Below are 57,671 nucleotides of genomic sequence, written 5' to 3'. Positions count from 1 at the left end.
GCACGGTGCTCCCGGGGCCCGGCCACCGGCGTGTTCTGCCGGGGCCCGGAAACGCGGTCTCAGCCACCGGCAGCAACACGGTACGTCGGCCGGAGCGTCTGGGCGCGCCACGCCATGGTGCCCGTACGGGCGAGCAGCGTGGCGGCCACGGACAGCATCGTGGCCTGGGTGCCCAGGTGCACCCCCATCAGCACCGCGAGCCCGTACAGGCCGAACCGCAGCCCCGCTCCGACGACCCAGGCCACGACGGTCACCGCGCGGCCCGCGGACCAGACCTCCCCGTCCGCGTCGGTCCAGACCCGCGTGGTCCACGCCCAGGCCGCTCCGGTGAGCAGTCCGAGAATCACGCCGACGGCCAGCAGGACGGCGGATCCGGTGGGGTGCGCGCTGTCGGTCAGTCCCGGTTCACGGACCGCCAGGAAGGCGAGGACGGCCGGCAGCAGCCACCAGCGCTTGCCCTCCGTCTTCAGCCGCTGCGGCTTGAACTGCCGTACGACCACCAGAGCGATGACCGCGACGATGACGAGAACGTTGAGCGAGCCGCTCATGACCTGGGCCTCCGTGGCACGGGAACAACAACGGTCCCGACGCTACGAAGCGGGTCCCGCTGCCCGGATCGGCGTGCGGGTGGGCTCCGGGTGGAAAACGCGGCGGGCGCCTGTCCACCCGTGGGTGGACAGGCGCCCGTAACAGCGCGCACGGAGGGCTCACGCGCCCCCGCGGCGGCGCGTCACGTGTCGATGCGCGAGAAGTCCAGCGTGGAGGCGGAGCTGGTGATGAATTCCCGGCGCGGCGCGACCTCGTTGCCCATGAGCATGTCGAACGTCTTCTCGGCGGCCTCCAGGTCGCTGATGTTGATGCGGCGCAGGGTGCGGTGACGCGGGTCCATCGTGGTCTCCGCGAGCTGGTCGGCGTCCATCTCGCCCAGACCCTTGTAGCGCTGGATGCTGTCCTTGTAACGGACGTTCTTGCGCTGAAGTTCCAGCAGCGTCTGGCGCAGCTCGTTGTCCGAGTAGGTGTAGATGTACTTGTCCTGGCCCTTCTTCGGCTGCGTGAGCTCGACCCGGTGCAGCGGCGGCACGGCCGAGAAGACGCGGCCCTGCTCGACCATCGGGCGCATGTAGCGCTGGAAGAGCGTCAGCAGCAGGGTGCGGATGTGAGCGCCGTCGACGTCGGCGTCCGCGAGGAAGATGACCTTGCCGTAGCGGGCCGTGTCGATGTCGAAGGTGCGGCCGGAACCTGCTCCTATGACCTGGATGATCGCGCCGCATTCGGCGTTCTTGAGCATGTCCGAGACGGACGCCTTCTGGACATTGAGGATCTTGCCCCGGATCGGCAGCAGCGCCTGGAACTCGGAGTTGCGCGCCAGTTTGGCGGTGCCCAGCGCCGAGTCGCCCTCGACGATGAACAGCTCGCTGCGGTCGACGTCGTCGCTGCGGCAGTCGGCCAGCTTGGCGGGCAGCGAGGAGGACTCCAGGGCCGTCTTGCGGCGCTGGGCCTCCTTGTGCTGCCGGGCCGCGATCCGGGTACGGGCCGCCGCCACGATCTTGTCCAGCACGGCGCGGGCCTGCTGCTTGGCGTCGCGCTTGGTGGAGGTCAAGAACGCCTTGAGCTCCTTGGCCACGACCTGCGCGACGATGCGGGAGGCGGCCGAGGTGCCCAGCACCTCCTTGGTCTGCCCCTCGAACTGCGGCTCCGCGAGCCGCACGGTGACCACCGCGGTCAGGCCCTCCATGGCGTCGTCCTTGACGACGTCGTCCTCGGCGACCCGCAGCAGCTTGGCCGTGCGCAGCGCCTCGTTGACGGTCTTGGACACCGACCGCTCGAATCCGGTCACATGGGTGCCGCCCTTGGGGGTGGCGATGATGTTGACGAAGGACTTGACCGTGGCGTCGTACCCGGTGCCCCAGCGCAGCGCGATGTCGACGCCCAGCTCCCGCGTCACCTCGGTGGGCGTCATGTGACCGCGGTCGTCCAGGACCGGCACGGTCTCCTTGAAACTGCCCTGCCCCGACAGCCGCAGAACGTCGCAGACGGCCTTGTCCTGGGCCAGGTACTCGCAGAACTCGCTGATGCCGCCGTCGTACCGGAAGGTTTCCTCCGTCGGCCCCTCGCTCTCGATGCCCCGCTCGTCCCGTACGACGAGGGTCAGGCCCGGCACCAGGAAGGCGGTCTGGCGCGCCCTCGCGTGCAGGTGCTCCAGGGAGAGCTTCGCATCCTTGAGGAAGATCTGGCGGTCGGCCCAGTAGCGCACGCGGGTGCCGGTCCGGGTCTTGGGGATGCGCTTGCCCTTGAGCAGGCCGTTGGCCGGATCGAAGGGGGCGTCGGGGCCGGACTCGGTGAAGATGCCGGGCACGCCGCGGCGGAAGCTGATCGAGTGGGTCTTGCTGCTGCGGTCCACTTCGACGTCCAGCCGGGCGGAGAGCGCGTTGACCACCGAGGCGCCGACGCCGTGCAGGCCGCCGGAGGCCGCGTAGGAGCCGCCGCCGAACTTGCCGCCGGCGTGCAGCTTGGTCATCACGACCTCGACGCCGCTCAGGCCGGTCTTGGGCTCCACGTCGACCGGGATGCCTCGGCCGTTGTCCCGGACCTCGACCGAGCCGTCGTCATGGAGGACGACGTCGATACGGTCGCAGTAGCCGCCCAGCGCCTCGTCGACGGAGTTGTCGATGATCTCCCAGAGGCAGTGCATCAGGCCGCGGCTGTCCGTCGAGCCGATGTACATGCCCGGACGCTTGCGGACGGCCTCCAGCCCCTCCAGGACGAGCAGATGCCGCGCGGTGTAGTTGGACCCGTCCCGGTCTGCCCCGGTCAGCACGGCGGTGGACGGCACGGACATCTCGGCGGTCACGCGGTTCGCTCCTCGCTGAATTACTGGTGGTCCGCATTCCGCGGACCCGGTCGTGGCGGTGTCGCCGGTGAGAGCGTACCGAGGCCCGGTAGAGCCGATGTGACGCCACCCGTGACGGTGGCCATGGTAGTAGACTTTCGTTCACATGTTCGATCCCTCGATGGGGTGAGAGTGCGGTGACGCGCACATCACGTTCCCTTCGAGGCATGAACCATTTAGGCTCCGGGCACGTCCTCTTGAACAACCGGCAAGCCAGCCGGGAGGACAAAAGCCCAGCAACCAACGTGAATCAGACCACCACGCAATACGGCTCATTCGCCGCCACCCGGCAACACCCGGCTTCCTTGGAAAAATTTTTTCAGGGAATAGGCACGAGCGGGAACGTTTTCGGCCTGGTTGGATGTTGACCCTGGTACGACAGCTCGTCGAGCTAGAGAAGAGGCGACGTGACTACTGTTCTGACCCCCGCGAGCCCGCTGACGGCCGCTGACCGCTGCGACCGCTGCGGCGCCCAGGCATACCTGCGCGTCGTTCTGATGTCCGGCGGCGAACTGCTCTTCTGCGCCCACCATGGCCGCAAGTTCGAGCCAGAACTCAAGAAGATCGCCGCGGAAATACAGGACGAGACGGAGCGGCTGACCGCCCCTCCCGCGTCTGCTTCCGATGAGGAACGCTGACACATCGCATCCGACGACGAGCGAGTAGCGGCCTAGGGCCGTGCGGCGGGCGGCCCCCCGGAACCACCGGGGGGCCGCCCGCACTCGTACCTTCTCTCGACCCCCGCTCCGGCCGCCATGGAACGTTGCGCCTTCAAGGGCCTTCTATGGCGCTCTGACGCCCCGCCGCCACCCGGCCCGCCCCGTGGCCCGCGGCGACTGTGCGCGGCGCTCAGCCGCCGCCATGGGCGGTCACATGTTTGATCATCGCCGAGATGCGCGTGTAGACACCCGGCTTCCCCACCTTCCCGCAGCCCGTCCCCCAGGACACCAGCCCCACGAGGCGCCCCCGCGCCACCAGCGGCCCCCCGCTGTCGCCCTGACAGGCATCCCGGCCGCCGTTCGCCGTACCCGCACACAGCATGGAATCGGCCAGATATCTGCCGTCCGCGTTGCCTGGGTATGCCCTACTACAAGCCGCATTCGAGAACACCTGGACCTGCGCCGAGCGGAGCGTCGACGCGTACGAGCCGTTTCCGGTGGTGTCGCCCCAGCCGTACACGTTCGCCTTGGTACCCGCCTTGTACGCGGCGTCACCGGCCTTGGCCATGGGAAGCGCCCGCCCCTTGGGCATCTGCTTGCCGAGCGTGAGCACGGCGATGTCCCCGGCATTGCTGTAGCTGTCGTACGTCGGGTTCACCCAGACCCGCCGGGGCACGAGCTCCTGCCCGCCCCTGCCCCGCATGTCCTCACGCCCCACGACGATCCGCAGGTCCTTGACCCGCTGCCACTCCACCCCCAGCACCGCACGGCTCAGGCAGTGCGCCGCCGTCACCACCGTCGCCCGGCCGACCAGCACTCCACCGCAGAACTGCCCGGAGCGGTCGGGGCCGAAGCGCGAACGGGAGGAGATGGCCACCATCCACGGGTTGTCGGAGACCTTCACCTGCCGGCCCCCCACGACCGACTCGTCCGCCTGCGCGGTGACCGGTACGGCGAGGACCAGGACGAGGGCCCCGATGACGGCCCGGACGTAGGCACGCATACACGCTCCTGACTGTGCGGAAGTGTTCGCACACCCAGGGTGAGACAGTTGGGCCCATCACGCACCCGGACACACCGCGGGCCCGGCCCCCGCTGAGGGGGACCGGGCCCGCAATGCACTCGTACGGCCGTCCGGAGCGGCCGCTTCCGGATCAGTCCAGGTAGTCGCGCAGAACCTGCGACCGCGACGGGTGGCGCAGCTTCGACATCGTCTTGGACTCGATCTGACGGATCCGCTCACGCGTGACGCCGTAGACCTTGCCGATCTCGTCCAGCGTCTTCGGCTGGCCGTCGGTGAGACCGAAGCGCATGGAGACCACGCCCGCCTCACGCTCACTGAGCGTGTCCAGGACCGAGTGCAGCTGCTCCTGCAGGAGCGTGAAGCTGACCGCGTCGGCCGGCACGACCGCCTCGGAGTCCTCGATCAGGTCACCGAACTCGCTGTCGCCGTCCTCGCCCAGCGGGGTGTGCAGCGAGATCGGCTCGCGGCCGTACTTCTGGACCTCGATGACCTTCTCGGGGGTCATGTCCAGTTCCTTGGCCAGCTCCTCCGGGGTGGGCTCGCGGCCCAGGTCCTGGAGCATCTGGCGCTGCACACGGGCCAGCTTGTTGATGACCTCGACCATGTGGACGGGGATACGGATCGTCCGGGCCTGGTCGGCCATGGCGCGGGTGATCGCCTGGCGGATCCACCACGTCGCGTACGTGGAGAACTTGTAACCCTTCGTGTAGTCGAACTTCTCGACCGCACGGATCAGACCGAGGTTGCCCTCCTGGATCAGGTCCAGGAAGAGCATGCCGCGACCGGTGTAGCGCTTGGCCAGCGATACGACCAGACGGAGGTTGGCCTCCAGCAGGTGGTTCTTGGCGCGGCGGCCGTCCTCGGCGATGATCTCCAGCTCGCGCTTGAGCTTCGGCGCCAGCTTGTCGGAGTTGGCCAGCTTGTCCTCGGCGAACAGGCCCGCCTCGATGCGCTTGGCGAGTTCGACCTCCTGCTCGGCGTTGAGCAGCGGGACCTTGCCGATCTGCTTGAGGTAGTCCTTGACCGGGTCGGCGGTGGCACCGGCCGCGGCGACCTGCTGCGCCGGGGCGTCGTCCTCGTCGTCGTCGGACAGGACGAACCCGGCGTTCTCGGCGCCCTCGGGCACCTCGGCCGCGGCCTCGCCGCCCTTGCCGGCGGGCGCCGCCTCCTCGATCGGCTCGTCGTCGAGGAGCTCGTCGACGTCCTTCTTGGCGGCGGACTTCTTCGCCACGGTCTTCTTGGCGACGGCCTTCTTCGCGACCGTCTTCTTGGCGGCGGCCTTCTTGGCGACCACCTTCTTCTCGGCCCCGCCCTCGGCCTCGCCGTACGACACGTCGCCCAGCGGGGCGGCCGCGGTGGTGGCCTTCTTCGCCGTGGCGGTCTTGGCCGCGACGGTCTTGGTGGCGGTGCGCTTCGCCGGACTCTTCGCTGCGACGCTCTTGCGGGTGCGCTTGGGTGCCTCTGCGGCACTGACCATCAGCGTCACACCCTCCTCGTCGAGGATCTGGTTGAGGCTGCGCAGAACGTTCTTCCACTGGGTTGGCGGAATCTGGTCAGCCTCGAAGGCCCGACGCACGTCATCGCCGGCGATCTGCCCATCAGCCTTTCCCCGCTCGATGAGCGCCATCACTGACTCGGACTCGGCGATCTCCGGCGGGAGCGTACGGGATGTGCTGGCCGACACGAACAACCTCTCGGAACGATGGAAACGGCTTCCGACCCCGTCCACGGTGGATCGGAGCCGACGACCGTCGGCGGGGATGGACCGACGGCGCAGGGGAAGCCGGGGAGTTGAACAGCGTCGAAAACGCCGCTCGCATTCCCTCCTCGGCTATCACCTCTTAAGTCATCGCGCCTCCCCGGCGAGCGTTACGCCCAATCTGCGTGGTCCGAGTCACACCGCATAACCAGACATTCCCCCCTCTACAGTGCGCAATCCTCCCAAGTGAACGCCGGGCCCGGATCACGCTCCCGGGCCCGGCGGCCTGACGTACACCGGCCCACGCCCGCCGCTCGCGCGCGGCGGCGCACTGCCGCGGGCCCCGCGTCCACGCCCGTGCGCTCCGTCGGCGTCCATACGCCCTGTGCGCCCCCATGCACTCCGTGCGCCTGGCATCCGCTCCCCGCGCCCCGGGTGGCTCGCGCGTTTTCAGACGGTCTGTCCCGTGCGGACACGCCTCCCGTTCCGTACGGGTACGCGCCCCTCGGCCGGTCCTTCCCGGCCGGTACGTGCCCTCCGGCGGGCAGGGTTCTTCGGCGGCGCCGGTCCTTCAGTGCTCGCGGGGCGGCGGAACGGTGTGGTCCCCGGCACCGCCGGCACCCTGCCCGCCGGCCTCGCCGTGGGCAGCCAGCAACGTGCGCATCGCGGACTCGGCGCCCGCGGCGTCACCGGCACCGATCGCGTCGACGATCCTCATGTGCTGGCTCACGGCCTTCTCCGCCGGGCGCTCGCAGCCACCGGACGGGCCGCCGGAGACGTGCAGGGCGGAGGAGACGATGCCGGAGAGGTGCTCCAGCATCCGGTTGCCGGCGAGCTGGAGCAGCAGGGTGTGGAACTCGACGTCGGCGCGGCCGAAGGTCAGCCCGTCCCCCTGGGCGGCGGCGTGCCCCATGATCTCGACCATGTCGGCGAGGCGCTGCTGGATGTCGTCGCGGCCGTGTCCGGCCGCGAGCCGCGCGGCGAGGGGCTCGATCGTCCAGCGCAGCTCGGACAGTTCACGGCGCTGGTCGTCGCGCTGCGGGCCGTACGCCCGCCACTCGATGATGTCGGGATCGAGCAGGTTCCAGTCACTGACCGGGCGCACCCGGGTGCCCACGTTGGGGCGGGCGCTGACCAGGCCCTTGGCCTCCAGGACGCGCAGGGACTCGCGTACCACGGTGCGGGAGACCTCGAAGCGCTGGCCGATCTCCTCGGGCACGAGCGGACGGTCCGCGCCGAGGTCGCCGGAGACGATCATCTGTCCGAGCTGCTGGACGAGTTGGCCGTGCAGCCCACGGCCGCGGTTGCCGGCCGCGCGGCGGCCGACCCGGGCCATGTCCGCGTCGGGCCCGTCCCAGACGGGCGGCATGCGGTCGGCCCGCTCGGCGCCCGGAGCGTGGCCGACACCGCCGGCGCCGGGTGCGCCCGCGGCGGCGTAGGAGTAGCGGTCAAGCTCGCCCGGGCCGGTGAGGCCGGTGTCGGCGGGGCGAGCCGCGGTCATCATGGTGTGCGCAAGGGTACTCACGCATCATTTGTCGGCGACGCCCCGGGACCCCTTGAGGTCTTTGGTGAAAAGCACACGAAAGGGTGATCGCCCATCATTCCCCAATTGACGCTTTATCGGAAAGAAAGGTGCTCCCCACGGGAGGGCTCGGCCATTGCCTCGCGAACTGCGGGCGAGAGCGGCCGATCAGGGTCGGCGGGCCCTCTTCCGTAGGGCGGTCAGGGCATAGGCGAAGAACAACGCGGCGAGCGACAACGTCAGTGCACCGCCCACCGGTTGAGCCGCCAGGCGCAGCGCCGCCCCGACCGCCTGATCGAACCCGGACGGCCACTGCACCACCGCCGCAGACCGCAGCCGGGCAGGGAGCCCCACCAGGGACCGTGCTGCCGGGACCTCCAACGCCCGTTGCACGAGCGGCAGAACGAGCACCGGTACGGCCAGTACCGCGGCCAGCCCCGTTGCGGTGGACCGGAAGACACCGGCCGCCAGCACACCTGCCCACGCGCAGCCGACCATGAGAGCCGTCCAACTGACGGCCAGCACCTTCCAGTCGCCCTCCGGAGGCAGGCCGGCGGAACCGAACAGACCGCGTACCGCCAGCCCGTCGAGCAGCAGCATCCCGATCGCGAGCAGCGCCGCGGCAGCACCGCTGACCAGCAGCTTGGCCGCGAGCAGACCGAGACGACGGGGCACGGTGCCCTGTTCGGGTGCGAGGGCCGGGTAGCGGAACTCCTGGCCGAAGGAGAGCGCCCCGATCAGACCCGCCGCGAGCGCCGCCGGAGGGAACGGAAGTTGACGCGGCCAACCGGTGAGCACATGCACCCGCGAGACGTCGCCGGCGCGGGCCAGCACCAGCGCGAAGACCAGGGCCACCGCCAGCGTGAGCACGGCCACGATCGGGCCGGCGGGGTCGGTCGTGGCGCGGCGGAATTCGTACCGCAGCGGCCACTCCGGGCCACGGCCGGACAGCCGCAGGCTGACGAGCCTCCGGGCCGCGTCCTCCGGTGGCGCCGGGGCGGGCCCGGGAGCGCCCGGGGAGAGGGATGTGCGGAGCGGCTTGAGGGGTTTGAAGGTGGAGGCGGGGGCTGATGGGGGTGGTGAGGTGGGTGGGGGGTTCTGGTGTGCGGGGGATGGATGGGTGGGGGTGGGGCTAGGGGTGGGGGTAGAGGTAGGGCTGGGCGCGCCGAGGGACGCGGGTACGGATTCCAAGGCGGCCGGGGTGGGCGTGGGCGCCGGGAGTACGTACGCGGAGGGCTTCGCGGTGGGAGGGGCGGGCGGGTCGGACAGGGCGGACGGGGCGGACGGCGGTGCTGAGTGGCTCGACGGGGTGGCGTCGATGTGTTGGCCTGTCACGGCATACGAGGGGCGCCCTGAGGGCGCTCGGCCACCGTCCGCGGGGCCGGCAGGGGCGGCGACCTCGGTGGACGCTGCCGTCACCACATGAGCCCTAGGCCCCCCGGGAACCGCGGTCGCATCGGGAGCGGGAACCCTTGCGGCATCGAAGGCTGCGGTGCCGAACACCGCTGTGGCAACTGATGCGGACGGGTCCGACGGGGCGACGTCCAGGGGCTGCGGGGCTGCACGGTTCCGGGCACGGCCGTCGGCGCGGGTGAGCGGGGCGACCGGGCCGGTGTCCCCCACCTCGTCGGCGAGGCGGTGCACGAGAATGCCGTGCCGGAACGCGGTATCACCCACGGCGGCGCAGCTGCTGCCGTAGACGGCGATCCGGCTCCCGCTCTCCCGTACGACTTCGACCGCGCGGCCCGCTTGGGGATCCACCCCCGGACGCGCGCGCTGCGCCTCGTCGACGAGCAGCGACGCGAGCCGGTCGGCGTGCGGGGAGCGGACGACGACGCGGGGGCGCAGCCGGGTCCGGGCGAAGTCGGTCACGGTCTGGTCCGCGACCAGCCTGCCCTCCTCGATGGTGACCACCCGGTGGGCGAGCCGGGCGGCCGCCCGCGCGTCGCCGGAGGTGACGAGTACGGCACCGCCTTGCGCCGCGTACCCCTGCAGCAGGCCGTGCAGCCAGGCCGCCTCGCGCGGGGAGACGTCCCGGGAGGGCTCGTCGAGGAGCAGGGTGTGCGGGTCACCGAGGAGGGCGGCGGCCAGGCCGAGCCTGCGGTCCATGCCCCGCGAGAAGGCGCCGAGTCTCTCGTCGGCCAGGCCGCTGAGGCCGACGACGTCCAGGACGTCGTCGGCCCGGGACGCCGGAACCCCCGCGGCGGCGCTGAGCATCCGCAGGTGACCCCGGGCCGTACGGGCGGGGTGGCCGGGAACGTCCCCGAAGACCACGCCGATCTCGCGGGCCGGGTTCGGGACGCGGTGCAGCGGGCGGCCGCGGAAGAGCGCGACGCCTCGGCCGCCCTCCAGCTGGAGCATGAGCCGCAGAGCGGTGGTCTTGCCGGCTCCCTCGTCGCCGAGCAGGACGGTGATCCGCCCGGCGGGAGCTTCGAAGCTCAGGTCGTCGACGGCGGGGCACCCTCCCTCGCGGGAGCCGCCGGTCAGCCCGATGGCCTGGATCATCGCGGCCCCCACAGGGTGCGGGACCTTACGGAAGCGGTGGGGAGGAGGTGGGGACTCACTGGGCCACGGTAACCCTGCATGTCCGTTTTGTCGGTAATGCCCCGCAGTTGGCGCCCTTGCGTGTCACGCTCCGCCGGCGTGGCGCCTTCGCATCTCGGTGCGACTGCCCCCACACCTGTGCCTCGGCACCTGTGACGCTCCGCTCAGAACCTGTGGCTCGCCGCTCAGACCTCCGGTCTCAGCATCGGCGGGTTGAGCAGGGTGGCGCCACCGGCTCTGAACAGCTGGGCGGGGCGTCCGCCCTGACGCGTCGTCGTCCCACCGGTAGGCACCAGAAAGCCCGGAGTGCCGGTGACCTTGCGGTGGAAGTTGCGGGGGTCCAGCGCCACACCCCACACCGCTTCGTACACCCTGCGCAGCTCCCCGACGGTGAACTCCTGCGGGCAGAAAGCGGTGGCGAGCGAGGAGTACTCGATCTTCGAGCGGGCCCGCTCCACCCCGTCCGCGAGGATACGGGCGTGGTCGAAGGCGAGCGGGGCGGCCTGCTCGCCCTCACGGCCGACGCCGCCGTCCTGGTCGAGGAGTGTGTCGACCGGCGCCCAGCGCGCACTGTGGGCGTCTCCGCCCGCCGTCGGTGCGGGCAGGTCGGGGGCGAGCACCAGGTGGGCGACGCTGACCACCCGCATACGGGGGTCGCGCTTGGGGTCGCCGTACGTGGCGAGCTGTTCCAGGTGCGCGCCGTAGGGCGGTGGCGGACCCGCCGGGCAGTGGGCGTGCAGTCCGGTCTCCTCGGCCAGTTCCCGGGCGGCGGCCGCCTCCAGGTCCTCGTCGCTCCGTACGAATCCGCCCGGCAGGGCCCAGCGTCCCTGGAACGGCGGCTCGCCACGGCGCACGGCCAACGCGCACAGCGCGTGCCTGCGCACGGTGAGCACGACCAGATCGACGGTAACGGCGAACGGAGGGAAGGCCGACGGGTCGTAGGGAGGCATGGCGCGATCATAGTCGTCCGCCTGACGATAATCAGGCCCTGGCGCACCTCAGGCCCCCAGTTGCAAGCCATTCGCGGCCTCCTCCACCAGTCCGAGGCCGAGTCTGCTGATCCGTACGGCGAACGGCTGCCCGGCGACGCTGAGCCCGGTGAACTGCATGGCTCCGAGCGGCGCGCTGCCGACCGGTCGCACCGCCACGGTCCCCGCCGGAACGTCGGGGCGCACCCCGGCCAGGGCGGTCAGGGCGTGCACCGCGCCCGCGGCGGCCACGGCCGCCGGGCGGCAGGCGGCGGGGTGCGGCACGGGGGCGCCGTCACGGGTGCGCTGCTCGCCCGCGTACATCTCGGGGAGCCGGTAGGCGAAACTCTGTGCCGCGTCGAGGAGCCCGCGGACCAGGGAGGCCGCCTCTTTCTCATGGCCGGCGGCGGCCAGCCCGGCGACGGCCACCGCCGTCTCGTGGACCCGCACGGCGCCGCTGCGGTGGCCGAAGGGGTTGTAGCCGCTCTCCATGGCGCCGAGCCCCCGCAGGCCCCAGCCCGAGTCCATGGCCGGGCTCCCCAGGAGGCGGGCGAGGCGCTCCGTCCGTGCGGGGTCGAGCAGGCCGACGGCTGTCCGTCCGCCACCGAGCAGTCCGGTGTCCAGGAGGTGGGCAGCGGCGGAACCGAAGTGCGGCAGCAGGCGCCCGCCCGGGGTCCGCAGCGCGGCCGGGCTGCCGCCGCTGCGGCTCTCCACCCAGAATTCCTCGCGGAACCGCGTCCGCAGCCCGGCCGCCCATTCCCGCAGCTCGGGCGCGCCCGGTCTGCCGCAGGCGTCGAAGAGGTCGGCGCCCAGGAGCGCGGCACGATGCGCGTGCGCCTGGGTCGCGCAGCGGTACGGCCCTCCGGGCGCCGGGTCGGGAACGTAGCCGCTGCCCTCGCTCACGGCTCCGTCGCCGGGCATGTCCCCGTCCCCTGCGGCCGTGCGCAGCCATCTCAGGCAGCCCTCCGCCGCCGGGAGCAACTGTTCCGTCTCGCGCTCGGACAGGCCCCAGCGACGGGCCTCGGCGAGAACGGTGGGGAACAGCAGTGTCGCCTCTACGCCCGTGCAACTGGGTGGCGCGTACGGCCCCGCGTCCCGCAGCGCGCCTGGAATTCGACCGGAATCCGCCCCTGAGCCGGTCAGTTGCACATGCGCGAGCGTGCGCAAGGTGTTTGCCGCGAGGCGGGTGCCCAAGGGCAGCAACATGCGGGCGGCCCAGAGAGCTTCGGCCGGTGAGAGGCCGCAGCGCCAGGGGACCCCGCCCGCGACGTACGTGTCCGTGGGGGCGCCGGGGCCGCGCATCAGCAGGCCGTGGAGATCATCGAGGCCGGCCGCCAGCAGCGCGTCGGCCCGGGGGTCGTCGCACTGGAGCCGCGCCGCCGACCACGGGCGGGGCGGTTGCTCACCGCCACGTGCGGCCGGGAGCGGCGGGCCCGGCCGACCGGCGTGGGCCCCCGATGTCGCGTACTCCAGTCGGACACGTACCTCGATGGTGTGCTGGCCGCCCGGTGGCAGGTCCACTTCCCAGCACAGCAGTCCGGCCGAGGCCATGACGTCCGAGGGTGCCGGACTCGCGGCGATCACGGCATGGGCCCCCGCGGCGGACCAGCGCAACCCCGAACCGTGCACGCTGGCAGGCAGTTCGGGCCCGGCGACACCGACAGCGATGGCGCCGAGCTCGGCGAGGTCCGTACCCAGCCGCAGCTCCACGGGCAGCCGCACCCGGCGCGGCGCGCTGCTGTGGAACGTGATCCGTTCGACGCCGTCGGCGCACCGCAGCCGTTCGACGCGGATCTCGGGGTCGGGGCCGCGGTCGACGGCCGTACGGACCGTACCGATGAAGCGCGCACGGTCCGATGCGACCAATCTGCCCTGTACGACCACGGGTTCGGAACCGCCCGCGCTCAGCTGGCACCGTGACAGGACCCGGCGCCCGGCGCGGTAGAAGCCGTCCGTCCCCTGGCCCGTGAGCTGGCCCTGTTCGGAGGAGATGGCGAGGGCCGGCAGGGCCACGCAGATCAAGGTCCCGTGGACAGGCTGCGGTTCCGGTGGCCGGGGCACCCCGGAACGATGATCTCCGGATGCCCGGCGGGCCGGCTGAGTGGTGGGGACCATGCCTGTCACTCTCTGCGCTCCCTGCTGGGGTCTGGGCTCCATACGGACTGCGCCACAGAGCTGAACGCCGGGGCCGGCGCCCAGGTCACGCCGGCGCCACCGCACCGGCGGGCTCACGGCCGGCTCCGGTCACCGTCTCGGCCGGCGCGCCGTCCGGCCCGGCCGGTGCTCGCGCGCGAGCCGGGGCGCCTACTCCCACGCGGCCCTCCCGGGCGGTCGGAGCCGCCACAACGTCCGCTGCCCGCGGGGCGCCCCGCCCTGTCGGGACCGTCCGATGCGGCGGGCCGCCGCGCCTCGTCGGTACGGCCTGCATCGCCCGGCCGGGCTGCTCCCGGGGAGGAGCCCGGCGTGGGCACGGGGCCGTCCACAAGCACCGGTACGGAGTCACTTCCGGACGCCAGTACGACGCTCTCTTCCGGCGTGCCACCGGCCCCGGCGGCCCGTTCGTCACGCTCCTCCCTCAGGCAGCGGCGCAGCGACTCCGGGTCCAGCCCTCCGTTGATGCCGCTGTGCAGCAGTTGGGCGAAGAGGCACTCGGGGTCGAGGGTCAGAGCCCTGCCGAGCGCGACGCGGGCGGACGGCTGGTCACCCGTCGCCCAAGCGACCCAGCCCGCCAGGGACAGGGGCGCCACTGCGTACTCGGCGTAGCCGTCGACGCAGCGGCGGGACAGCGCCTGCCACAGGCGCAGTGAGGGCTCGGCCTCCGGCCCTTCCATCCACTCCGCCGCCCGGTCCCGTGCGACGCGGTCCTGGAGCCCGATGATGAGACGGGCGGCCTCGGCGTCGGTCAGGAGCGCGTCGTCGCAGGCGTCCCTGGCCCGGCGGCTGCCCGTGGGCGGGTCCGTACGGAACCGGCGGACCAGGTCGCTCGCCCGCGCCAGGGTCTCCGCCCGTGTGGGGGCCGCCGTTCCTTCCTCCATCATGCGCGGGACGAGCGCATGGGCCTCGGCGTCCAGGGCGCGGGTCTGCCCCGCCGCGCGAGGGCCGGTCCACGCGGCCAGCCGGGCTTCCAGCTCGCGCAGCGATCCGCGCACCTGGATGCCCGCGTAGGCAGCGGCGGCGGCCATCACCGACGTACCCGGCGGGGTCAGGGGCGTGCCGACGGCGGGACAGCAACGGTGATCGGGACAGCAGTAGGACCAGAAGCGGCCGTCGGAGATGCACAGCGCGTCGAGCACCGGGACGTCCTGTGCCCCGCAGGCGATGCGCAGACTCTGTGCGAGCGGGCGGAGGCGCTCCTTCACGTCCCAGCCGCTCTCCCCCTCAGCCGGTTCCTGACAGAGGTAGACGATGATCCCTTCGGGGCGGGAGCGACGCTGTTCGCCGATCGACACGAGCGAGCCCGCGAGCTGCTCGGACACATAGGCCCACTGGGCGCGGTCGGTCGGGATGCCGAGGCGGGCCCGGCTTCCGAAGCGTCCCCGCTCGCCGTGCAGGCCGACGAGGACGATGCTGTCGTCCGGGAAGAAGCCGAGGAGATAGGGCAGCGCGTCGGCCAGCTCGGCCGGCCCGCGCAGGGTGACCCTAGCCGCTTCGGTCCGCTCGCCGTCCTCGGTGGTCTCCGCCGCCGCGTCCGCGGTGGCGGCCGCGACCGGGAAGGGCGGCGCGGTCGGCCGGGACGGGGTGGGCGGGCGCATCGGCGCGGAAGGCCGAGGCCGGTCGAGCCTGAAGGGCCGGTCGAGGCGGTCGAGGCGGTCGATGCGGTTGGTGCGGTCAATACGGTTGGTGCGGTTGGTGCGCTCGGGCCGGTCGGGGCGGGCCGGCAGGTCGGGAGAGACGGGCTGGCCGGGCCCGGTCCGGCCAGACTGGCGGGGCTGAGTGGGCTGGCTGGTCTGACTGGGCTGGTCGGGCTCGACTGCCTGGTCGGGCTGGACGGGCTGATCGACCCCATTCCGGTCTGACTGGCCGGGCTGGTGGGACTGGTCGGACTGGCTGGACGGTTCGCTGTGCTGGTTCATGGCTCGAAGATCCCGCGGACCGCCGCCCCGCCGCGACCCCTGTGGATAACTCACGGGTGACGGAAGTTATCCACAGCATCGGGCTGCGGTTCGCGCGTTGTCAGTGGCATCGGGTTGCATGGAGCCATGAGCAACGAAGACCTGCGCGCCTCGGCCGATGCCGTCCTCTCCCGCCTCGTCGGCGACCCCGGCGGCACCGCCCGGCTGCGCGAGGACCAGTGGCGGGCGATCGAGGCGCTGGTCGCCGAGCACCGCCGCGCGCTGGTGGTGCAGCGCACGGGCTGGGGCAAGTCGGCGGTCTACTTCGTCGCGACCGCGCTGCTGCGCGAGCGCGGCAGCGGCCCGACCGTGATCGTCTCGCCGCTGCTCGCGCTGATGCGCAACCAGGTCGACGCGGCGGCCCGGGCCGGCATCCGCGCGCGCACGATCAATTCCTCCAACACCGAGGACTGGGACACGATCCAGGCCGAGGTGGCGGCGGGCGAGGTCGACGTCCTGCTCGTATCGCCGGAGCGCCTCAACAACCCCGACTTCCGCGACCAGGTGCTCCCCAAGCTGGCCGCGGCCACCGGCCTGCTCGTGGTCGACGAGGCGCACTGCATCTCCGACTGGGGCCACGACTTCCGTCCCGACTACCGTCGGCTGCGCACGATGCTGGCCGACCTCCCGCCCGGCGTTCCCGTCCTCGCCACCACGGCGACGGCCAACGCGCGGGTCACGGCCGATGTGGCGGAGCAGCTGGGGACGGGCGAAGGGGCCGCGGAGGCCCTCGTCCTGCGTGGTCCGCTGGACCGGGAGAGCCTGAGCCTGGGCGTGCTCCCCCTGCCGGACGCCGCACACCGGCTGGCCTGGCTCGCCGACCATCTGCACGAGCTGCCGGGCTCGGGCATCATCTACACACTCACGGTCGCCGCGGCCGAGGAGGTCACCGCTTTCCTGCGGCAGCGCGGCCACACGGTCGCCTCGTACACGGGAAAGACCGAGAACGCGGACCGCCAGCAGGCCGAGGACGATCTGCTCGGCAACCGCGTCAAGGCCCTGGTCGCCACCTCCGCGCTGGGCATGGGCTTCGACAAGCCCGACCTCGGTTTCGTGGTGCACCTCGGTTCGCCGTCCTCCCCCATCGCCTACTACCAGCAGGTCGGACGTGCCGGCCGCGGCGTCGAGCACGCCGAGGTGCTGCTGCTGCCCGGCCGCGAGGACGAGGCGATCTGGAAGTACTTCGCCTCGCTGGCGTTCCCGCCGGAGGATCAGGTGCGCCGGACGCTGGACGTTCTGGCGGGCGCGGACCGGCCGCTGTCGCTGCCGGCGCTGGAGCCGCTGGTGGAGCTGCGCCGCTCGCGGCTGGAGACCATGCTGAAGGTGCTCGACGTGGACGGCGCGGTCCACCGGGTCAAGGGCGGCTGGACCGCGACCGGCCGCCCGTGGACGTACGACGCCGAGCGTTACGCCTGGGTGGCGCGGCAGCGCGAGGCCGAGCAGCAGGCCATGCGTGACTACGCCATGACCACGGGCTGCCGGATGGAGTTCCTGCGGCGGCAGTTGGACGACGAGGCAGCGGCTCCGTGCGGTCGCTGCGACAACTGCGCGGGAGCTCGCTTCACCACCGAGGTGTCCGCCGCCTCGCTGGACGCGGCGCGCGGTGAGCTGGGACGGCCGGGTGTGGAGGTGGAGCCGCGGCGGATGTGGCCGACGGGGCTGCCCGCCATCGGTGTCGATCTCAAGGGGCGCATTCCGGCGGGTGAGCAGGCGGCCACCGGGCGGGCGCTGGGCCGGCTCTCGGACATCGGGTGGGGCAACCGGCTGCGCCCGATGCTCGCCGCGCAGGCCTCGGACGGGCCGATTCCGGACGATGTCGCCTCCGCGGTCGTGACGGTGCTCGCCGACTGGGCGAAGGGTCCCGGAGGCTGGGCCTCGGGTGCGCCGGACGCCCCGGCGCGTCCGGCGGGGGTGGTGACGCTCGACTCCCGTACCCGTCCGCAGCTGGTGCGCTCCCTCGGAGAGCGCATCGCCGCCGTCGGACGGATGCCGTTCCTGGGGACGGTGACGTACGGGGAGCAGGACCCGGAGGCCCGGCTTCCGCGCAGCAACAGCGCGCAGCGACTGCGGGCGCTGCACGGGTCGTTGAGTGTGCCGCCGGAGTTGGCTCAGGCCCTGGTGTCGGCGGGTGGGCCGGTGCTGTTGGTGGACGACTACGCGGACACCGGCTGGACCTTGGCCGTGGCCGCTCGTCTGGTGCGCAAGGCGGGCGCCGCCGGAGTGTTTCCGCTGGTCCTTGCCGTACAAGGGTGAGGTGAAGGGGGTGGTCGGGCGTCAGGGACCCGTGCGGCGGGCATGAATACGGCAGACGCGGCGCCCGATTCCGGCCCTGCGCGCGACGAGTTCATTGCCGCATGTCTGTACGAACGTAAGAATTGGACCCGCTTCCCCGTACCCGCCGTCCGCGGCTCGGTACGGCGGTGCCGCGCCCGCGCGGCGGCCCGCCGTCCTGAGTGCGGACGCGTAGACGAAGGGAGGACCGTGACCTTCGGCTTCGCCCAGCCCCCGGATGTTTCCCTGCCCACGTCCGCCGATTCCGCCGCCCGGCTGAGCCGCATGCTGGAGCCCTCCGAGTGGGCGTCGGCCGGCATTCCCCTGCTGCGCAACCCGCGTGAGGTCGTCACCGGCCTGCACGACCGCCATCTACCGGGCTTGTCGACGGCCGTCGTGGCGGTGCTCGGGGCCGAGGAGCGCGTCGTCGCCAGCGCGTCGTTCGTCCAGCGTGCTTCGGCTCCGGACGGCTGGGAGTTCCGCAACGCGCTCCTGACCCAGCTGCGCCGGGTGGTCCCGCACGATCTGCGGCTGCGGGTCCCGGTCCGTACGGCGGTCCTGCTCTACTGCCGCGAGGGAGACCCGCGTTGGACGGAGGCGGACGGCGCCTGGATGTGGGGGCTGCGCGACGCGTGCACGTTGCACGGACTCCGCTGTGGCGCGTACATCACGCTGACCCGCAGTGGCTGGCAGGTGCTGGGCGAGGGCCGCGGCGGCCGACGCCCGCGCTCCGTCACACGAATCGATCGCTCTCGCGGTATCGCTCACTCCCGCGGTACGGAGCAACCGCCGCACCGGCACGTACCGGAACAGGCCGGTCCGGCCGAGCGGCAAGAGGGGGCAGGACACACCCCACCGGGAGAGTCGGCGCAGGCCGATGGCGCCGCACCGCTGGAAGCGCGCGGGCACGACGACGGAGCACGACGGCCCGAATCACCGCTACCACCGCCGCCCGGCTCACCGGAACGGTTCGCTCCGGTGGAGCAGTCCCAGCAGTCCCAGCAGTCCCGCTCCGCGGAACGCACGCGTCCGCCCGCATCACAGCCGTACGCCAGGGAACCGCGGCCCCCTTCGGAGCCGCCGCACCACGACGAACGGCACACGCCGCGGCGCGGCACGGCCGGTGCGCTGGAGGCACGACGGCGCGCCGCGGCCCGCTGACGGACCGCGCGCACCCGGCGCGAGACGCCCGGACGGCCCATGGCCGCCGGGCTTCTCCCTGCCGGCACCCGTCAGGCGTTCACGCCCAGGAGGGCGTTGATCCGCTGCGGGTCGCCGCAGACGACCAGGAGCGCACCGGCCCGGGTCGACGCGGCGGGCAGGGCCCGGGCGACGGTCTCCTCGGCGCCACCGTTGACCGCGACGACCACGACGGGCCGTCCGGTCGCACGCTCGGCGGTGGCATCCGCGTAGAACACGTCGTCCGCGGCATCCTGCTGCGCCCAGTAGGCCGCTTCGCCGAAGGACAGTTCGTGCGCGGCCCACGGGTGCATCTCACCGGTGGTGAGCACCAGGATGTCGTTCGGCGCGCGTCCGGAGTCCAGAAGCAGGTCGACGGCCTCCTCGGCGGCGTCGAGCGCGCCGGACTGCGGGGCCGGGATCAGCTGGATCTGCGCTCCGGAAGCGGCGCCAGCGGCACCGGCGGTCGCAGTGGGCTGCTGGGGGCCCGGGCGCTGCGCCGGAGGGACGCCGGCCGGCCCGCGGGACGGCGTGGCGGGTCCGGGCTTGCCGGGGCGGACGCTGGCCGCGGGGGCACCGCGCGGAGGCGCGGGGCGGGGACCGGGACCAGGAACGGGACGGGGGGTCGACGCGGTGCGGCCGGCGGCCGGAGTTGCGCGGGGACCCGGGACACTCTCGTGAATCTGAGGCTCCTCGGGGATGAGAGGCATAAATGGATGTCTATCAAACGTAGGTGCGGGACACGTCATCGGGTACCGAATTGATGCCCGCACCGCTCAGAAGTCGAAGCCGAGTTGGCCACCGGCCTCCAGAGCGGCTGCTTCGGGGGTGCTGCGCACCTTCTTCAGGTGACGCCAGCGGGGCAGGGCGTCCATGTAGGACCACGACACCCGGTGGTACGCCGTGGGCCCGTATTCCTCCAGGGCCGCACGGTGCACGGGAGACGGGTAGCCGGCGTTCTCCGCGAAGGCGAAGTCGGCGTGCACGCCCACCAGTTCACCCATCATGGCGTCGCGGCGGACCTTGGCGAGCACGGAGGCCGCGGCCACCGCGATGCAGGACTGGTCGCCCTTGATGACCGTACGGACCTTCCAGGGGCCGCCGAGATAGTCGTGCTTGCCGTCGAGGATGACCGCGTCCGGCCGGACCGGCAGCGCCTCCAGGGCCCGCACGGCCGCGAGCCGCAGCGCCGCGGTCATGCCCAGTTCGTCGATCTCCTCCGGAGAGGCGTGCCCCAGGGCGTGCGCCGTGACCCAGCCGTCGAGCACTTTCGCGAGTTCGGTGCGTCGCTTGGGTGTCAGCAGCTTGGAATCGGTGAGTCCGTCCGGCGGGCGGCGCAGTCCGGTGACGGCTGCGCAGACGCTGACCGGGCCGGCCCAGGCGCCGCGTCCGACTTCGTCCACCCCAGCGATGATCTTGGCGCCTGTGGTGGCGCGAATCGATCGCTCGACGGTGTGGGTTGGGGGCTCGTACGGCATGGCGCCAGCAAGCGTACGCCTAATCGCGGCGGCCGTGCGCACCGGGTGCCACTTGACCGCGGCGGCCCCCTGCGCCGGTCACCGCCCGCGCCCCTGACAACGGTGGCGGGGTGGCTGATCAGCAGGTTTACGATCCCGCGCCGCCGGGACCGCGCAGCCCGGCGGAGAAGCTCCGGCCTCGGGGCGCTTCGGACGCCGCCAGGGGGTGTGCGGGACGGACCGCGGGAACAGCCGGGCCCATAACGATCTTGGGCGGGCGACTCTGGCAATCCACGGACCGACAGCCCCGACCGACAGCCGGACCAACAGCCGGACCGGTAGCCGGAAGCCCTGCCCCGGACGTAGATCAACTACGCGCTCGGAGACAGCTCTTGGCCCCCGACCAGCGTCCCTGAGCGCCGCCCCTGACAGCCGCCTCTGACCACCGACTTCGAGCGCCACCCCGACCGCCGCTCGCCTCGACCGCCGCTCGCCTCGACCGCCGCTCACCCCGGCCGCCCTTCAGCCCGAGAGCCCCGGCACCCAGCCCGGAAGCGGTTCCGTGCGGTCCAGCCAGTCCTGGGGCGGTGTGGCGCCGCCGGCCGCGACGATCCCCCCGACGACGGCGCAGGTCGTGTCCACGTCCCCGCCCGCCTGAGCCGTGGCCCAGAAGGCCTGCTTGAAGTCGCCGAGGTGGCGTGCGGCGGCCCACAGCGTGAACGGGACCGTGTCGTGGGCACTGGTCCGTCGCCCACAGCCCAGCACCGCGGCGACCGTGCCGGCGTCGCCGTAGTCGAGCATGTCCCGGGCACGCCGCAGACCGGCCTGCACGGCGCTGCGCGGGATCAGCTCCAGCACGTCGTCCAGCAGCGCCTCGGGACCGGTCGTACGGTCCGGGGCAGCGGCCAGCGCGGCCGCGGCGGCCACCGCCATCGCCCCGACCACCGCTTCCCGGTGCTGATGGGTGGTGTAGGCCGAGATCTCGGCCTGGTGCGTCGCCTGCTCGGGGTCGTCCGCGTACCAGGCGCCGAGCGGAGCGATGCGCATGGCCGCGCCGTTGCCCCAGGAGCCCTGCCCGTTGAAGAGCGCGGAGGCCAGCTCGCGCCAGTCGCCGCCCTCCCGGATCAGCCGGAGCATGCGGTTGACGGCCGGGCCGTAGCCGCGGTCGAAGTCGTGGCGGTCGGCGAAGGAGCGGGCGAGTACGTCCTGGTCGATGCGACCGTGCTCCGCGAGCACGGCGACGACCGAACAGGCCATCTCCGTGTCGTCGGTCCACTGCCACGGCGACGAGGGCAGCTCACGGCGCTTGAGGGCGGGGTAGTTGGCGGGAACGAAGAACTGGGAGCCGAGGGCATCGCCCAGGGAAAGTCCGCGCAGGCTCCTGAGGGCCCGCTCGAAGCGGTCTGCGTCACGGTGGTCGGCGCTCATCGGTGTGCACTCTAACCGGTGATGCCGTACGACTCCGGTTCACACCAGCGCTCGAACGGCCGGTCCAGCGTGTACCGGCCGTCCTGGCCCAGGAGCAGCGAGCGCCACTCCGCGTTCCCCGGATTGGACAGGGACTCGAACTCCGCCACGGTCCAGTGGAACCACCGCATGCAGAAGAGCCGCATGGTCAGGCCGTGCGTGACGATCAGGACGTTGGGCGGGTGGTCCGGGCTCTCGAAGCTGCGCCACAGGCTCTCCAGGAAAGCGCCGACGCGGTCGTACACATCGGCGCCGGACTCGCCCTGTGCGAAGCGGTAGAAGAAGTGGCCGTAGGCGTCGCGGTAGACCTTCTGCAGCCGTACGTCCTCCCGGTCCTGCCAGTTCCCCCAGTCCTGCTCGCGAAGCCGCGGCTCCTCGCGGACCCGGACCCGGTCCATGTCCAGGCCGAGCGCCTGGAAGGTCTGGTGCGTGCGGCGGTACGGCGACACGTACGCGGAGATCCCCTCGTCGCCGAACATCGCACGCAGTGAGCCGCCGGCCCCCTCGGCCTGCCGCAGCCCGTCCTTCGTGAGGCTCAGCGCGTGGTCGGGCTCCCGTTCGTAGACCGTGTCGTCGGTGTTCCCCTCCGATTCTCCGTGGCGAATGAGGACGATGCGTCGGGGCCGTGCCATGCCGCCACCCTAAAACGGTTGCTCTGTACATGCCTCAATGCCCGGGTACCCCGCCCCATCGGCACACCCACACCACCCCCGTCCGCCCGCCTCGTCCTCCTCTTCGGTCACCGGATGTCGCACATCGGCCGCCCGGCCCGTATCTCGCACCGCCGGCCGTCGAAACGGCGGCTGAGCAGCCGGTCGTGCGAGACGACGACCAGGGCGCCCGGCCAGGCGGCGAGCGCCGCGTCCAGTTCTTCCACGAGGTCGAGCGCCAGATGGTTGGTCGGTTCGTCCAGAAGCAGGAGGTCGGCGGGACGGGCCAGCAGGCGGGCCAGGGCCAGCCGGCGCCGCTGCCCCGCCGAGAGGGCCCCCACCGGCACCTGGAAGTCGCTCTCCCGGAACAATCCGAACGACAGCAGAAGTTCGGCGAGCTCCTCCGGGTCTCCGGAGAGGCCGCGGCCGAAGGCCGACAGCAGTCGCTCCTGCGGCCGGGTCACCGGTATCTCCTGGGCCAGGTAGCCGATGCGGCCCCGCCGCGCGACGGTGCCCGCGTCGGGCTGCTGCACGCCCGCCAGTACCCGGAGGAGCGTGCTCTTCCCCGCCCCGTTGGCTCCGTGGATCAGCAGCCGCTCCCCTGCGGCGACGGCCAGCGCGTCCACAGCCAGCCGGTCGCCCACCCGCACGCCGTCCAATTCGACGAGCACGCCCTCGGCGTCCCCGGTGGCCGGTCCGGAGTGGAAGCGGAGCGGCTCAGGAGGCCGGGGCACCGGGGCCGCGTGCAGTCGGCGGAGTCTTTCCTGGGCGTTGCGCACCCGGCCGGCCACCGACGCCTGGACCCGGCCGCCGGCGCGGTCGTACGCCATCTTGTTGTTGTCCTTGATCGCCCGCCCCTGGGCGACGTCGTGGGCGGCGCCGGCCGCGAACTCCGCCAGCCGCGCGGTCTCGGCACACCACTGCTCGTACTCCTGCTCCCAGCGACGGCGGGCCGCGGCCTTGGCGGCGATATAGGTGCCGTATCCGCCGCCGTACCGGGCCACGGTCCTGCGGCCTGCGTCAACCTCGACGATCACGCCGGCCACGCGCTGCAGGAAGAGGCGGTCGTGCGAAACCGCGACGACCGTGCCACGGTGGGCCGTCAGCGCACCTTCCAGCCAGTCCAGCGCCTCCGCGTCCAGGTGGTTGGTCGGCTCGTCGAGCAGCATTACCTCGGGCGACGCGGCGATCAGGCAGGCGATTCCCAGCCGGGCCTGCTCCCCGCCGGAGAGGCTGCCGAACCGCCGGTCCCGCTCGATATCTCCCAGCCCGATGCCGTACAGCGCCTTGTCCACCCGGGCATCGGCCTCGTACCCGCCGCGCAGCTCGAAGACGCCGAGCAGCCGGCCGTACTCCTCCATGTCCTCCGGTCTCCCGGCGCCGAGGCGCGCCTCCAGCGCGCGCAGTCGGTGTTCCATATCACGCAACTCGGCCAGGGCCGCGTCCACCGCCTGCTCGACCGTGCAGTCGCCCGGCAGGTCGGGGACCTGGCCGAGATACCCGACGCCGCCATCGGCGGTCAGCACGGCGCGCCCCTCGTCCGGCTGCTCCCGGCCCGCCACGATGCGGAGCAGAGTCGACTTGCCAGCGCCGTTCTCCCCGACGATGCCGACCCGGTCGCCGGGGCGCACGGACAAGGAGATGCCGTCCAGCAGAAGCCGGTCGCCGTAGGACTTCGACACGTCGTGCAATGAGATCTGAGTGGTCATGCGGTCCCCCTGACTCGCCGGTGCGGCACCGCACCACGCATTCAAACGCTACCCTTGTTGCGTTACGACGATGATGACACACGCCACCGCGCTAATGCAACAGGAGTAGCAGTTGTCTGTGGATCCGGATTCCCCGACCCCGAGCCCCGGCACCCGCCGCCCGGGCGGGCGCACCGCCCGCACCCGGGTCGCCGTCCGCGACGCCGTGCTGGCCGGCCTGGTCGAACACGGCTATCCCGGCCTGACCGTGGAGTACATCGCCGAGCATTCGGGCGTGCACAAGACGACGCTCTACCGCCGCTGGGGCAACCTCGAAGGGCTGCTGGCCGACACCCTCGACCTGGCCGGCGAAGACAGCTGGACGCCACCCGACACGGGGTCCCTGGAGGGCGATCTGCGCGCGCTCACCAGCGAGGTGGTGGAGTCGTTCGCCGACCCGGCCACGGCAGCTTCCGGCTCCGCGCTCATCGCGGCCGCCTTCCAGTCACGCCGGGCAGCCGACGCGCTGAGCGCCTACTACGGCGAGCGCTTCAAGCGCTGCGCGCCCATGGTGCAGCGCGCGGTCGAACGCGGCGAACTCCCGGCAGCCCGGGAGGACGGCATCGACGCCGGAGCGCTCTCGCGCGCCGCGTGCGCACCGCTCTTCTTCCGGCTCTTCATCACCCGTGAACCCATCGACGGACACACAGCGGACCAGGCCGTCGCAGCGACCCTGGCAGCCGCGCGCGCCGGAGCGTTCACCCCGTCGAATGCCGAGGTCACCGCCTCGTCAAGTACCGGTGTGGCCGCGCACGGGGAAGCGGAAACCGGCACGGCCACATAGCCGTGGACCGGGGTGTCCGCACCACCGGGGCAGACCCCCGTCACACCGTCCACGACGGTTCAAGATCGGCCACATCGCCCGTCACGGCCCGCACATCGGCCTCCGTCTGCGCGCGGAGGCCGAGCCGCTCCACCCGCTCCGGCCGGTACTTCCCCCGCTCGGCCGCCGACTCCCACATCGACAGGATCAGGAACTCCTCCCCCGGAGCGCGCCCCATCAGCCCGCGCAGCATCCCCGGGGAGCCGGCCATGGCCGGATTCCACACCTTCTCCTGCATCAGCATGAAGTGCTCGACCCGGTCGGCACGTACCTGACAATGGGCTATCCGCAGCACGTCGGCGTCCGCGAATACGGGCCGGAAGCCCACCTTCACGTCGAATTCATACTCGAACAGACGCACCCGGGAGTCCTTGAACGTACCCACCTGGGCCGCTGCCAGCCGGTCGTGCGAGCGCGCCATGAAGGAGTCGTAGAACGCCCGGCTCTCCCAGAAGGCGACCAGGTGCGCGACCGACGGCCGCGTCCGGCTCCATCCGCCGCCCTGCCCCCGGAAGCCCGGTTCGCCGAGCAGCCCCGCCCATTTCCGCTGCCCTCTCTCGAACCCCCGGCGGTCCACGACCGTGCATCTAATCCACTTGACCAGCACCGCGCCATCGTACGGCCCGACGGGGCCCGGCATCACCGCGTGTCACGCTCCCACCACACCGAACTCCCCTACGATCGCGGGTCGATGGGAGTGATCACCCCGAGCCGCCGCTCCACGGCCTCGGCCGCGGCCAGGCACAGGTCCTCGCGGTAGGCGCGGCCGACGAGCTGCACGCCGTACGGGAGCCCCTCCACCACCCCGGTCGGCACGGCCACCGCCGGTACGCCCACGAAGCTGGTGGCCGTACACAGGCGCATCGCCCGTTGGACACGCGCGTGCCCTTCCTGGTCACGTACCTCCAGCCCCGGTTCGAATGGCGGCTCGGTGAAGACGGGGCCCAGCAACAGCGGGTACGTGTCCAGAAATTCGGCCCATGCCCGCTGGATGCCGAGTCGCGCGCCGGTCAAACGCAGGCATTCCGGGACGTCCATCGGTACGGCGTCCTGCGCCGCCATCGACATCTCGATATAGCGATGCCCTTCCTTCCCCAAAAGGTTCCGCATCACGGGCCAGGTGGGGGCGAATTCGGCCAGCGTCATACGGCCGTACACCTCCAGCGCCTCGTCCAGACGCGGTACGTCCGGGACCTCGCACACCTCGTAACCTGCGTCGCGCAGCGCGTCCGCCGCGTGCTCGACGGCCTTGCGCACCGAGGGGTGCACACCTTTGCCGCCGGGGTCGGTGACCATCGCGACCTTCACCGGCCGCGGGACCGGCGCACCGTAGAGAGGCGCCGGCACCACTCGCGGATCCCGTGGGTCCGGGCCGGCGAGCGCCTCGTAGGCCAGCCGCAGATCGCCCACCGTACGGGCCACCGGCCCGTCGACCACCAGCACCTGCGTGGCCAGCGCCGGGTCCTCCGCGCCGAGGCGGTGGTCGGCAGGGAAGCGCCCGTATGTGGGCTTCAGGCCCGCGACGCCACAGAAGGAGGCCGGTATGCGCACCGATCCGCCGGAGTCGTTGCCGAGCCCCATAGCGGCCATGCCGGTGGCCACCGCCGCACCGTCGCCGCCGCTGCTCCCGCCCGGCGTCACGTCCGGGGCCCAGGGGTTGGCGGTGTCCCCGTACAGCTCGCTGCGAGTGTGGACGCCCGCGAGGACGAGTGTGGGCATGTTGCTGTGCCCGATCGGTACGGCGCCTGCGGCGCGCAGCCGTGCCACCGGGGGCGCATCGGAGTGCGCGACATGGTGACGGAAGCGTTCCGCGCCGTATGTCGTCGGCACGCCCTCGATGGCGGTGGTCTCCTTGACCGTGAAGGGCACCCCGGCGAGCGGGCCCGGGTCCTCCCCCGCGGCGATCCGCCGGTCCACCGCGGCCGCGCCCGAACGCGCCCGGTCGGCGAGGAGCTGTGTGACGGCGTTGACGACGGGATTGACCTCGGAGATCCGTTCCACGTGGCACTCGACCACCTCGACGGCGGTCACCTCTCCGCTCCGTACGGCAGCCGCCTGCTCTCCGGCCGACAACTCCCACAGCGCCCGCTGCGCTCCCATTTCGCACCCCTTCGCCCTCGAATGTCCCGCGATGGGCTCAGCCCATCACCCACACGTTCCGATGCAAGTGCATCACATCGTACTCTTGTCATCGATACGCACGCATCGCCATACCGGGAGCGCCCCATGCCCAAGCAGGTGGACCACGAGAGCCGCCGCCGGCAGATCGCCGAGGCCGTCTGCCGCCTCGCCGACGAGCACGGCCTGGAGGGCGTCACCTTGCGGGACGTCGCGGCACGCGCCGACGTGTCCATGGGGGCGGTCCAGCGCTGCTTCCGCACCAAGGAGGAGATGCTGGTCTTCGCGCTCGGCCACATCGGCGCACGGATCTCCGCACGGGTGGCGGCACGGCTCACCGAGTCCCCCGCGCAGTCGGCCCGCACCGCACTCGGACACGCGACCACCGAGATCTCCCTGCTGCGCCCCGGGCACCGGGCCGAGGCACGCGTCTGGCTCGTCTTCGTCGCCCAGGCCGCGGTCAGCCCGTCACTCGCCGAGATCCTGCGCACCAACTACGCCGACCTGCACGGCCTCTTCACCCGCCTCATCACGGAAGCCACCACGACATCCGACGCGGAGCGCGAGGCACGCACCCTGCTCGCCCTCACCGACGGCCTGACCACCCACGTCCTGATCGGCCACCTCACCCCGGACACGGCACTCGACGCCCTGGACAGCCACTTGGCGCGCCTCTGGAGCGATCCGGCCACCTGATCGCCCCCCGGGGGCGAAGCCCGTCAACTCACCGCCCACGGCGCCGACATCGCGAGGCGACAACAGAATCGTTCCGACCGGGGAAGCGACCTCCGCACCACCCATCAGCGACCCCCGAACGGGGCACTGGTGGAACTTCAGTCCTACTGAAAACGTCGGAGTAGCAGTACGCGTACCAGTCCTGCCGACCGGACGGCGTCGCCCCGACCGCCGGGGCAGGGCCTGCGGAGCGTGACACCATGGTGGACCGCCCTGCACAGCCCGGGAGTTGCAACACCGGAAGGGATCTCTGTGAGCAGCCTCAACAAAGGGATCGGCAAAGTCGAAGTGACCCTCAAGTGGGAGCCCAGCCCCGCGGGCACTCCGGCCCATGACCTGGACCTCATCGCCGCGACCTACACGAAGGACGACCCGCGGGGCGCGCCCGCCTACCTCGTGCACTTCGACAGCCGTTCCCCCGACGGCACCATCATCCTCAGCCGGGACAGCCGCACCGGGCTGGGCCTGGGCACCGACGAGGCCATGGTGCTGGAGCTGAACCGGCTGGCGGACACGTACGCACGGGTGGTCGTCGGCGTGGCCATTCAGCAGCGCGGCGGACGCAAGACGTTCGCGGACATCGACAACACCGCGGTCCGCGTGAGCGAGGGTTATGACGAATTGGCCGCGGACGACTTCTCGTCGGTCGCCGGAGCCTCCGCTGCGGTGATAGCGGAATTCGACCGGGACGAGTCCGGTGAATGGCAGTTCCATTCGTCCGTACGGGGCTTCGACACCGACCCGGAAACCTTCGTCACCGTCATGGGTGACTGAAGAAACACCCCACACTGACGCGGCGGGCACCACGTCGTCGGACAATTCCGTACCGCCCCGCATTCCGCCGGGCCGGCCGATCGGCCCCGCACACGAACGCAGGGTGGGGAACCGGAATTCCGGTTCCCCACCCTGGTCAATCATTCACCTCACGGGTGTCCGATCAGCTGCACCCGCTGGTCGAGCCGCAGCCCTCGCACAGGTAGCAGCTGCCCGCGCGCTGCATCTTCGTGCCGCAGGAGAAGCACAGCGGAGCGTCGGCGTTGATGCCGAGCTGCATCTCCACCAGTTCCGCGTTGGTGTGCGCCTGCTTGGGGGCCGGGGCCGCGCTCTCCTCGACGACCGCGGCCGTCGAGGTGGGCGCCGGCTCCGGACGGCTCGGCGCCGACCGGGCCAGGCTGTCGATGCCCAGCTCCTCGTCCTCGGCCGGCTCGTACGAACCGGTGTCGAGGTGGCGCTGGCGCTCCTCGACGGAGTGGATGCCGAGCGCGGAGCGGGTCTCGAAGGGCAGGAAGTCCAGCGCGAGACGGCGGAAGATGTAGTCGACGATCGACTGCGCCATCCGCACGTCCGGGTCGTCCGTCATGCCGGCCGGCTCGAAGCGCATGTTGGTGAACTTCGAGACGTACGTCTCCAGCGGCACGCCGTACTGGAGACCCACCGAGACGGCGATGGAGAAGGCGTCCATCATGCCCGCGAGGGTCGAGCCCTGCTTGGACATCTTCAGGAAGACCTCGCCCAGACCGTCGTCCGGGTAGGAATTGGCGGTCATGTAGCCCTCGGCGCCACCGACCGTGAAGGAGGTGGTGATGCCGGGACGGCCCTTGGGCAGGCGCTTGCGGACCGGACGGTACTCGACGACCTTCTCGGCCGGCTTGTCCTCGGCCTTCTTCACCGCCTCCTTCTTCTTGGCGGAGAGCGGCTGGCCGACCTTGCAGTTGTCGCGGTAGATCGCCAGGGCCTTCAGGCCGAGCTTCCAGCCCTCGAAGTAGACCTCCTCGACCTCCTCGACGGTGGCCGTCTCGGGCAGGTTGACGGTCTTGGAGATCGCGCCGGACAGGAACGGCTGGGCCGCCGCCATCATCCGTACGTGGCCCATGGCCGAGATGGAGCGCTCGCCCATGGCGCAGTCGAAGACCTCGTAGTGGGCGGGGTCCAGGCCGGGGGCGTCGATCACGTTGCCGTTGTCGGCGATGTGGGCGACGATCGCCTCGACCTGCTCCGGCTGGTAGCCGAGCCGCTTGAGCGCCTTGGGGACCGTGTTGTTCACGATCTGCATGGAGCCGCCGCCGACCAGCTTCTTGAACTTGACCAGCGCCAGGTCCGGCTCGACGCCCGTGGTGTCGCAGTCCATCATCAGGCCGATGGTGCCGGTCGGCGCGAGCACCGACGCCTGCGCGTTGCGGAAGCCGTTCTTGTCGCCGAGGCGGATGACGTCCTGCCACGCCTCGGTGGCCGCGGCCCAGACGGGGGTGTCCAGGTCGTCCATGCGCTTGGCGACGCCGTTGGCGTCCGAGTGCTGCTTCATGACGCGCTTGTGGGCGTCGGCGTTGCGGGCGTAGCCGTCGTACGGGCCGACGACCGCGGCCAGCTCGGCGGAGCGCTTGTAGGACGTGCCGGTCATCAGCGAGGTGATGGCACCGGCGAGGGCGCGGCCGCCGTCCGAGTCGTACGCGTGACCGGTGGCCATCAGCAGGGCGCCGAGGTTGGCGTAGCCGATGCCCAGCTGGCGGAAGGCGCGGGTGGTCTCACCGATCTTCTCGGTGGGGAAGTCCGCGAAGCAGATGGAGATGTCCATCGCGGTGATGACCAGCTCGACGACCTTCGCGAAGCGCTCGGCGTCGAACGACTGGTTGCCCTTGTCGTCGTCGCGCAGGAACTTCATCAGGTTCAGCGAGGCCAGGTTGCACGAGGAGTTGTCCAGGTGCATGTACTCGCTGCACGGGTTCGAGGCGGTGATCCGGCCCGACTCCGGCGAGGTGTGCCAGTGGTTGATGGTGTCGTCGTACTGGATGCCGGGGTCGGCGCACGCCCAGGCTGCCTCCGCCATCTTGCGGAACAGGCCCTTGGCGTCGACCTCCTCGATGACCTCGCCGTTCATCCGGCCGCGCAGGCCGAACTTCGAGCCGGTCTCGACGGCCTTCATGAACTCGTCGTTCACGCGGACCGAGTTGTTGGCGTTCTGGTACTGGACGGACGTGATGTCGTCGCCGCCCAGGTCCATGTCGAAGCCCGCGTCGCGCAGGGCGCGGACCTTCTCCTCCTCCTTCACCTTGGTGTCGATGAAGGCCTCGACGTCCGGGTGGTCCACGTCCAGGACGACCATCTTGGCGGCGCGGCGGGTGGCGCCGCCCGACTTGATCGTTCCGGCGGACGCGTCGGCGCCGCGCATGAAGGAGACCGGGCCGGAGGCGTTGCCGCCGGAGGACAGGAGCTCCTTGGAGGAGCGGATACGGGAGAGGTTCAGGCCGGCACCGGAGCCGCCCTTGAAGATCATCCCCTCTTCCTTGTACCAGTCCAGGATCGAGTCCATGGAGTCGTCGACGGAGAGGATGAAGCACGCGCTGACCTGCTGCGGCTGCTTCGTGCCGACGTTGAACCACACCGGGGAGTTGAAGCTGAAGACCTGGTGGAGCAGCGCGTACGCCAGCTCGTGCTCGAAGATCTCGACGTCCGCCGGGGAGGCGAAGTAGCCGTTGTCCTCGCCGGCCTTCGTGTACGTCTTGACGACCCGGTCGATGAGCTGCTTGAGGCTCGATTCCCGGGTGTCGGAGCCCACCGCGCCGCGGAAGTACTTGCTCGTGACGATGTTGACCGCGTTCACCGACCAGAACTCGGGGAACTCGACGCCACGCTGCTCGAAGTTGATCGAGCCGTCGCGCCAGTTGGTCATGACGACGTCACGGCGCTCCCACGCCACCTCGTCGTACGGATGCACGCCGGGAGTGGTGTGGATGCGCTCGATACGCAGACCCTTGCTCGCCTTGCTGCCCTTGGCGCGGGAGCCTCGTGCCGGGCCGCTCGTCGTCTCTGTCATTCCGCCTCCCTGTACGGGCAAACGCCCATATGTGCGCACTTCTTCCCGTGGCACGGTGTGTGTCTGTCTGGCACCAGGGCGCCTTCTTTTGCCCTGGTCAGGTCTGTGATGTGCCGATCTCAGTCGGCAGCGGTGGCGGGCACCGGGACCGCCGGGTGTCCGGCACCCCCTTCGCACCCGCACTCCCGCGCGGGCGGGCCCTGCTCGCTCTGCTCCCGCAGCTCGGCGATGGCCGCCTCGAAGTCTTCCAGCGAGTCGAAGGCCCGGTACACGCTCGCGAAGCGCAGGTACGCGACGAGGTCGAGTTCCTGCAGCGGGCCCAGTATGGCCAGCCCGACGTCGTGGGTGGACAGCTCGGCGCTGCCGGTGGCGCGCACGGCTTCCTCCACCCGTTGCCCCAGCTTGGCGAGGGCGTCCTCGGTGACCGGCCGGCCCTGGCACGCCTTGCGCACGCCGGCGATGACCTTGTTACGGCTGAAGGGCTCGGTGACCCCGCTCCGCTTGATCACCATCAGTGACGCCGTCTCGATGGTCGTGAAGCGGCGGGAGCAGTCCGGGCACTGGCGGCGCCGGCGGATCGAGGTGCCGTCATCGGTGGTGCGGCTGTCGACCACCCGGCTGTCGGGGTGCCTGCAGAAGGGGCAATGCATGAATTCACCCTCCTCACCCTCGAAAATTACGGTCGTACGCCCACGGTCCCGGCGTACGGCTGATGACCTCCGGGCCACCCTCACGGGCCCCTCGGAGCGATCCCAAGCATAGGCGATCCCCCGCGCCCCGAGAGACACCGGCACCACAACTTGTAGGCAGCTGTAGTCATCAAAGCACTAGATGTGGTGTCGGGAGGTCATCCGCACCCCCAGCGTGTCGCGGCGGGGCGGGCCGTCGGCGGCCGTTCACAGGGCCGTCGACGAGGGTACGGGACAGGACCCGGGGGCGGCTCCGGCGGGGCGGGGATGACAGAATCGGACACGTCGCGGCGGTCGGGCCGTACCCGGCTGGACGATGCGCGCCCCTAGCCATCGGCTCGGGCCGAAGAGTACCGCAATGACCCGAATTGCCTTTCGGCTATACACCTAAGCTCGTGATCAGGTCAGCTAATCCGGAAATTTTCACTCGAACGTGTGTTTGGCGCAACCTTTCGAAAGCAACTACCGTTGGCTAACTAGGGAGCACATTCCGAGAGGGGCCGACGTGACCACCACCGCAGACAGCGCCACCATCACCGCCCAGAGCCACTCCCAGAGCCGATTCGATCCGACCCGGAAACCGCCGATGGACGACGCAATGACCCCCGAGGGTCAAAAGCCAGCCCGCTCACTGCCCGGCCGTCCTCCAGGCATCCGCGCCGACAGTTCGGGACTCACCGACCGGCAGCGCAGGGTCATCGAGGTCATCCGGGATTCCGTCCAGCGCCGCGGCTACCCGCCGTCCATGCGCGAGATCGGCCAGGCGGTCGGGCTGTCCAGCACCTCGTCCGTCGCCCACCAGCTCATGGCTCTGGAGCGCAAGGGTTTCCTGCGCCGCGACCCGCACCGCCCCAGGGCGTACGAGGTCCGCGGCTCCGACCAGCCGAGCAGCGCGCCCACCGACACGACGGGCAAGCCCGCCGCGTCCTACGTCCCGCTCGTCGGCCGGATCGCCGCCGGCGGGCCCATCCTCGCCGAGGAGTCCGTCGAGGACGTCTTCCCGCTGCCCCGGCAGCTGGTCGGTGACGGCGAGCTGTTCGTGCTGAAGGTCGTCGGTGACTCGATGGTCGAGGCCGCGATCTGCGACGGCGACTGGGTCACGGTGCGCCGCCAGCCCGTCGCGGAGAACGGCGACATCGTCGCGGCCATGCTCGACGGCGAGGCCACGGTCAAGCGCTTCAAGCGCGAGGACGGCCATGTGTGGCTGCTCCCGCACAACTCCGCGTACCAGCCCATCCCCGGCGACGAGGCCACCATCCTCGGCAAGGTCGTGGCGGTGCTGCGGCGGGTCTGACCCACCCCTCGACCGAGCCCCGGGACCACTGCGCCGGTCCCGGGGCTTGGAGTTTTTGTGGGGGCCGTGCCGTGCCTCCGGGGGCGGAGGGGCCGCGCACCGTCACCGCTCTACCGGCCCCCTGGCAGGAAACTACGCCTGCTCCGCCGCCTTGGCCGCGGCGTCGATGGCGGCCAGGGAGCGGCGTACCTGGTTGCGGTCGGTCGTGTACCAGAACTCGGGCATGGACTTGCGCAGAAACGAGCCGTAGCGGGCGCGCTCGACCCGGGGGTCCAGTACGGCGACGACGCCGCGGTCGCCCGTTGCGCGCACGAGGCGGCCCGCTCCCTGGGCCATGAGGAGGGCGGCGTGCGTCGCCGCGACCGCCATGAAGCCGTTGCCGCCGGCCTCCTCCACGGCCTTCTGCCGGGCGCTCATCAGGGGGTCGTCGGGGCGCGGGAACGGCACCCGGTCCATGATCACCAGCTGACAGTTCGGGCCCGGCACGTCGACGCCCTGCCACAGGGAGAGCGTGCCGAACAAGCACGTACGGGCGTCCGCGGCGAAGGTGCGGATCAGCTCGCCGAGGGTCTCCTCGCCCTGGAGGAGGATCGGCACGTCCAGCCGGCCGCGCAGCGCCTCGGCCGCGGCCTGGGCGGCGCGCATGGAGGAGAACAGGCCGAGGGTCCGGCCACCGGCGGCCTCGATCAGCTCGGCCAGCTCGTCGAGCATGTCCGTACGGCTGCCCTCGCGGCCCGGCTGGGCCAGGTGCTTGGCGACGTACAGGATGCCCTGCTTGCTGTAGTCGAACGGCGAGCCGACGTCCAGGCCCTTCCACTGCGGGACGTCCTCGCCCTCCGTGCCCTCCGGGGCGAGCCCCAGGGACGCGCCGACGCCGTTGAAGTCGCCGCCCAGCTTGAGGGTGGCGGACGTGAGCACGACGGAACGGTCCGTGAAGAGCTTCTCGCGCAGCAAGCCGGAGACCGACAGAGGCGCTACGCGCAGGGAGGCGCCGAAGCGGTCGTGCCGCTCGTACCAGACGACATCGTACTCGGAACCGTTGGCGATGCGCTCGGCGACGGCATGCACACTCTCGACGGAGGCGATGGCCTGCTTGCGCACCGCGTCCTCGTCCTGGACGGACTTGTCGCGGGTCGTACCGAGCGCCGAGATCACCGTACGGGCCGCGTCCCGCAGCGCCATCAGGCAGTAGCCGAGGTCCTCCGGGATCTCTTCGAGGCGGCCGGGCAGAGCCAGCTCCATCAGCCGCTCGAAGGTCTCCGAGGCGGTCTGGAGCTGGTCGGCGGCCTTCTCGTTGACCAGCTTGGCGGCACGCTTGACGGCCCGGTTGACCTGCCCGGGAGTGAGCTCCCCGGTGGCCACGCCGGTGACCCGGGAGACCAGCTCGTGGGCCTCGTCGACGATCAGTACGTCGTGCTGGGGCAGCACCGGGGCCCCCTCGATGGCGTCGATGGCCAGGAGGGCGTGGTTGGTGACGATCACGTCGGCCAGCTTGGCGCGCTCACGCGCGGCCTCGGCGAAGCACTCCGCGCCGTACGCGCACTTCGAGGCCCCCAGGCACTCCCGCGAGGAGACCGAGACCTGGCCCCAGGCCCGGTCGGAGACGCCGGGGGTGAGGTCGTCGCGGTCACCGGTCTCGGTCTCGTCCGCCCAGTCGCGCAGCCGCAGCAGGTCCTTGCCCAGCTTGCTGGTGGGCGTGGCGTGCTCGAAGGGGTCGAAGAGGCCCTCCTCCTCTTCCTGCGGGACGCCTTCGTGCAGGCGGTGCAGGCACACGTAGTTGGAACGGCCCTTGAGCATGGCGAACTGCGGGCGGCGCCGCAGCTGCGGGTGCAGGGCGTCGACCGTGCGCGGCAGGTCGCGCTCGACCAGCTGACGCTGGAGCGCGAGGGTGGCTGTGGCCACCACCACACGGTCGCCGTGAGCCAGCGCCGGCACCAGGTAGCCGAGCGACTTTCCGGTGCCGGTGCCGGCCTGTACGAGCAGGTGGGAGCTGTCGTCGACCGCTTCGGCGACGGCTTCGGCCATGGCGATCTGGCCGGGGCGCTCGGTGCCGCCGACAGCGGTGACGGCGGCGTGCAGCAGATCGGGGAGGGAGGGCTTCGTCATAGCGCTGCCACCCTACGCGTGCCCACTGACAATCTGCTCGGTCACGGGTGGTGGAGCGGATTGGGCACGGTGCCGTGGACGGCGGCGTGCGGGCGCTGGGCGCGGTCGCGGTATCCGTCGAGGTGGAGCCGGTTGCGGTTCAGGCACAGCCGGGCGATGCGGGGGGTGAGCAGGTCGAAGGTCTCGTGGCGTTTCTTCAGGTGCGGGAAGCGTCCCTGGTGACGCAGGATCTCCGCCCGTACGAGGGACCAGAACTCGGCCTCCGGCACCGCCAGTTGCTGTTCGCACAGCGGGGCGAGGTAGCGGAAGACCCCGACGAACAGACCTGAATGGATGAACTGGGTGAGGAAGTCCGGCGGTTCGGTGAGCAGCACCGCGCGGACGTCGGCGGGCATGGTGGCGTGTTCCGGCAGCGGCTCGGCGCTGGTGTTGACGTCGTCGACGAAGTCCTTGACCGCGAGGCGGGTGGGGACGTCCTGCTGGTCGAAGACGACGATGGCGTTCTCGCCGTGCGGGGAGAAGACCGTGCCGTACTGGTAGAGGAAGTGCAGCAGGGGCGGCAGGAGGGCGGCGAAGAGGTGCCGCAGCCAGACGCGGGGCGACAGGCCGGAGCGGCGCACCAGCTCGGCAGTTAAGGCCCGCCCGTGCGGGTCGGTCTGCAGGAGCGCGGCCAGGGTGCGGGCCCGCTCCCCCGGGTCCAGGCAGCGGCTGAGCGGCTCGCGCCAGATACAGCCCAGCAGCTCCTTGTACTGGTACGGGACGCCGGGCAGCCGGTCGTACAGCGGATGTTCGACGGTGACGGACGCGGTTTCGCCGAGCAGGATCACCCGGGTCTCGTCCCGCAGGTACGGGTCGGTGTCACGCAGGCGGTGGACCCAGGCGGTGACGGCGGGGGCGGCGATGGTGCGTTCGGTCGGCAGGCCGCGCCAGACCAGGGTGTTGAGGACGGAGAGCGGCAGCTTGACCGTGCGGGCCCGGGGGCGGCTGATGTTGAGGAAGGTACGGATGGACTGCTGGGGCAGTCGCAGGTCGTTGTCAGTGGCGAGTGCGACGATGGATTTGTCGGCGAGTTGGGGGGCGAAGAGCGGCGCGACGGTCTCGTCCCACTGCCAGGGATGGACGGGGAGGTAGAGGTAGTCGGCGGGGTCGAGGCCCTGCGAGGAGAGGGTGCGGGCGAAGGCGGCGCGGGTTTCGGGGGTGAGTTCATCGGCGTAGAGACGATCGGGAGTGGCCAGGGCCGGGACGCCCCGGTAGACGGCCAGCCGACGGTGCGCGGCGATCCAGGGCAGGCGCTGCGGGGTGCGGGCCTCGGGTGACCAGACGGCGGCGTCGGACGCCGAGAAACCGAGCCGTCCCTTGTTGGCGACGAGCCAGGGGTGGCCGGTCTGGTGGCCTTCCAGAGCGGCGTAGTCGAGGTCGGCGAGCTCCGCCGCGCTGAGGGCCGTGGCGTCGAGGCGGGTGTCGGCGGCGAGGGTGGCCGTCAGCTCGCGGATGAGGTGGCCGGTCGTGTCACCGGACAGGCCCAGGACCGTGTCGTGGGCGTGGAAGAGGAAGTGAAGGGGGTCGCCCGTGGGGGTGATGGAGTCAGGGTCGACGCACCAGTGCCCGTACGCGCCACGGCGGGCCCGGAAGCGGTAGGTGACGTCTTCGGTCAGGCGGAGGCGGTAGGGGCGGGAGCCGTCCGCGGTGTGGGGGTGCGGGGTGGTTGGTGAGGGTGGTGGGGTGGCTGATGGAGTGACTGGTGGGGTGGTTGGTGGAGTGACTGGTGGGGCTGGTGGGGTGGTTGGTGGGGCTGTCGCTGTGGGGGCGGGGGTGGTGGTGTTGGAGGGGGGCGCGGGGGTGGCGGTTCCGGGGGTGGTGATCCTGGGGGTGGCTTCGGGAGCGGCGCCGGGGGTGGATTCAGGGTTGCGGTCCGGGGGGTGGCCGGGGTCACCGTGACCATCGCGAGGGCCGGGGAGGGAGGTGGTGTGGGGGTGGGGGTCGGGTTCGGGGGTGATGACCTCCTCGTACGCGAACTCCGCCAGGGTCTTGGCGAGCAGCCGGCGAGCGGCCCTCTGCCACGCGCGGTGGCTGTCTGCCTCACCGCCGGGGGGCTCGCCGGAGGATCCGGGGGCGGTGAAGGTGTGGTCGGGGACGGCGGCGTCGTCGTTGCCGGGGGCGGCGCCTGGACTGCCGGGGGCGGGGACGCTGTCAGCGGGGCTGGCGGCAGGACTGTCGGCACCACGGTTGCGGGGGCCCGTGCTGTCGCCGCCGGGATCGCCGGCACCGGAAGCGGGGCTATGGAGAGGTTCGGAAGAAGGACGCAAGGCGGGACTCCTGGGGACGAGACCTGAGCGACACGGACAGTGCGTGGGGAAATGGGGTCAGGTGTGGAGACGCGAACAGTGCGGAAGGCGCGGAAAACGCGGACGGCGCGGAAGATGCGGGAGATGCGGGAGATGGGGGACGGCGGGCGGGGACGGAACGGCCGTACCGGCAGGTGGTGTGGCACCGGCCAGCCGAAAGCGGCTGACGGGTGGAACTGGACCGACCGTCCGAGCGCGGTCGGCAGGTGGGAAAGGGCCGACCGTCCGAGCGTGGTCGGCGCGTGGGGAAGGGCCGACTGTCCGCACGCGGCCGACTGGCGGCACGCGGCGGGTAGGGCTGGGGCGGTAGGCGGGTTGGGTGAGCCGGATGGCGCGGTGGAGCCGGGTGATACGGCGGGGCTGAGTGATGCGGTGGGGCTGAGTGATGTGGCGGAGACAGGTGATGTGGTGGGGCTGAGCGATGCGGTGGAGACAGGTGATACCGAAGGGCGGGGTGATGCCGCGGGGCCGGACACAGCGGTCGGGCCGGTCAACGCGGTCGGGGCGGTCAGCGCGGTCAGCGCGGTCGGGGCGGGTGGTGTTCCGGTGCCAGGTGTAGCTGTGGGATCAGGTGAAGTGGGCCGGGCGGGTGGGGTGTTAGGGGTGGGAGGGGGTGGGGGTGTGGGGTGAGGGAAGGGCGGGCGGGAGTTGCCGGCGGGGGGATGTCGGCGGCTGGCGCGGGCGGTGGGGGCGGTCACAGGAGGTGGCGGTGTACGCGGTCGCGGATCATGAGGGCCGCACGTTTGGCGGGCAGGTCGATCTCGTCGGCGTAGCGGAATCCGGCGCCGAGGAAGGCGGCGACGGACGGGATGTTGCGCAGGTCGGGTTCGGCGATGACCCGGCCGCACTGCGGGCGGTGGTCCAGGACGAGGTCGGCGGTGGCGCGCAGCAGCGCGGTCCCGATGCCGCGGCCGCGGTCGGCGACACCCCCGACCAGCAGGTGCAGTCCCGTGTCGTGTGGCCGGGCCGGGTAGTACCGGGCGACCGGGTCCAGGTCGGCGCGGTAGATCTCCCAGTAGCTCATGGGGACACCGCTCAGTACGCCGAGGCAGGGCACGCTGCGTCCGTCGCCGTCGAGCTGGGCGCGCAGGTGGGCGGCGGTGGTCTCCTGCGGCCCGGCCAGTTCCCAGAACGCCGCGACGGCCGGGTCGTTCATCCAGGCGGAGACCAGCGGCAGGTCGCGCTCGATGCGTACGGGTACGAGCTGGAACGGTCCGGCGACGGTCGCTGCCGGGCCCCAGTCGGCGATGTGGTCCAGCAGGACTCCGCCGCTCGGGCTGTCGGCCGGGGTGGCGGAGAGGAGCTCTTCGCTGAACAGCGCGGTGATGTCAGGCGGCAGGTGCAGGTCGAGGGTGTCGTCGAGCGCGTTGTCCGGAGAGGCTTCGAGGGGGTGGCCGAAGGTCTCCTCGGATCCTGGGTCGATGCCGGATTCGGGGTCGATGCCGGATTCGGTGGGGGGCACGGTGGCGCTCTCTCCTTTCCGGGCCTCCTCACGAGGTCACGGGGCGGGCGGGCAGGGAATCGGAGGACAGCGGGTCGAGGACCAGCAGACCGGAGGTCAGCAGGCCGGAGGACAGCGGATCGAGGGTCAGCAGGTCGGAGACCAGCGGGCCGAGGGTCAGCAGATCGGGGGACAGCGGGCCGGGGAACAGTGCGTCGGGGAACAGGAACAGGGCGGGGACGTCGGGGTGGGCGCTGCCCGGAGCGGCGGGTCAGGGGTGGAGGGGGTTGGGGATGGTGACGTAGACGGACTGGGTGTCGACGGGGCCGACGAGTTCGTCGAGGCCGCGCAGCCGGGTGAACAAGTTGGCCTTGCAGCGCAGGGTGCGGGTGTCCAGAAGTCGGCCGGGCAGCGGTGAGCGGTGTTCCGCGGGCCCGGTGGCGGCGTCGGCGAGGAAGCGCCGGAAGGCTGCGAGGAGCACGTTCTCGGCAGCCAGTCGCTGGGAGCCGAAGGCACCGATGAGGCCGAGGATGTTGTTGATGCCGAGGTAGTAGGCGAAGCGCTCGTCGGTGACCTCGTCGGTGACGAAGGTGTCGCTGGTGGCGCCGATGCCGGGCAGCCGCCGCTCCAGCTCCGTACGGCGCGACTCGCGGAAGTAGTAGCCCTGGTTGTCCCGGTAGCGGCCGCCGACGGGCCAGCCGTCGCGGTCCAGCAGGACGAGCGTGTTCTGCTGGTGGGCTTCGAGGGCGATGCCCGCGGTGCCGTCGAGCCAGAGGACGGGCCGTACCACCGCTTCGAGGTAGCGCAGGAACCACTCGGTGGCGACGGCGCCCGCGGGCCGCCCGGTGCGGGCGGTGAGCCTGCCGATGACGTCGGCGAGGCGGGAGCGGAGGCCGGTGTGGCCTGGCCAGGGGCGGGGCGAGATGAGGGCGGCGATGCAGACGGCGTCGTCCGTGGCGGCGAAGGGGTTGTGCCGGACGACCACGTCCAGGCCGGGCACCGGTCGGCCGTCGGCTCCGGTGACGCCGAACCAGGCCGGGTCGCGGACGATGTCGAAGCCCCGCGAGCCGGGGAAGGCGGCCCGCCACTGCGCGGCCAGGCCGGTACGGAGCAGCCGGTGCACCTCGACGCCGCGTTCCAGTTCCTTGCGGAGGTTGTCGCGGCGGGAGTTGGTGATGCGCAGGCCCAGGGAGAGCTTGAGCATGGCGTCGCAGCCGGGGCGGAAGACGGTGCGTACGGAGGAGGTGGGGTGCCAGGCGGGGCCGCCGGGGCCGAGGTCGTGAAGGCGGCCCGCCTCGTACAGCTCGGCGATGTCCGGGCGGTGGCCGAGCTGGTGGGCCTGCCACGGGTGCATGGGCAACGGCAAAGTGCCGACGGGCCCTCGTGGCGCTTCCTCCGCGAAGCGGGCGGCCAGCTGTTCGGCGGGGACGGTCCGGCCGCGCTCGGTCCAGGCCGAGTCGGCGGTGAACGCGTCCGGGTGTACGGCCATCCAGTGGAGGCGGAACGCGCCGCGCAGCTCCGGGGAGTAGGAGCGGGTCTCGGCGGCGGTCAGGCCCTCCCGGCTCTTGGGGGTCGGGTGCATGGGGTGGCCGAAGAGGAGGGCTTGTTCGGCGGCGAGGAACCGCGAGCCACCGTGGTCGTCGGCCGGGGTGGCGCGCCGGTCGGCGAGGAAGACCGCGGTGTGCCGTACGGAGTCGGCGACGCGCCCGACGAGGTCGGCGCTCTCACTGTCCGGCGGGCCGGAGGGGTGGCCGGGGACGGTGGGGTGGTGCGGGGCGGGGAGCGCGGCGGTGCCGCGTACGGCCTCGCGGCGCAGCAGGGCGGCAAGGGTCACCGCGTCCAGGGGCGCGGCGTCGGCGGCGCCTTCCAGTACGGGTGCGCCAAAACGGTGCCAGCCGGTGTCCGACCAGTACAGGACGGGGACACGCAGGGTCGCCGCGCTGGCGTCGAGAGGGATGCGCAGCCGGTCGCCGGACGGGCGGGGGGTGCCGCTCTCGCGGATCCAGCAGCGGAGCAGACTCTCGGCACCGGCCGCGTCGGCGGCGACGGCCGGGTCGGGATGCTCCAGCCTGTCCTGCACGGGATCTTGTGAGGGGCCCTGGACGGAGCCCTGGGCGGGGTCCTGGGCAGGGTCCTGGGCAGGGTCCTGGGCGGGGCTTTGTACAGAGTCCGGTACCTGGTCCGGTACCTGGTCCGAAGCCGGGTCCGGTACCTGGTCCGGTGCCGGGTTCTGCTCGGTGGCCTGATGGGTGACGGTGTCCTCTTCGACAGCGCACCCTTCCGTGGCGGATGCCCCGACCTCCGCCTCCGCCCCGGCCTCCGCCTCGACTTCAGCCTCCGTCTCCGTCTCCGTCTCACCGTCCGCGTACACGGTGACGACCCGGGTCGCCCCGAGGCCGTGGCAGTCATCGATCCCATGCCGTTCGTGATGTCCGAGCCGTACGGCGCAGCCGGTGTGGCCGCTGTGTTCACCGCCCTCGCCGGTGTCGTGCGTACCGGCGCGCCGGTTCTGGCGCGGTACGGCGGGTTCCCGGAGCCGGGCCAGGGGTTCACGGGGCAGACGTCGCTCGTCGGCCGGAGTCCCGTCGGGGCCGGGGCGTTCGTTCATCGGGGTGTGCCTCGCAGGGTCGGCGCGGTCGGCGCGGTCTGGACGGTGGTGGAGCGGTGGGCGAGCGTGCGGCAGCGGTGGGTGGGCGCGTGGCGGCAGGGCGGCGTACGCCCATGGGGAGGTGCGAGGCTGTGGCGGGCGGTGAGCCGCGAGGGAGGTTTGAGGCGGCAGGGACGTACCGGACGCCGGTTTGGACGTACCGGACGCCGGTTTGGACGTACCGGGCGCCGGTTTCCCCTGCTCACAGCGTCCCCCCGGGGAACGGCGCCTGCCGGGACGGCGTGTGGCTCTGCCCCTCTGGCGCGGGGGCGGCGTCCGCCGTCTCCCGCTCCCCCTGCCCCGCCCTCCGGCCGGGCACCGTGGGCCTTCCGGCCGCCGCACTGCTCGCTCCCGGTCCCGCCGCGGCCGCCAGCGCGTCGGCGAGGCGGTCGAGGACCGCGTCCGCCTGTTCGTCGGTGATGGTGAGCGGGGGCAGCAGTCGGATCACCGAGCCGTGGCGGCCGCCCAGTTCGATGATCAGGCCCCTGGCCAGGCACTCCTGCTGGACGGACGCGGCCAGCGCGGGGGCGGCCGGACGGGCCCCCGCCGGGTCGGGGGCGGCGTCCGGGTCGATCAGTTCCAGGCCGAGCATCAGGCCCCGGCCGCGTACGTCACCGATGCAGCCGTGCTCGGCGGCGAGCCCGCCGAGCCGGGACGCCATACGGGCGCCCAGGTCCGCGGCGCGCCGCGCCAGGTCGTTCTCCCGGACGTACGCGAGGGTGGCCGCGCCGGCCGCCATGGCGAGCTGGTTGCCGCGGAAGGTGCCGGCGTGCGCGCCGGGCCGCCAGGCGTCCAGTTCTTCTCGGTAGACGATGACCGCGAGCGGCAGGCTGCCGCCGATGGCCTTGGACAGCACGAGGACGTCGGGCACCACGCCGCTGTGTTCGACGGCCCAGAACGCGCCGGTGCGGCCCACGCCGGTCTGCACCTCGTCCACGATCAGCGGGATGTCGCGCATGGCCGTGATCTCGCGCATCCTGCGCAGCCAGCTGTCGGGCGCGGGGATCACCCCGCCTTCACCCTGGACCGGTTCCAGGATCATTCCGGCGGGCCTGGGCACCCCGCTCTTCTCGTCGTCCAGCACGTTCGCGGTCCAGTGCGCCGCCAGTTCGGCGCCGCGCTCACCGCCCGTACCGAAGGGGCAGCGGTAGTCGTACGGATACGGGAGACGGGTCACGGAGGTGTCGCGCGCGCCCCCTGACGCCGCGAGCGCCCCCGCCGTCATGCCGTGGTACGCGCCGGTGAAGGCCGCGAGCCCGTCCCGGCCGGTCGCGGTCCGCACCAGCTTGAAGGCGGCCTCGACGGCGTCCGTGCCGGCCGGTCCGCAGAACTGGACGCGGCCGTGGTCGGCCAGTTCGGCAGGGAGGGTGGCGAACAGTTCGGTGACGAAGGCGTCCTTGACCGGGGTGGCCAGGTCGAGGACGTGCAGCGGGGCGCCGGAGTCCAGGACGGAGCGGATCGCCTCCAGGACGACGGGGTGGTTGTGGCCGAGCGCCAGGGTGCCTGCCCCGGAGAGGCAGTCCAGGTAGCGGCGGCCGTCGGCGCCCTCGATGGTCAGCCCGCGGGCGCGCACCGGGACGATGGGAAGGGAGCGCGCGTACGTACGGGCGGCGGACTCGCGGAGCGACTGGCGCCGCAGGATGCCCTCGTGGGCGGGAGGGGGTGCCATCGGCAGAGGCTGGGTCAAGGCCACGGCGGTTCGGTCCTCCTGCTGCTGAACTCTTCTGTTGAACTGCGGGCGGGCCCGCCGCGCGCCGTCCGCACCCTGTCGGGCCGCTTCCGTCGCGCACCGGGCCTGGTTCGCTGTCGGCAGGTCGCCGGGCCCGGTCAGCGGGCCACTGCCCTGCCGCCGGACACGGCTCAGCCGTCCCCCGTACGTATCAACGACGCCGCCCGCGGGAGAACACGGCCTGCCGAAAGATCCTTGCCGCGCGCCTGACCTCCGGCCTTACGGGTTTCACGGCGAACGTCCCGGCGACATCCCACCGGAGCAGCTCCGAGCAGCTCCGAGCAGTTCGGAGCTGCTCGGGACAACTCGAAGCAGCCCGGAGCAACTCGAACGCCCTGGAACACACCGGCGCACCCTGGCGCGACTCGAAGGGGCCTCAAGACGCCCCGGGACGCCCCCGAACACCCCGGAGCGCCCGCACCATACGCGCCCCTCCCGCACCACCGGCATCACTCCCGCGGAGAGATCCGCGCCGAACCGGAACCGGGGACCCGCCCGCCGCCGTCCCCAACGGCACCGGCATAGTGGGGACCTGCTCCGGCTTCCCGGTGCATGACAAAACAGCAGATGCGGGCACGTCCGGGGCAAGACCGGCAGGACCACCCACGGCGCGGTACGGCCGCCCGGGGCCGGACGCGTGTCCGCGGCAGACCTGAACAGACCAGGGGGAGTTCACCCATGCGATCCATACGTCGGCCGGTCCTGGCCGCGGCCGCCCTCACCGCCGTGGTGGCGCTGACCGCCACCGGCTGCGGTCCCGAGGGCAACCAGGCGGACGGCAAGCCCGGCCAGTCCGCGGAACAGGGCAGCGCGGACGGGGGTGGCTTCACGATCCCCAAGGACATCCAGGACAAGCTCAAGGAACACGGCGTCGACCTGGACAAGTGGAAGAACGGCGAGTGGAAGAACTGGGACAAGGACAAGTGGCTCCGCGAGGCCAGTGAGTTCATCAACCCGATCATCAAGGGCCTGTGGGACCCGGACCGGGCGAGCAAGGCCAAGCCGCCGAAGGAGCCCACGCCCAAGGACATCTCCGGTGACCAGGGGCGGACCGACCCGGACCCGCGGCCGGTCCAGGCCAAGGCCGTCAAGCCGCCGTTCGGCCAGAACGCGCCCGGCCTCGGCAAGATCTTCTTCGACACGCCCGAGGGCCACGCGGTCTGCTCCGGCGCGGTGGTCGAGGACCCGGCGCACCCGGGCAAGTCCAACCTGGTGTGGACGGCGGGCCACTGCGTGCACGCCGGCAAGACCGGTGGCTGGTACCGCAACATGGTCTTCGCCCCGTCGTTCAACGACAGCGGCAAGTCCGCGGCCCAGCTGGAGAACGCCTCGCGTGAGCAGATGTTCCCCAAGGGCGTCTGGTGGGCCGACGGCGCGTCGACCTCGAACCAGTGGATCGGCCAGGGCGGCGCGCAGGGCAACGGCGTGCCGATGGCGCCGTACGACTTCGCGATCATGCACGTGACGCCGGAGAAGGGCGCGGGCAGCAAGTCCCTCGAAGAGGTCGCCGGCGGCGCCTTCCCGGTGGACTTCAACGCCTCGGCGATCCCGGACATCTCCAGCATGACCGCTCAGGGCTACCCGGCCGAGGCGCCGTTCGACGGCGCGACGCTGCAGCAGTGCACCGACAGGCCGGGCCGGCTCTCGCTGGACGCCAAGAAGCCGACCATGTACCGCATCGGCTGCCTGATGACCGCCGGTTCCTCCGGTGGCCCCTGGTTCGCCAAGGGCTCGGACGGCAAGCCCGCGCTGGTGTCCAACACCTCGATCGGCCCGCGTCCGGCCGGCTGGCTGGCGGGCCCGCACCTCGGCCCGGAGGCCAAGAGCATGTACGGCGCGATGAGCAAGAAGTTCGCGTCGAAGTAGCCGCGAAGGAGTAGCCGGGAAGCAGCCGCGATGAGCGGCGGGCACCCGGCCATGACGAAGCAACGGCGAAGGCCCGCTCCCGGAATCCGGGGGCGGGCCTTCGTACTTCCGGGAGCAGACCTTCGTACTGCCTACGTGCTGCCTACGTACTGCCTTCGCAGTGCCTACGGGCAGCCTCGATGCCTGCCGTAGGCGCCTACAGCTGCGGCGCCTACGACCGCATCGTCACGCGGCGGCCACGTACGGCCGGAACTCCGCGGCCAGTTCTTCGTGCACCCGCGCCTTGAGGACGGTGCCCTCCGCCACGTGCTCCTCGGAGATCACCTCGCCCTCGGCGTGCGCCCGCGAGACCAGCGCGCCCTGCGTGTACGGCACCAGTGCCTCGATCTCGACCTGCGGCCGCGGCAGTTCCTCGTCGAGCAGCGCGAGCAGCTCGTCGAGGCCCTGTCCCGTACGCGCCGAGACCAGCAGCGCGTGCTTCTCCTGACGCAGCAGCCGCTGGAGGACCAGCGGGTCGGCGGCGTCCGCCTTGTTGACGACGACGATCTCCGGTACGTCGGTGGCGCCCACGTCGCGGATCACCTCGCGCACGGCGGCCAGCTGCTCCTCCGGCACCGGGTGCGAGCCGTCGACCACGTGGAGGATGAGGTCGGAGTCGCCGACCTCCTCCATCGTGGAGCGGAACGCCTCGACGAGGTGGTGCGGCAGGTGGCGCACGAAGCCGACGGTGTCGGCGAGGGTGTAGAGCCGCCCGCTGGGCGTCTCGGCCCGGCGCACGGTCGGGTCCAGGGTGGCGAACAGCGCGTTCTCCACCAGGACACCGGCTCCGGTGAGGCGGTTGAGCAGGGAGGACTTGCCCGCGTTCGTGTAACCGGCGATGGCGACCGACGGGACCTTGTGACGGCGGCGCTCCTGCCGCTTGATGTCACGGCCGGTCTTCATCTCCGCGATCTCCCGGCGCATCTTCGCCATCTTCTCGCGGATCCGCCGCCGGTCCGTCTCGATCTTGGTCTCACCGGGACCACGCGTGGCCATACCGCCGCCCGCGGAACCGGAGCCACCGCCACCCATCTGCCGGGACAGCGACTGACCCCAGCCGCGCAGCCTCGGCAGCATGTACTGCATCTGCGCCAGCGAGACCTGCGCCTTGCCCTCCCGGGACTTGGCGTGCTGGGCGAAGATGTCGAGGATCAGGGCCGTACGGTCGACGACCTTGACCTTGACGACGTCCTCAAGGTGGATCAGCTGGCCGGGGCTCAGCTCACCGTCGCAGACCACCGTGTCGGCGCCGGACTCCATGACGATGTCGCGGAGCTCCAGGGCCTTGCCGGAGCCGATGTACGTGGCCGGGTCGGGCTTGTCGCGGCGCTGGACGACGCCATCGAGCACGAGCGCGCCGGCGGTCTCCGCCAGCGCGGCCAGCTCGGCGAGCGAGTTCTCCGCGTCCTGCGCCGTGCCCGTGGTCCAGACGCCGACCAGCACCACGCGCTCCAGGCGCAGCTGGCGGTACTCGACCTCGGTGACGTCTTCGAGCTCGGTGGACAGTCCGGCCACGCGGCGCAGGGCGGCCCGCTCCGTGCGGTCGTACTGCTCGCCGTCACGCTCCCCGTCGATCTCGTAACTCCAGGCGACGTCCTCTTCCATCAGGGCGTCGGCCCGGCGGCTCTCGGGGAGGCGCTGTCGGTCCTGTGGAAGGGAAGAAGAGGAGGTCATTTGATCCTTTGCGTCGTTGGGACGTCCCGTGCGGAGCCGTACGGCCCCGGGACACTCGATCGTGACAACGTCCGGACCGCCCGGGAGATTCCCGGCGGCCCCGTCATCGGCCAGACGATGGTCGCACGGCCACCGGGGGCCGTCACCCGGGTTTTCCGTGCGGCGTGGCGGGCCGCGTCTTCACCGGCTTCGCGCCGGGCTTCCCGGCTGCCTGCCCCCTGGCGGGCTTGCCTGCGGGCTTACCGGCCGACTGGCCACCAGCATTACCGGCGTTACCGGCCGGCTTGCTTGCGGGCTTGCCTGCGGGTTTCCCAGCAGGCTTCCCACCCGACTGCCCACCGCCCGGCTTCGCCCCCGGCTTGCGCGCCGGTGGCTGCGGGGTCCGGTAGTGGCTCCTCCAGTCCGGGTGCCCCGGCATCGGCGGCGTTTTCGCGTCGTACAGCCATCTGCGGAAGAAGCCGCCGAGGTCCCGGCCCGCGACGCGGGAGGCCAGCGCGACGAAGTCGGCGGTGCCCGCGACACCGTCGCGGTGCCGGGCCACCCAGGCGCGCTCCAGCCGGTCGAAGGCGGCGTGTCCGATCTTGGCGCGCAGCGCGTACAGCACGAGAGCGCTGCCGTCGTACATGACCGGGCGGAAGATGCCGGTCTTGTTGCCGGGGGTGGGGACCTTCGGTGCCCCGGGCGGGCCGCCTTCGGCCCGCATCCGGTCGGAGACGCTGTAGGCGCGCCGCGTCCGCTCGTCCATGGACATCTTGGCGTGCTCGTGCGCGTACAGCTCTTCGTACCAGGTGGCGTGCGACTCGTTGAGCCAGGCGTCCGACCAGATGCGCGGGGAGACGCTGTTGCCGAACCACTGGTGCGCCAGCTCGTGCACCATGATCGCTTCGATGTACCAGCGGGGGTACTGCCGCGTGACGAACAGCCGCTCCTCGAAGAGGGACAGCGTCTGGGTCTCCAGCTCGAAGCCGGTCTCCGCCTGCGCGAGCAGCACGCCGTACGTCTCGAAGGGGTAGCGGCCGACCTGCTTCTCCATCCAGGCCAGCTGGCCGGGCGTCTCGGCCAGCCACGGTTCCAGGCGCTTGCGGTCGGCGGCGGGCACGACGTCACGGAGCGGCAGGCCGTGCGGACCGGTACGCCGGACGACGGCGGAGCGCCCGATGGACACCTGCGCGACCTCGGTGGCCATGGGGTGGGCGGAACGGTAGACCCAGGTGGTGGCGGCCGGGGCCGCCCGCCCCTGCCGTACGTCCTGCCCTGCCCGGCCCCGGAGACCCGCAGGCGCGCTCCTGCCCGGCAAAGCACCCGGATAGCGCGCCACGCGCGATCCGTTGGCGACGACCGTCAGACCGCTGGGCGCGGTGACGCGGAAGGTGTAGAGCGCCTTGTCCGACGGGTGGTCGTTGCCCGGGAAGACGCGGTGTGCGGCGTCCACCTGGTTGGCCATCACCAGGCCGTCCTTCGTACGCAGCCAGCCGATCTCCTTGTCCTTGCCGCCCTTGCGGGGGCGCGGGTCGCTGGTGTGCCGGACGACGATGCGCACCGGGGTGCCGGCGCGCAGGGTGCGGTGGGGTGTGACGATCAGGTCCTCGCCACGGGTGACGTGGGCCGCGGGGCGGCCGTCGACCTCGACGGAGCGGACGGTGCCGTGCGCGAAGTCGAGGTTGATGCGTTCCAGACGGGCGGTGGCCCGCGCGGTGATCTTCGTGACGGCGTCCAGCGGCCGGTCGTTGTGTCCGGAGTAGGTCAGGGCGATGTCGTACGCGCGGACGTCGTAGCCGGGGTTGCCGAGGTGCGGGTAGAGCCGGTCGCCGATACCGAGCGGGGTGGCGTCCGGCAGGCCGGCGGCGACCAGTGAGGCGGCGGCGAGCAGGCCGAGCGCGCTCCGGCGGCGGGTCACGGCCCCCGGGAGGCGGCGCGGCCGCGGGCGGGGCGGGGCACCTCCGGGGCCCCGCCCGGAAGCGGGACCGGGATCGGGACCGGAGCCAGGGGCGGAACCGGAGCCAGGGCCGGAACCGGGGCCAGGGCCGGAACCGGGGCCGGGGGCGGAGTGGGACGAGGAAAGCGGCATGGCAAACCGCTATCAGCGCGGCACCCCCGCCCGTGGCCGACGCGACAGTACGGCACCCGAACGAGGGGATTCGTGCGCCCGTCGAGTCCGGAGTGACGCATGTGGGTGCCGGGTCCCACGCGCTACCGAGCCCCCGGGCGCCTCCCGGCCACGCAGAAAGCCGCACAGAAAGCCGCACAGAAAACAGAAACAAGCGCCCCGCAAGCGGGCAGAAACAGGCACCCCTCAAACACACAGAGCCCGGCCAAACGCACACAGAGCCCGGCACCTCACAAGAAGCGCGCGAGCCACCCCCTCAGGACCGCACGAGCAAGGACCGCGCAAGTCAGCCCCTCAGGAACGCACCGCCACCGTCGGCTGTGCCCGCCCCGCCCGCAGCACGTCGAAGACGCCCGGTACCTGCCGCATCGCCCGCATCAGGGACGGCAGCTTGGCCGCGTCCGGCAGGTGGAGGGTGTACGTGTGCCGTACCCGCTGCTCGCGGGGCGGCTCGACGTCCGCCGCCACCACGGCGGCCCCTTCGGCGGCGATGGCCTCCGTGAGGTCGGCGAGCAGGTGCGGCCTGGTGAACGCCTCCGCGAGGAGCGTGACCCGGCAGCCCTGTACGCGGTTTCCCGCGCCGCGCCAGCGTGCGCCGACCGGCTGTCGGCCGGACGCGGCCATCCGGGCCACCACGGGGCACAGCGCCCGGTGCACGGTGACGATGCCGCCCCGCACGGCGAAGCCGGTGACGTTGTCCGGCGGTACGGGGGTGCAGCAGCCCGCGAGCCGCACGGACGCGCCGGGAAGGTCGGTGGACAGACCGTCGGTGTCGCCGCCGCGGCGCCCGGACACCCCGACGGCCCCGGACACCCCGACTGCCCCGGGCACCCCGGCGCCACGCGTCTCACCGGCTCCGCCCGGCGCGCCCGCTTCCTCCGCTCCCTCGCCCATCCCCTCCCCCACTGCCTCGCCCGCTCCTTCGCCCGCCCCCGCTCCCGTCTCCGCTCCCGTCTCCGCCCCCGGATGAGCGTCCAGCCAGCGCGAGATGGCGAGGCGGGCCGCCGGGGTACGGGTGTGGTCGAGCCAGTCCGGTGAGGGCCCGGAGGCGGAGTCGGGAGCCATGAGCAGGTACACGCTGTCGCCGTCGCACAGGACCGTGGAGAGCGTCGCGAGGCGGCCGTTGACGCGCGCGCCGATGCAGTGGTGCGCGCCTTCGCCATACAGCGCGTACGCGGCGTCCACGCAGCTCGCTCCGGCGGGGAGGCCGACGGTGCCGGTGCGCGCCGTGCCCGTACCCGCGGGGTCGGAGGCGACCGTGCCGCTGCCGTCGTCGAAGCCGCCCTCCGCGCAGAAGACCGTGATCTCGCGGTCCTGGGCGAGGTCGTCGCGCAGCGAGGTCCAGAAGGTGTCCGGGTCGGGGGTGGCGCGCTGCCACTCCAGGAGCCGGCACAGCCATCCGGGCTGGGTCGGGTCGACGCGCTCGCCGTCCTCGGCCGCCGGGGCGCCCGCCGTGCCGTCCGCCACGGCCGCTGACGGGTCGGAGCCGTCAGCGGGGGCGTACGGGTTGCCCAGGGCGATCACCCCGGCCTCCGCGACGCGGTGCATCCGGTGCGTACGGATGAGCGTTTCGGCAACCGCGCCGTCCTCGTCCGTGACGGCGGTGTGCAGCGACTGGTAGAGGTTGAACTTCGGTGCGGCGATGAAGTCCTTGAACTCCGAGACCACCGGGGTGAAGCAGGTGTGCAGTTCACCGAGGACCGCGTAGCAGTCGGCGTCCTCGGCGACGAGGACCAGCAGCCGGCCGAGGTCCGCGCCGGTGACCGTACCGCGCGCCAGGCGCACCCGGTGCACGGAGACGAAGTGCCGCGGCCGGATGAGGACTTCGGCATCGATGTCGGCCTCGTCCAGGACGGTGCGCACCCGTTCCGCGAGGGCGGCGAGCGGGCCCTGGCGGTCGGCGTGGCCGAGGACGAGGGCGCGGGTGGTCGCGTACTCCTCCGGGTGCAGGATCGCGAAGACCAGGTCCTCCAGCTCGGTCTTGAGCGCCTGGACGCCCAGCCGTTCGGCGAGCGGGATCAGGACGTCGCGCGTCACCTTGGCGATCCTGGCCTGCTTCTCGGGGCGCATCACACCGAGGGTGCGCATGTTGTGCAGCCGGTCGGCCAGCTTGATGGACATCACGCGGACGTCGTTGCCGGTGGCGACCAGCATCTTGCGGAAGGTCTCGGGCTCGGCGGCGGCGCCGTAGTCCACCTTCTCCAGTTTGGTCACGCCGTCGACGAGGTAGCAGACCTCCTTGCCGAACTCCCGGACCACCTGATCCAGCGTCACCTCCGTGTCCTCGACGGTGTCGTGGAGGAGGGAGGCGGTCAAGGTCGTGGTCTCGGCGCCCAGTTCGGCCAGGATCAGGGTCACCGCGAGCGGATGGGTGATGTACGGCTCGCCGCTCTTGCGCATCTGCCCGCGGTGCGAGGACTCGGCGAGTACGTAGGCCCGGCTCAGGGTGTCCAGGTCGGCGTCCGGGTGGTGGGCGCGGTGCACCTTGGCGACGTGCTCCAGGGCGTCCGGCAGGCCGTCGCGGGGAGCCGGTCCGAGCAGCGCCGCCCGGCCGATGCGGCGCAGTCCGCGCAGTTCCAGGCGGGGGCGGCCACGTTTGCGGTGGGCGGCTTCCCCCAGCTCGGGCGGACCGGCCTGGACAGGCGCGACGGGGTTACCAGGGTTCGTGGCCTCTGCGCTCATGGGCACCTCCGGCGGCGTCGACCGGCGGTTGGGCGCCCGCAGTCAGTCGCCCGGGCCGGTGCTTGATGCTACCGAGCCCATCACGCAGCGCTGTCCCGCTCTCGCCCAGCGTGAACCGGATCACCCATTCGAGCGAAGTCTCAGCCGAGGGCCGTGACCAGCCACGCGGGGTCCAGCGCGCCCTGCGCGACGATGACCGCGGGGCCGGTCATCTCGACCGTGCCGTCCGGCAGCTCGGTGATCGTCAGGCTGCCGCCCGGTATGTCGACCGTGTACGTGACGGGGCTGCCGGTGACCGCGGGGTCGGCGCCGTCCCGGCGGGCGGTGGCGACGGCGACGGCGCAGGCGCCCGTACCGCAGGAGCGGGTCTCGCCGGAGCCGCGCTCGTGGACCCGCATCGCCACGTGGCGCGGGCCGCGGTCGACGACGAACTCGATGTTCACACCGTCCGGGTAGACGGCGGCTGGGCTGAACGGCGGGACGTCGCGCAGCTCTCCGGCGTGGTCGAGGTCCTCGACGAAGGCGACGGCGTGCGGGTTGCCCATGCTCACGTTGCGGGCGGGCCAGCTGCGGTCGCCGACGGTGACCGTCACACCGTCCGGGAGCAGCTCGGCGCGGCCCATGGAGATCGTGACCTCGCCGGTCGTGGACAGGCGCGCCGTGCGGACGCCGGAGCGGGTCGCGATGGCCAGCTCGCCCTCGCCGGCCAGGCCGGCGTGCTGGAGGTAGCGGGCGAAGACGCGGATGCCGTTGCCGCACATCTCGGCGATGGAGCCGTCGCCGTTGCGATAGTCCATGAACCACTCGGCTTCGCCGGCCATGGCGCGGGCCGCGGGGTCGGCGGCGGAGCGCACCACGCGCAGCAGGCCGTCGCCGCCGACGCCGGCGCGGCGGTCGCAGATCCGCGCGACGGCGTCGGCGGACAGCTCCAGGACGCCGTCCGGGTCGGGGACGATCACGAAGTCGTTCTCCGTGCCGTGTCCCTTGAGGAAGGTGATGCCACGGCCGGGGCCGCCCGCGGCGGTCGTCGCGGCATCCACTGCGGCCTCCGTGGCCTCTGCGGTCCCCTGTGCGTTGGTCATGACTGCATCGTACGGCGCGGCACCGACAGTCAGTGCAGGCGGGCGACCCGCCATACGGCCAGCAGGGCCAGTACGGCCACGACCGCCGCGTACGCCAGGACGACACGCCAGTCCGGGCGGCGGCCGGAGCCGCGGGCGGGCAGGCCGGGCCAGGTGTGGCCGACCCGACGGGCGGCCATCATGCCCCAGCCCGCGGCGCAGCAGAACAGCAGCAGGCCGAGCATGGAGATCACCGCGCCGCCGTCGCCGCCGAACTCGAAGGCGAGCGGGAAGGCGAACATCAGCGAGCCGAGGGCGGCCAGGCCCACGATGGGGGCGAGCTGCCAGATGCGCAGCCTGCGCGGCGGCCGCAGTTCGCGGAAGGACTCCCCGCCCTCGGCCGCTCCCTCCGGGCCGTCCCCGGCCTCCAGGGGCGCCGGGCGAACCGGTTCGCCGAGGGCGTCAGGGCCGTCGGGCCCGACGGCCGCGGCGTGGTCCAGAACAGGGCCGCCCAGGACGGAGTCGTTCAGTACGGAATCGCCCAGGCCGGAATCGCTCAGGACGGCATCGTTCAGAACTGAGTCGCTCAGGGCAGGATCGTTCAGGACAGCGTCGTTCAGGACAGGGCCACTCAGAACGGAATCGTTCGGTACGGAATCATTCAGCACGGGTCCGCTCGGCCCAGAGCCGTCCAGCCCCGGGCTGTCCAGCGCAGAGCCGTCCAGTCCCGGGCCGTCCGCCCCGGAACCATTCACCCCGGAACCGTCCGGCCCAGGGCTGCCCGGCCCGGCGGACCCGGGTCCGTCCTGAGTCGGCGACGCTGTCGCGTCCCGCTCTCCGTCTCTCGGCCCGTCCGGTTGCTGCGGTCTGTTGCGAGGGCCGGCCTCCATCGCCACGCGCCCTCCCCACTCCCGACTGCACGCCTCGATCGAAGGTCGATGATGACACGCTCCCGGCGGCCCGGATGACGGGCGGAGCGTCCCGATGCCATGACGTGATCAGGCTGTGACCGGTCGTTCGACCAACGTCAGCGCCCGCCCCAGGAGTTCCCCGCGGTCCGCGGCGGCACCGCTGAGCCAGTGGACCCTGGGGTCCCTGCGGAACCAGGAGTCCTGGCGGCGCGCGAACCGTTTGGTGGCCCGGACCGTCTCGGCCCGCGCCTGCTCCTCCGTGCACTCCCCCGCGAGCTGGGCGAGCACCTGCTGGTAGCCGAGCGCGCGGGAGGCGGTGAGGCCTTCCCGCAGCCCCTCGCCCTCCAGCCGCCGCACCTCGTCCACCAGGCCTTCCTCCCACATCCGGTCCACCCGGCGGGCGATGCGGTCGTCCAGTTCGGGGCGTGCCACGTCGACGCCGATCTGCACGGTGTCGTAGACCGCCTCGTGCCCGGGGAGGTTGGCGGTGAAGGGACGGCCGGTGATCTCGATGACCTCCAGGGCGCGCACGATACGGCGTCCGTTGCTCGCCAGGATGGCGCGGGCGGCCTCCGGGTCGGCGGCGGCGAGCCGGGCGTGCAGGGCGCCGCTGCCCTGCTCGGCGAGCTCGGCCTCCAGGCGGGCCCGTACCTCCGGGTCCGTACCGGGGAAGTCGAGGGCGTCGATGGCGCCGCGTACGTACAGGCCGGAGCCGCCGACGAGGACGGGGGTACGGCCTTCGGCGAGCAGCCGGTCGATCTCGGCGCGGGCCAGACGCTGGTACTCGGCGACGTTCGCGGCCCGGGTCACGTCCCAGAGGTCCAGGAGGTGGTGCGGGACGCCCTGCCGCTCGGGCACCGTCAGCTTGGCGGTGCCGATGTCCATTCCCCGGTAGAGCTGCATGGAGTCGGCGTTGACGACTTCACCGCCGAGGTGGCGGGCGAGCGCGACGCCCAGATCGGACTTTCCGGCCGCGGTGGGACCGACGACGGCGATGACCCGGGGTACGGGAACTGCGGTGTTCACCGGCCCAGTCTCGCAAACCCAGGGGCCTCATCTCGAACGAGCGACGTGACGGCTCGCCTCCGTGTTCGTTGCCTGTTGCGAGGTTCCGGCCGCCGGTTTACGGACCGGGGCCCGCGGGCGGCGCAATGGGACGCTCCGGGCACCCCGGGATTTCGCCCGCACGAGTAAGGTATGGAGTGGTTATGGGCGTGTTTTCACGGTTTCGTCGCCGCAAGGCGGAGGCATCGACGGAGGAAGCTGCCGCGCTGACGGCGGAGTCGTCGGCTCCGGAAGGCGGCGAGCCGGCCGCGGAGCGGGCCGCCGGGACCGGCTCCCCGGCGGAGCAGGACGAGGCGGCGGCGACGGGCGGGAAGCCGTCGGCGGCGCAGGCCGGTGAGGCGGCTGCCGCCGAGGGCGTCGAGATTCCCAAGCAGCAGTCGGCCGAGGAGGCTGCGGACAGCGAAGCCGGGGAAGGCGCCCGCAAGTAGCACGCACGCCGTACGAAGGAAGGTGGCCCATGGGTCTGCTGGACAACCTCAAGGCCAAGCTGGGCCCGCTGAAGGGCAAGGCCGGTGACCTCGCGCACCAGCACGGTGACAAGATCGAGCAGGGGCTCGACAAGGCCGCGCGGGCGGTCGACGAGAGGACCAAGGGCAAGTACAGCAGCCAGATCGGGACCGGCGCGGGCAAGGCCAAGGACGCCCTCGGCCGGCTGTCGGAGGAGTCCCGCCGATCCGGGGAATCCCGGCAATCCGGGGAATCCCGTCGGCCCGGGGACCACGACGGCTCCGGTCCGCAGGGGCCTGCCTCCTGACCTTCCCGTGACCTTCCCGCCGGGCCCGTCGCGGGACGGCGCGGGCCGGGCGGCATCACGGACCCGGCGGCACCACGGCCGCGGAGCGACGCGCTCCGCGGCCGTCGCGCACTCCGCCCGGCCCGCGCCGTCCCGTACGCCTGTGTCTACGCCTGCGCCTACGCCTCAGGACCAGGCCGCCACGAAGTACCCCACGCCGTACGGCGCCTCCTCGCGCAGCAGCTCGCCGCGCAGCCCGGCGCCCTGGGCGGCGCCCGCCAGTACCTGCCAGCAGGCCCGCCCCGAAACCTTCAGGGCGTCCGCCAGTTCCGCGTCCAGTCCGGTCAGCGCCTCGGTGTCGGCGGCGCCCAGGGCGCGCCCCACGACAGTGTCGAAGCCCTCGGCCCGCTCGTCGTAGTAGCCCGGCGCCTTCACCGTCCGGCATGCGCTGCCGTCGCCCATGACCAGCAGGGCGACCCGCTCCGCCGATGCCGCGATCTCCCGGCCGACCTGTACGCAGCGGTCGGCGGCCAGCGGCTCTCCGACGCCCAGCCCCTCCACCGGTGCGTCGGCCCAGTCCGTACGGGCCAGCAGCCAGGCGCCGACGGACAGCGACGGCGGCAGCGGGCGCTCCGGGGGCGTCTCCGCGGCGCCCAGGCTCACGTCCAGGTCCACGCCGAAGCCGCGGAACGAGCCCACCGCGCCCTGTCCGTGCGGCCCGCGGCCGGCCTCTTCGGCGGGGCCGACGACGACCAGCCGGTCCGGCCGGGCCGCCGCGAGCACGCCGACCGCGTCGAGGGCGGCGGCCCGCAGGCCGTCCAGCTCGGGGGCGGCTCCGGAGGCGACTTCCGGGACGAGCACCGGCGGACACGGGCAGACGGCGGCGGCGACAAGCATGGCTGGAACCCTAGCAAGGCCGCGGCGCGGGGCACGCGGGCTCGGGCGCGGGTCCGCGTCGCGTCCGGCGGCGTCCGGCCGGGACGGCGAACCGTTCCATCCCGCCGGGTACGTCGTCGCGTCCCGCCCGGTACGTCATTGCGTCCCACCCGGTACGGGGCCCCGTCCCGCCCGATACGCCCTCAGGACGTCAGTCGCAGCCGCAGCCCGAAGCCGGGGCCGGGGTGGGGGCCGGCGCGCCGATCGTCGGCAGGCCGAGCATCACGCCGGCCGGCTTGGCGGCCGCGGCGGTGTTGCGCTTCTCCCAGGCGTCACCCGCGCGCGTACGGCGGACGGCCTGGGCCGGGCCCTCGGCGAGCAGGTGGTGCGGCGCGGCGTAGGTGATCTCGACGGTCACGATGTCGCCGGGGCGGACCGGCTCCTCGGGACGGGTGAAGTGCACCAGGCGGTTGTCGGGCGCACGGCCGGACAGACGGCGCGTGGCGTCGTCCTTGCGCCCCTCGCCCTCGGCGACCATGACCTCCAGGGTGCGGCCGACCTGCTTCTTGTTCTCCTCCCAGGAGATCTCCTCCTGGAGGGCCACCAGCCGCTCGTAACGCGCCTGGACGACCTTCTTGGGGATCTGTCCTTCCATCTCGGCGGCCGGGGTCCCGGGGCGCTTGGAGTACTGGAAGGTGAAGGCCTGCGCGAAGCGGGACTCGCGGACCG

Annotated in this window: 40 protein-coding genes and 1 pseudogene (1 of these 41 only partly in view); 10 read left to right on the top strand and 31 right to left on the bottom strand. The window is 72.2% G+C overall.

The features are described 5' to 3' along the window. Positions 1-59: 59 nt before the first annotated feature. A complete protein-coding gene (locus A6A06_RS07700) occupies positions 60-548 on the bottom strand; it encodes a DUF1453 domain-containing protein (protein ID WP_073760398.1) in 489 nt (162 codons plus the stop codon). A 182-nt stretch (positions 549-730) separates the two neighbouring features. Continuing rightward, positions 731-2,851: a DNA gyrase/topoisomerase IV subunit B gene (locus A6A06_RS07695; RefSeq protein ID WP_073760396.1), complete on the bottom strand. Its 2,121-nt coding sequence runs from the start codon at positions 2,849-2,851 to the stop codon at positions 731-733. A 446-nt stretch (positions 2,852-3,297) separates the two neighbouring features. Between A6A06_RS07695 and A6A06_RS07690 the strand changes: the two genes are divergently transcribed. After that, positions 3,298-3,528 (top strand): DUF7455 domain-containing protein, encoded by a 231-nt coding sequence (locus A6A06_RS07690; protein ID WP_033267354.1) that lies wholly within the window; start codon positions 3,298-3,300, stop codon positions 3,526-3,528. 211 nt (positions 3,529-3,739) lie between these two features. On the opposite strand, the gene A6A06_RS07685 is transcribed toward A6A06_RS07690, so the two are convergent. The 7 genes from A6A06_RS07685 to A6A06_RS07655 form a co-directional block, all read right to left on the bottom strand. Next, a complete protein-coding gene (locus A6A06_RS07685; protein WP_073760394.1) occupies positions 3,740-4,552 on the bottom strand; it encodes a S1 family peptidase in 813 nt (270 codons plus the stop codon). 151 nt (positions 4,553-4,703) lie between these two features. Beyond that, entirely contained in the window at positions 4,704-6,263 is a 1,560-nt protein-coding gene (locus tag A6A06_RS07680) for an RNA polymerase sigma factor (RefSeq protein ID WP_073760392.1), read from the bottom strand. Between the two features lie 580 nt (positions 6,264-6,843). Next, positions 6,844-7,776, bottom strand: a complete 933-nt coding sequence (locus A6A06_RS07675; RefSeq protein WP_073760390.1) for a FadR/GntR family transcriptional regulator — start codon at positions 7,774-7,776, stop codon at positions 6,844-6,846. 186 nt (positions 7,777-7,962) lie between these two features. After that, positions 7,963-10,299, bottom strand: coding sequence for an ATP-binding cassette domain-containing protein (locus tag A6A06_RS07670; protein ID WP_073760561.1), 2,337 nt, complete (start codon positions 10,297-10,299; stop codon positions 7,963-7,965). 224 nt (positions 10,300-10,523) lie between these two features. Beyond that, positions 10,524-11,288: an NUDIX hydrolase gene (locus tag A6A06_RS07665; protein ID WP_073760388.1), complete on the bottom strand. Its 765-nt coding sequence runs from the start codon at positions 11,286-11,288 to the stop codon at positions 10,524-10,526. A 48-nt stretch (positions 11,289-11,336) separates the two neighbouring features. Continuing rightward, on the bottom strand, positions 11,337-13,319 hold the full coding sequence (locus A6A06_RS07660) for a glycogen debranching N-terminal domain-containing protein (RefSeq protein WP_073760386.1): 1,983 nt from the start codon (positions 13,317-13,319) through the stop codon (positions 11,337-11,339). 215 nt (positions 13,320-13,534) lie between these two features. Beyond that, entirely contained in the window at positions 13,535-15,379 is a 1,845-nt protein-coding gene (locus A6A06_RS07655) for a DUF4192 domain-containing protein (protein WP_079193863.1), read from the bottom strand. A 126-nt stretch (positions 15,380-15,505) separates the two neighbouring features. Between A6A06_RS07655 and A6A06_RS07650 the strand changes: the two genes are divergently transcribed. After that, entirely contained in the window at positions 15,506-17,671 is a 2,166-nt protein-coding gene (locus tag A6A06_RS07650; protein WP_073760384.1) for a RecQ family ATP-dependent DNA helicase, read from the top strand. A gap of 228 nt (positions 17,672-17,899) precedes the next feature. Further along, a pseudogene (locus tag A6A06_RS41495) lies at positions 17,900-18,422 on the top strand (hypothetical protein); the annotation flags it as partial. A 499-nt stretch (positions 18,423-18,921) separates the two neighbouring features. Here A6A06_RS41495 and A6A06_RS07640 read toward each other — a convergent pair. From A6A06_RS07640 to abc-f, 5 genes are all read right to left on the bottom strand, one after another. Further along, positions 18,922-19,578, bottom strand: a complete 657-nt coding sequence (locus tag A6A06_RS07640; protein ID WP_073760380.1) for a hypothetical protein — start codon at positions 19,576-19,578, stop codon at positions 18,922-18,924. Between the two features lie 66 nt (positions 19,579-19,644). Continuing rightward, on the bottom strand, positions 19,645-20,346 hold the full coding sequence (locus A6A06_RS07635; protein ID WP_073760378.1) for a ribonuclease HII: 702 nt from the start codon (positions 20,344-20,346) through the stop codon (positions 19,645-19,647). A gap of 501 nt (positions 20,347-20,847) precedes the next feature. Continuing rightward, the gene (locus tag A6A06_RS07630; protein ID WP_073760377.1) at positions 20,848-21,753 is read right to left on the bottom strand and encodes an ADP-ribosylglycohydrolase family protein; all 906 of its coding nucleotides are present in this window, start codon (positions 21,751-21,753) and stop codon (positions 20,848-20,850) included. An 11-nt stretch (positions 21,754-21,764) separates the two neighbouring features. Continuing rightward, the gene (locus tag A6A06_RS07625) at positions 21,765-22,424 is read right to left on the bottom strand and encodes a histidine phosphatase family protein (RefSeq protein WP_073760375.1); all 660 of its coding nucleotides are present in this window, start codon (positions 22,422-22,424) and stop codon (positions 21,765-21,767) included. 107 nt (positions 22,425-22,531) lie between these two features. After that, positions 22,532-24,151 carry a ribosomal protection-like ABC-F family protein gene (abc-f, locus tag A6A06_RS07620; protein WP_073760373.1) on the bottom strand — a complete coding sequence of 540 codons (1,620 nt, stop codon included), beginning with the start codon at positions 24,149-24,151 and terminating at the stop codon, positions 22,532-22,534. Between the two features lie 112 nt (positions 24,152-24,263). Between abc-f and A6A06_RS07615 the strand changes: the two genes are divergently transcribed. Further along, positions 24,264-24,974, top strand: a complete 711-nt coding sequence (locus A6A06_RS07615) for a TetR/AcrR family transcriptional regulator (protein WP_073760371.1) — start codon at positions 24,264-24,266, stop codon at positions 24,972-24,974. A 40-nt stretch (positions 24,975-25,014) separates the two neighbouring features. On the opposite strand, the gene A6A06_RS07610 is transcribed toward A6A06_RS07615, so the two are convergent. Both A6A06_RS07610 and A6A06_RS07605 read right to left on the bottom strand, forming a co-directional pair. Next, positions 25,015-25,620: a YdbC family protein gene (locus A6A06_RS07610; RefSeq protein WP_073760559.1), complete on the bottom strand. Its 606-nt coding sequence runs from the start codon at positions 25,618-25,620 to the stop codon at positions 25,015-25,017. A gap of 68 nt (positions 25,621-25,688) precedes the next feature. Beyond that, positions 25,689-27,113 (bottom strand): amidase, encoded by a 1,425-nt coding sequence (locus A6A06_RS07605; RefSeq protein WP_073760369.1) that lies wholly within the window; start codon positions 27,111-27,113, stop codon positions 25,689-25,691. 126 nt (positions 27,114-27,239) lie between these two features. On the opposite strand from A6A06_RS07605, the gene A6A06_RS07600 reads away from it, so the two are divergent. After that, a complete protein-coding gene (locus A6A06_RS07600) occupies positions 27,240-27,827 on the top strand; it encodes a TetR/AcrR family transcriptional regulator (protein WP_073760367.1) in 588 nt (195 codons plus the stop codon). Positions 27,828-28,118: 291 nt separating this feature from the next. After that, positions 28,119-28,640, top strand: a complete 522-nt coding sequence (locus A6A06_RS07595; RefSeq protein WP_073760365.1) for a TerD family protein — start codon at positions 28,119-28,121, stop codon at positions 28,638-28,640. A gap of 163 nt (positions 28,641-28,803) precedes the next feature. Here the strand turns inward: A6A06_RS07595 and A6A06_RS07590 are convergent, their stop codons facing one another. After that, positions 28,804-31,677: a vitamin B12-dependent ribonucleotide reductase gene (locus A6A06_RS07590; RefSeq protein ID WP_073760363.1), complete on the bottom strand. Its 2,874-nt coding sequence runs from the start codon at positions 31,675-31,677 to the stop codon at positions 28,804-28,806. Between the two features lie 119 nt (positions 31,678-31,796). Then, positions 31,797-32,327, bottom strand: coding sequence for a transcriptional regulator NrdR (nrdR, locus tag A6A06_RS07585; RefSeq protein ID WP_073760361.1), 531 nt, complete (start codon positions 32,325-32,327; stop codon positions 31,797-31,799). A gap of 544 nt (positions 32,328-32,871) precedes the next feature. Here nrdR and lexA point away from each other — a divergent pair. After that, positions 32,872-33,660 carry a transcriptional repressor LexA gene (gene lexA, locus A6A06_RS07580; protein WP_073760359.1) on the top strand — a complete coding sequence of 263 codons (789 nt, stop codon included), beginning with the start codon at positions 32,872-32,874 and terminating at the stop codon, positions 33,658-33,660. Between the two features lie 132 nt (positions 33,661-33,792). Here the strand turns inward: lexA and A6A06_RS07575 are convergent, their stop codons facing one another. The 5 genes from A6A06_RS07575 to A6A06_RS07555 form a co-directional block, all read right to left on the bottom strand. Beyond that, positions 33,793-35,766 carry an ATP-dependent DNA helicase gene (locus A6A06_RS07575; protein WP_073760357.1) on the bottom strand — a complete coding sequence of 658 codons (1,974 nt, stop codon included), beginning with the start codon at positions 35,764-35,766 and terminating at the stop codon, positions 33,793-33,795. A 41-nt stretch (positions 35,767-35,807) separates the two neighbouring features. After that, a complete protein-coding gene (locus tag A6A06_RS07570) occupies positions 35,808-37,805 on the bottom strand; it encodes an IucA/IucC family protein (protein ID WP_443333726.1) in 1,998 nt (665 codons plus the stop codon). A 1,000-nt stretch (positions 37,806-38,805) separates the two neighbouring features. Continuing rightward, a complete protein-coding gene (locus A6A06_RS07565; protein ID WP_073760355.1) occupies positions 38,806-39,573 on the bottom strand; it encodes a GNAT family N-acetyltransferase in 768 nt (255 codons plus the stop codon). A 250-nt stretch (positions 39,574-39,823) separates the two neighbouring features. Continuing rightward, the gene (locus tag A6A06_RS07560) at positions 39,824-42,160 is read right to left on the bottom strand and encodes an IucA/IucC family protein (RefSeq protein WP_242440625.1); all 2,337 of its coding nucleotides are present in this window, start codon (positions 42,158-42,160) and stop codon (positions 39,824-39,826) included. Positions 42,161-42,401: 241 nt separating this feature from the next. Then, positions 42,402-43,868, bottom strand: a complete 1,467-nt coding sequence (locus tag A6A06_RS07555; RefSeq protein ID WP_443333721.1) for a diaminobutyrate--2-oxoglutarate transaminase family protein — start codon at positions 43,866-43,868, stop codon at positions 42,402-42,404. Positions 43,869-44,606: 738 nt separating this feature from the next. On the opposite strand from A6A06_RS07555, the gene A6A06_RS07550 reads away from it, so the two are divergent. Beyond that, on the top strand, positions 44,607-45,794 hold the full coding sequence (locus A6A06_RS07550; RefSeq protein ID WP_073760353.1) for a trypsin-like serine peptidase: 1,188 nt from the start codon (positions 44,607-44,609) through the stop codon (positions 45,792-45,794). A gap of 225 nt (positions 45,795-46,019) precedes the next feature. On the opposite strand, the gene hflX is transcribed toward A6A06_RS07550, so the two are convergent. From hflX to miaA, 6 genes are all read right to left on the bottom strand, one after another. After that, positions 46,020-47,507 (bottom strand): GTPase HflX, encoded by a 1,488-nt coding sequence (hflX, locus tag A6A06_RS07545; RefSeq protein WP_073760351.1) that lies wholly within the window; start codon positions 47,505-47,507, stop codon positions 46,020-46,022. Positions 47,508-47,649: 142 nt separating this feature from the next. Beyond that, on the bottom strand, positions 47,650-49,404 hold the full coding sequence (locus A6A06_RS07540) for a M1 family metallopeptidase (protein ID WP_242440623.1): 1,755 nt from the start codon (positions 49,402-49,404) through the stop codon (positions 47,650-47,652). Between the two features lie 504 nt (positions 49,405-49,908). Then, positions 49,909-52,296, bottom strand: a complete 2,388-nt coding sequence (locus A6A06_RS07535; RefSeq protein WP_073760349.1) for a RelA/SpoT family protein — start codon at positions 52,294-52,296, stop codon at positions 49,909-49,911. Between the two features lie 140 nt (positions 52,297-52,436). Continuing rightward, on the bottom strand, positions 52,437-53,378 hold the full coding sequence (dapF, locus tag A6A06_RS07530) for a diaminopimelate epimerase (RefSeq protein WP_079193861.1): 942 nt from the start codon (positions 53,376-53,378) through the stop codon (positions 52,437-52,439). Between the two features lie 29 nt (positions 53,379-53,407). After that, a complete protein-coding gene (locus A6A06_RS07525) occupies positions 53,408-53,887 on the bottom strand; it encodes a hypothetical protein (RefSeq protein ID WP_073760556.1) in 480 nt (159 codons plus the stop codon). Between the two features lie 468 nt (positions 53,888-54,355). After that, entirely contained in the window at positions 54,356-55,294 is a 939-nt protein-coding gene (gene miaA, locus A6A06_RS07520) for a tRNA (adenosine(37)-N6)-dimethylallyltransferase MiaA (protein WP_073760345.1), read from the bottom strand. A 182-nt stretch (positions 55,295-55,476) separates the two neighbouring features. On the opposite strand from miaA, the gene A6A06_RS07515 reads away from it, so the two are divergent. Next, entirely contained in the window at positions 55,477-55,761 is a 285-nt protein-coding gene (locus A6A06_RS07515) for a hypothetical protein (protein WP_073760343.1), read from the top strand. 29 nt (positions 55,762-55,790) lie between these two features. Further along, a complete protein-coding gene (locus tag A6A06_RS07510) occupies positions 55,791-56,087 on the top strand; it encodes an antitoxin (RefSeq protein ID WP_073760341.1) in 297 nt (98 codons plus the stop codon). 165 nt (positions 56,088-56,252) lie between these two features. Here the strand turns inward: A6A06_RS07510 and A6A06_RS07505 are convergent, their stop codons facing one another. Further along, the gene (locus tag A6A06_RS07505; protein ID WP_073760339.1) at positions 56,253-56,963 is read right to left on the bottom strand and encodes a class III extradiol dioxygenase subunit B-like domain-containing protein; all 711 of its coding nucleotides are present in this window, start codon (positions 56,961-56,963) and stop codon (positions 56,253-56,255) included. Between the two features lie 190 nt (positions 56,964-57,153). After that, a protein-coding gene (gene miaB / locus A6A06_RS07500; protein ID WP_073760337.1) for a tRNA (N6-isopentenyl adenosine(37)-C2)-methylthiotransferase MiaB crosses the window boundary here: on the bottom strand, positions 57,154-57,671 show its 3' end. Its footprint extends 973 nt past the window's final position; only the last 518 of its 1,491 coding nucleotides appear in the window; its start codon lies beyond the right edge, outside the window; the stop codon is at positions 57,154-57,156.

It is taken from the genome of Streptomyces sp. CB02923 (assembly GCF_001905005.1).
In the GTDB taxonomy this organism is placed as follows: Bacteria; Actinomycetota; Actinomycetes; order Streptomycetales; family Streptomycetaceae; genus Streptomyces.
This window is presented reverse-complemented; position numbering and strand designations above follow the sequence as displayed.

What these genes read in the sequence shown, in the direction of transcription:
- A6A06_RS07575 (WP_073760357.1), bottom strand. Translation starts at nt 35,766, where the DNA reads ATGACGAAGCCCTCCCTCCCCGATCTGCTGCACGCCGCCGTCACCGCT.
- A6A06_RS07630 (WP_073760377.1), bottom strand. Translation starts at nt 21,753, where the DNA reads ATGAGCGCCGACCACCGTGACGCAGACCGCTTCGAGCGGGCCCTCAGG.
- A6A06_RS07635 (WP_073760378.1), bottom strand. Translation starts at nt 20,346, where the DNA reads ATGCCGTACGAGCCCCCAACCCACACCGTCGAGCGATCGATTCGCGCC.
- A6A06_RS07700 (WP_073760398.1), bottom strand. Translation starts at nt 548, where the DNA reads ATGAGCGGCTCGCTCAACGTTCTCGTCATCGTCGCGGTCATCGCTCTG.
- A6A06_RS07650 (WP_073760384.1), top strand. Translation starts at nt 15,506, where the DNA reads ATGAGCAACGAAGACCTGCGCGCCTCGGCCGATGCCGTCCTCTCCCGC.
- A6A06_RS07590 (WP_073760363.1), bottom strand. Translation starts at nt 31,677, where the DNA reads ATGACAGAGACGACGAGCGGCCCGGCACGAGGCTCCCGCGCCAAGGGC.
- A6A06_RS07555 (WP_443333721.1), bottom strand. Translation starts at nt 43,868, where the DNA reads ATGGCACCCCCTCCCGCCCACGAGGGCATCCTGCGGCGCCAGTCGCTC.
- A6A06_RS07675 (WP_073760390.1), bottom strand. Translation starts at nt 7,776, where the DNA reads ATGATGACCGCGGCTCGCCCCGCCGACACCGGCCTCACCGGCCCGGGC.
- A6A06_RS07505 (WP_073760339.1), bottom strand. Translation starts at nt 56,963, where the DNA reads ATGCTTGTCGCCGCCGCCGTCTGCCCGTGTCCGCCGGTGCTCGTCCCG.
- dapF (WP_079193861.1), bottom strand. Translation starts at nt 53,378, where the DNA reads ATGACCAACGCACAGGGGACCGCAGAGGCCACGGAGGCCGCAGTGGAT.
- A6A06_RS07535 (WP_073760349.1), bottom strand. Translation starts at nt 52,296, where the DNA reads ATGAGCGCAGAGGCCACGAACCCTGGTAACCCCGTCGCGCCTGTCCAG.
- A6A06_RS07685 (WP_073760394.1), bottom strand. Translation starts at nt 4,552, where the DNA reads ATGCGTGCCTACGTCCGGGCCGTCATCGGGGCCCTCGTCCTGGTCCTC.
- A6A06_RS07560 (WP_242440625.1), bottom strand. Translation starts at nt 42,160, where the DNA reads ATGAACGAACGCCCCGGCCCCGACGGGACTCCGGCCGACGAGCGACGT.
- abc-f (WP_073760373.1), bottom strand. Translation starts at nt 24,151, where the DNA reads ATGACCACTCAGATCTCATTGCACGACGTGTCGAAGTCCTACGGCGAC.
- A6A06_RS07655 (WP_079193863.1), bottom strand. Translation starts at nt 15,379, where the DNA reads ATGAACCAGCACAGCGAACCGTCCAGCCAGTCCGACCAGTCCCACCAG.
- hflX (WP_073760351.1), bottom strand. Translation starts at nt 47,507, where the DNA reads ATGACCTCCTCTTCTTCCCTTCCACAGGACCGACAGCGCCTCCCCGAG.
- A6A06_RS07510 (WP_073760341.1), top strand. Translation starts at nt 55,791, where the DNA reads ATGGGTCTGCTGGACAACCTCAAGGCCAAGCTGGGCCCGCTGAAGGGC.
- A6A06_RS07670 (WP_073760561.1), bottom strand. Translation starts at nt 10,299, where the DNA reads ATGATCCAGGCCATCGGGCTGACCGGCGGCTCCCGCGAGGGAGGGTGC.
- A6A06_RS07605 (WP_073760369.1), bottom strand. Translation starts at nt 27,113, where the DNA reads ATGGGAGCGCAGCGGGCGCTGTGGGAGTTGTCGGCCGGAGAGCAGGCG.
- nrdR (WP_073760361.1), bottom strand. Translation starts at nt 32,327, where the DNA reads ATGCATTGCCCCTTCTGCAGGCACCCCGACAGCCGGGTGGTCGACAGC.
- A6A06_RS07625 (WP_073760375.1), bottom strand. Translation starts at nt 22,424, where the DNA reads ATGGCACGGCCCCGACGCATCGTCCTCATTCGCCACGGAGAATCGGAG.
- A6A06_RS07515 (WP_073760343.1), top strand. Translation starts at nt 55,477, where the DNA reads ATGGGCGTGTTTTCACGGTTTCGTCGCCGCAAGGCGGAGGCATCGACG.
- A6A06_RS07600 (WP_073760367.1), top strand. Translation starts at nt 27,240, where the DNA reads ATGCCCAAGCAGGTGGACCACGAGAGCCGCCGCCGGCAGATCGCCGAG.
- A6A06_RS07550 (WP_073760353.1), top strand. Translation starts at nt 44,607, where the DNA reads ATGCGATCCATACGTCGGCCGGTCCTGGCCGCGGCCGCCCTCACCGCC.
- A6A06_RS07640 (WP_073760380.1), bottom strand. Translation starts at nt 19,578, where the DNA reads ATGCCTCTCATCCCCGAGGAGCCTCAGATTCACGAGAGTGTCCCGGGT.
- A6A06_RS07665 (WP_073760388.1), bottom strand. Translation starts at nt 11,288, where the DNA reads ATGCCTCCCTACGACCCGTCGGCCTTCCCTCCGTTCGCCGTTACCGTC.